Source organism: Burkholderia sp. MS389 (assembly GCF_016899425.1).
GTDB lineage: Bacteria > Pseudomonadota > Gammaproteobacteria > Burkholderiales > Burkholderiaceae > Burkholderia > Burkholderia sola.
Genome location: NZ_CP045996.1, coordinates 1,089,565 through 1,147,235, shown reverse-complemented (window position 1 = coordinate 1,147,235; position 57,671 = coordinate 1,089,565). Strand labels below are relative to the sequence as shown.

Annotated in this window: 34 protein-coding genes and 5 pseudogenes (2 of these 39 only partly in view); 24 read left to right on the top strand and 15 right to left on the bottom strand. The window is 60.3% G+C overall.

Annotated elements, in window-relative coordinates; all coding sequences use genetic code 11:
- The 5 genes from GJG85_RS34725 to GJG85_RS34705 all read left to right on the top strand — a co-directional run.
- On the top strand, window positions 1-901 hold the 3' end of the coding sequence (locus GJG85_RS34725) for a TcfC E-set like domain-containing protein (RefSeq protein WP_204384644.1). 1,601 nt of this gene lie to the left of the window's left edge; 901 of the gene's 2,502 nt are visible here — the last part of the coding sequence; its start codon lies beyond the left edge, outside the window; its stop codon occupies window positions 899-901.
- Complete coding sequence (locus tag GJG85_RS34720) at window positions 864-2,201, top strand: hypothetical protein (protein WP_204384642.1); 1,338 nt, start codon at window positions 864-866, stop codon at window positions 2,199-2,201. The genes GJG85_RS34725 and GJG85_RS34720 overlap by 38 nt, the downstream gene beginning before the upstream one ends.
- A 204-nt stretch (window positions 2,202-2,405) precedes the next feature.
- Complete coding sequence (locus GJG85_RS34715) at window positions 2,406-3,182, top strand: hypothetical protein (protein WP_204384641.1); 777 nt, start codon at window positions 2,406-2,408, stop codon at window positions 3,180-3,182.
- 286 nt (window positions 3,183-3,468) lie between these two features.
- On the top strand, window positions 3,469-3,984 hold the full coding sequence (locus GJG85_RS34710; protein ID WP_204384639.1) for a CS1 type fimbrial major subunit: 516 nt from the start codon (window positions 3,469-3,471) through the stop codon (window positions 3,982-3,984).
- An 11-nt stretch (window positions 3,985-3,995) separates the two neighbouring features.
- Window positions 3,996-4,562, top strand: coding sequence for a hypothetical protein (locus tag GJG85_RS34705; protein WP_143328937.1), 567 nt, complete (start codon window positions 3,996-3,998; stop codon window positions 4,560-4,562).
- Window positions 4,563-4,603: 41 nt separating this feature from the next.
- Here GJG85_RS34705 and GJG85_RS35185 read toward each other — a convergent pair.
- A pseudogene (locus tag GJG85_RS35185) lies at window positions 4,604-4,875 on the bottom strand (transposase); the annotation flags it as partial.
- Between the two features lie 24 nt (window positions 4,876-4,899).
- Between GJG85_RS35185 and GJG85_RS35180 the strand changes: the two are divergent.
- From GJG85_RS35180 to GJG85_RS34690, 3 genes and pseudogenes are all read left to right on the top strand, one after another.
- Window positions 4,900-5,234, top strand: a pseudogene (locus GJG85_RS35180) (DUF2827 family protein); the annotation flags it as partial.
- A 462-nt stretch (window positions 5,235-5,696) separates the two neighbouring features.
- Window positions 5,697-6,371, top strand: coding sequence for a response regulator transcription factor (locus GJG85_RS34695; RefSeq protein ID WP_063772897.1), 675 nt, complete (start codon window positions 5,697-5,699; stop codon window positions 6,369-6,371).
- The gene (locus GJG85_RS34690) at window positions 6,368-9,727 is read left to right on the top strand and encodes an ATP-binding protein (protein ID WP_050014186.1); all 3,360 of its coding nucleotides are present in this window, start codon (window positions 6,368-6,370) and stop codon (window positions 9,725-9,727) included. The genes GJG85_RS34695 and GJG85_RS34690 overlap by 4 nt, the downstream gene beginning before the upstream one ends.
- Before the next feature lie 88 nt (window positions 9,728-9,815).
- Here GJG85_RS34690 and GJG85_RS34685 read toward each other — a convergent pair.
- Window positions 9,816-10,353: pseudogene (locus GJG85_RS34685) on the bottom strand (DDE-type integrase/transposase/recombinase); the annotation flags it as partial.
- Between the two features lie 434 nt (window positions 10,354-10,787).
- Between GJG85_RS34685 and GJG85_RS34680 the strand changes: the two are divergent.
- The 3 genes from GJG85_RS34680 to GJG85_RS34670 all read left to right on the top strand — a co-directional run bounded on the left by GJG85_RS34680 (window position 10,788) and on the right by GJG85_RS34670 (window position 24,265).
- Window positions 10,788-22,235, top strand: coding sequence for a YadA-like family protein (locus GJG85_RS34680; protein WP_204384637.1), 11,448 nt, complete (start codon window positions 10,788-10,790; stop codon window positions 22,233-22,235).
- Window positions 22,236-22,503: 268 nt separating this feature from the next.
- Window positions 22,504-23,220: a DUF2726 domain-containing protein gene (locus GJG85_RS34675; RefSeq protein ID WP_204384635.1), complete on the top strand. Its 717-nt coding sequence runs from the start codon at window positions 22,504-22,506 to the stop codon at window positions 23,218-23,220.
- A 91-nt stretch (window positions 23,221-23,311) separates the two neighbouring features.
- Window positions 23,312-24,265, top strand: a complete 954-nt coding sequence (locus tag GJG85_RS34670; protein WP_235356234.1) for a sulfite exporter TauE/SafE family protein — start codon at window positions 23,312-23,314, stop codon at window positions 24,263-24,265.
- 240 nt (window positions 24,266-24,505) lie between these two features.
- Here GJG85_RS34670 and GJG85_RS34665 read toward each other — a convergent pair.
- Window positions 24,506-27,667, bottom strand: a pseudogene (locus GJG85_RS34665) (ATP-binding protein); the annotation flags it as partial.
- 204 nt (window positions 27,668-27,871) lie between these two features.
- Window positions 27,872-28,513: a response regulator transcription factor gene (locus GJG85_RS34660; protein WP_060733600.1), complete on the bottom strand. Its 642-nt coding sequence runs from the start codon at window positions 28,511-28,513 to the stop codon at window positions 27,872-27,874.
- A 266-nt stretch (window positions 28,514-28,779) separates the two neighbouring features.
- Between GJG85_RS34660 and GJG85_RS34655 the strand changes: the two genes are divergently transcribed.
- The 5 genes and pseudogenes from GJG85_RS34655 to GJG85_RS34635 all read left to right on the top strand — a co-directional run bounded on the left by GJG85_RS34655 (window position 28,780) and on the right by GJG85_RS34635 (window position 32,548).
- On the top strand, window positions 28,780-29,013 hold the full coding sequence (locus GJG85_RS34655) for a tautomerase family protein (RefSeq protein WP_050014192.1): 234 nt from the start codon (window positions 28,780-28,782) through the stop codon (window positions 29,011-29,013).
- A gap of 64 nt (window positions 29,014-29,077) precedes the next feature.
- A pseudogene (locus GJG85_RS34650) lies at window positions 29,078-29,466 on the top strand (transposase); the annotation flags it as partial.
- An 898-nt stretch (window positions 29,467-30,364) separates the two neighbouring features.
- Entirely contained in the window at window positions 30,365-30,562 is a 198-nt protein-coding gene (locus tag GJG85_RS34645; protein WP_143328938.1) for a hypothetical protein, read from the top strand.
- A gap of 444 nt (window positions 30,563-31,006) precedes the next feature.
- Entirely contained in the window at window positions 31,007-31,732 is a 726-nt protein-coding gene (locus GJG85_RS34640) for a response regulator transcription factor (RefSeq protein WP_060314375.1), read from the top strand.
- A gap of 210 nt (window positions 31,733-31,942) precedes the next feature.
- A complete protein-coding gene (locus GJG85_RS34635; protein WP_226233359.1) occupies window positions 31,943-32,548 on the top strand; it encodes a S8 family serine peptidase in 606 nt (201 codons plus the stop codon).
- Window positions 32,549-32,630: 82 nt separating this feature from the next.
- Here GJG85_RS34635 and GJG85_RS34630 read toward each other — a convergent pair whose 3' ends face one another.
- The 4 genes from GJG85_RS34630 to GJG85_RS34615 form a co-directional block, all read right to left on the bottom strand.
- Window positions 32,631-36,248: an ATP-binding protein gene (locus tag GJG85_RS34630; RefSeq protein WP_239469023.1), complete on the bottom strand. Its 3,618-nt coding sequence runs from the start codon at window positions 36,246-36,248 to the stop codon at window positions 32,631-32,633.
- Between the two features lie 156 nt (window positions 36,249-36,404).
- Entirely contained in the window at window positions 36,405-37,046 is a 642-nt protein-coding gene (locus GJG85_RS34625; RefSeq protein WP_050014196.1) for a response regulator transcription factor, read from the bottom strand.
- A gap of 684 nt (window positions 37,047-37,730) precedes the next feature.
- On the bottom strand, window positions 37,731-38,642 hold the full coding sequence (locus GJG85_RS34620) for an N-acyl homoserine lactonase (RefSeq protein ID WP_143328939.1): 912 nt from the start codon (window positions 38,640-38,642) through the stop codon (window positions 37,731-37,733).
- The gene (locus GJG85_RS34615) at window positions 38,639-38,917 is read right to left on the bottom strand and encodes a hypothetical protein (RefSeq protein WP_143328940.1); all 279 of its coding nucleotides are present in this window, start codon (window positions 38,915-38,917) and stop codon (window positions 38,639-38,641) included. The genes GJG85_RS34620 and GJG85_RS34615 overlap by 4 nt, the downstream gene beginning before the upstream one ends.
- 266 nt (window positions 38,918-39,183) lie before the next feature.
- Here GJG85_RS34615 and GJG85_RS34610 point away from each other — a divergent pair, with 266 nt between their 5' ends.
- The gene (locus tag GJG85_RS34610; RefSeq protein WP_080334277.1) at window positions 39,184-42,402 is read left to right on the top strand and encodes a YadA-like family protein; all 3,219 of its coding nucleotides are present in this window, start codon (window positions 39,184-39,186) and stop codon (window positions 42,400-42,402) included.
- A gap of 422 nt (window positions 42,403-42,824) precedes the next feature.
- Window positions 42,825-43,805: a hypothetical protein gene (locus tag GJG85_RS34605; RefSeq protein ID WP_060733603.1), complete on the top strand. Its 981-nt coding sequence runs from the start codon at window positions 42,825-42,827 to the stop codon at window positions 43,803-43,805.
- Window positions 43,806-43,837: 32 nt separating this feature from the next.
- Here the strand turns inward: GJG85_RS34605 and deoC are convergent, their stop codons facing one another.
- Window positions 43,838-44,518 (bottom strand): deoxyribose-phosphate aldolase, encoded by a 681-nt coding sequence (gene deoC / locus GJG85_RS34600; RefSeq protein ID WP_050014198.1) that lies wholly within the window; start codon window positions 44,516-44,518, stop codon window positions 43,838-43,840.
- A gap of 146 nt (window positions 44,519-44,664) precedes the next feature.
- On the opposite strand from deoC, the gene deoR reads away from it, so the two are divergent.
- Entirely contained in the window at window positions 44,665-45,435 is a 771-nt protein-coding gene (gene deoR / locus GJG85_RS34595) for a DNA-binding transcriptional repressor DeoR (RefSeq protein ID WP_050014199.1), read from the top strand.
- A gap of 31 nt (window positions 45,436-45,466) precedes the next feature.
- Here the strand turns inward: deoR and GJG85_RS34590 are convergent, their stop codons facing one another.
- The 3 genes from GJG85_RS34590 to rbsK are packed head-to-tail and all read right to left on the bottom strand — an operon-like array spanning window position 45,467 to window position 48,862.
- A complete protein-coding gene (locus tag GJG85_RS34590; protein WP_050014200.1) occupies window positions 45,467-46,519 on the bottom strand; it encodes an aldose 1-epimerase family protein in 1,053 nt (350 codons plus the stop codon).
- A gap of 2 nt (window positions 46,520-46,521) precedes the next feature.
- Window positions 46,522-47,895 (bottom strand): L-fucose:H+ symporter permease, encoded by a 1,374-nt coding sequence (gene fucP / locus GJG85_RS34585; RefSeq protein WP_050014201.1) that lies wholly within the window; start codon window positions 47,893-47,895, stop codon window positions 46,522-46,524.
- 40 nt (window positions 47,896-47,935) lie between these two features.
- Window positions 47,936-48,862, bottom strand: a complete 927-nt coding sequence (rbsK, locus tag GJG85_RS34580; protein WP_050014202.1) for a ribokinase — start codon at window positions 48,860-48,862, stop codon at window positions 47,936-47,938.
- Window positions 48,863-49,065: 203 nt separating this feature from the next.
- Between rbsK and GJG85_RS35175 the strand changes: the two genes are divergently transcribed.
- Window positions 49,066-49,773, top strand: coding sequence for a hypothetical protein (locus GJG85_RS35175; protein ID WP_239469022.1), 708 nt, complete (start codon window positions 49,066-49,068; stop codon window positions 49,771-49,773).
- Window positions 49,774-50,088: 315 nt separating this feature from the next.
- Here GJG85_RS35175 and GJG85_RS34570 read toward each other — a convergent pair whose 3' ends face one another.
- The gene (locus tag GJG85_RS34570; protein ID WP_050014203.1) at window positions 50,089-50,601 is read right to left on the bottom strand and encodes a hypothetical protein; all 513 of its coding nucleotides are present in this window, start codon (window positions 50,599-50,601) and stop codon (window positions 50,089-50,091) included.
- A 590-nt stretch (window positions 50,602-51,191) separates the two neighbouring features.
- Here GJG85_RS34570 and GJG85_RS34560 point away from each other — a divergent pair.
- Complete coding sequence (locus tag GJG85_RS34560; RefSeq protein ID WP_143328941.1) at window positions 51,192-52,196, top strand: hypothetical protein; 1,005 nt, start codon at window positions 51,192-51,194, stop codon at window positions 52,194-52,196.
- A gap of 84 nt (window positions 52,197-52,280) precedes the next feature.
- Here the strand turns inward: GJG85_RS34560 and GJG85_RS35170 are convergent, their stop codons facing one another.
- Window positions 52,281-52,508 carry a hypothetical protein gene (locus GJG85_RS35170; protein WP_050014205.1) on the bottom strand — a complete coding sequence of 76 codons (228 nt, stop codon included), beginning with the start codon at window positions 52,506-52,508 and terminating at the stop codon, window positions 52,281-52,283.
- 202 nt (window positions 52,509-52,710) lie between these two features.
- Window positions 52,711-53,313 carry a LysE family transporter gene (locus tag GJG85_RS34550; RefSeq protein WP_050014206.1) on the bottom strand — a complete coding sequence of 201 codons (603 nt, stop codon included), beginning with the start codon at window positions 53,311-53,313 and terminating at the stop codon, window positions 52,711-52,713.
- Window positions 53,314-54,107: 794 nt separating this feature from the next.
- On the opposite strand from GJG85_RS34550, the gene GJG85_RS34545 reads away from it, so the two are divergent.
- The 3 genes in view from GJG85_RS34545 to GJG85_RS34535 are tightly spaced (at most 54 nt apart) and all read left to right on the top strand, a layout consistent with a single transcriptional unit that may run on beyond the window.
- Entirely contained in the window at window positions 54,108-55,724 is a 1,617-nt protein-coding gene (locus GJG85_RS34545) for a tryptophan halogenase family protein (protein WP_050014207.1), read from the top strand.
- The gene (locus tag GJG85_RS34540) at window positions 55,724-56,809 is read left to right on the top strand and encodes a monodechloroaminopyrrolnitrin synthase PrnB family protein (RefSeq protein WP_050014208.1); all 1,086 of its coding nucleotides are present in this window, start codon (window positions 55,724-55,726) and stop codon (window positions 56,807-56,809) included. Before GJG85_RS34545 ends, GJG85_RS34540 begins: the two co-directional genes overlap by 1 nt.
- A 54-nt stretch (window positions 56,810-56,863) precedes the next feature.
- A protein-coding gene (locus GJG85_RS34535; protein ID WP_204384631.1) for a tryptophan 7-halogenase crosses the window boundary here: on the top strand, window positions 56,864-57,671 show its 5' end (the start). It continues 893 nt past the right edge of the window; only the first 808 of its 1,701 coding nucleotides appear in the window; it begins with the start codon at window positions 56,864-56,866; its stop codon lies beyond the right edge, outside the window.

The following is a 57,671-nucleotide window of genomic DNA, read 5'->3' as shown; positions in this document are numbered from 1 at the left end:
CCGAGGCGTCGATGTTGGCTTGAGTATTGCGCTGGGCAAGGAAAAACGCAGTTACAACGTGAACCTCGGAACGCGAAGCGGCTCGGATGGCCAGCGAGATCATTATGCGTCGCTGGGCGTACGGCAGGAGCTCGACGGTGGCTTCTTCAAGTCGGTGGGGGCGAACGGAACCGTCGACCGGTATGGCTTGAGCGTGGGCGCCACCACGCAGTTCGAACATTCGGTGGCTCGCGGCGATGCGTTCCTCCAGCGCTCGTCCAAGGAAGGCGGCTTTGCCGGCGGGATGAACCTGTCCAGTACCGTTGGCACGAACGGCAAGTCCGCTGCCGTATCTGGCAAGGGCAACGCCTTCAACGGCGAGTCCGCGGTGATCGTGGACTTGGCATCCGATTTCGAGGACGTCAAGGTGCGTGCCCAGGACACCTCGGGGGGCAGCATTGAACTGCACCCGGGTCGCAATCTGGTGCCCGTGTCGGCTTATCGCGCGGGTCGACTCCAGTATTTCTTCGATCGATCGCAGGCGCCGGCCGCGACGCTGCAGCCGAGCACGACGCATTACCACCTGAACAAGGGCGGCGTCGGGTACGAGAAGGTACAGGTCATGAAGACGATGACGGTGATCGGTCGACTGGTCGACCATGCAGGCAATCCGGTGCGAGCAGCTCACCTGTCCAGCCCCGCGGGCCGGTCGGTCACCGAGGCCGACGGATTTTTCGCGCTCGAAGTGAGCCACGCCAATCCGATCGTAAAGGTCGAGAAAGGGGGCAAGCCGCTCCGCACGCTTCACCTGAAGCCGCAGGACCATCAAATGGAAGGTGACTCTCTGATCGTCGGGGAGTTGGAATGTGAACAGGAGCAGACCAATGCCGATTCAGGGGAAAGCCGCGATGAACAGGGCTAATCAGAAGGGTAGCGCCAATCGGGGTGCGCGCGCATCCACCGTCCGAGCGCTCATCGTGCTCATGCGATGGCTGGCCGGTTCGGTTCTGGTGCTAGCCGGTGTAACGGTCGCGCGTGCCGCCGATATGTCGATCGAGGCTGAATACCTGCCCGGTGCGCAGACCCAAGGCGAAAACGGCTTTCGCAATATCACGAGGCCGGCGAGCTTTTGTACGGCCGATCCTGGTGGCTGTGCAGGTGTGACGACTGTCGACCTGCCGGTGGGCGATGTGAGCTACAGTGCACTCGATAGCGGTGCGAATGGGCAGGATGGCGTATATCTTCGGGCGCCAGCTCATCCGATTCGCGTCGAACTCAGGGACGAACGCACGAACCGGGTCACTGCGGTCACCTTCCGGGTCGCGGGCATTGTCGGGCAATACACGCTCCGGCCGGATGTGTACCAACTGACCGGTACGCCGGCAGGAAGCGCTGAAACGGCACATGCGGCCCTTTGGAATGGAGGCGGCTGGCTACAGCCGCCGGCAGGATGTACGGCGCTCTCCGTCCAGCCTATGGCCACGGCAAATGCCTATCGGTTCGGTTGGCGTTTGCCCCGCGACGGTGGGGGTTGTTTCAAAACCCCTCGACAGTCGCTTCCCGCCGGAGCAGTCGTCCTCGATGGAAGTTCACTTGCCGTGGCCTACGAGCTGGTCACGCCGGATCCCGTATCGCTGCCCAATGGCACTTACCAAGGGGTGCACACCTTCACGGTTGGGCCAGGAAAGGATTTCGACTTCGGCGCGCATGCTCAGGTGGCGCGCTCGAGCGTTGATGTCGCGTTCGTGCTGAAGGTGCGCCACAAATTCATGATCACGGACTCGGGCGCCGGTAACGATGTCAAGCTCGCTCCAGCTCAGGGCTGGTTGAACTGGATAGCCGAAGGCAAGCCCTCTACCAGGATCGAGCGTGATGTCATGTACGGACTGTCTACGGGCGAGCCGCTGCGGGTAAGCCTGCGGTGCGAGGACGGTGAAGACGCAGCAGGCCGCTGCGTAATGCGCAACGCCCATGGCTCGGTCGTGCCCGTCGATCTTTCGTTGACGGTGATCGGCGCGACTACTGACCGTAAAGCGCCATTTAGTCGGATTCCACTGACCACGCGGGCACCCGCCGCGCTCGATGTCGACCGGTATCTGGACAATGCCGTGGCAACGGCCCATGTCGCCATTGACGGCCCGGGGGTCTCAGAGATGGGCCAGCATCCGGGGACGACCTATACAGGAAGGGTCTCCGTTGTATTTGATGCGATTACCGACTGACGCGGCGAGCAGGGCTGCAGCCGCCGCTTTCAGATTATTCCGATATTCGCCGTAACCCGGCATGCGGAAAATGGGATCTCTGACATGCAGCCGGTCCACGCAATCGCTGCATATTTTTTGAACTGGCACACACGCAATGAGCGAAAGACGGGCCCTGGAAGCATCGGGCGAGATCGCATTCAGTGCCGATAAAAGGAGTATCGAATGAAAGTCAATCTCGCGAAGTGTATGTTTGCTGGCCTACTGGCCATGTGCTCGCTTTCGGTCAGTGCGGGCACGCCGTCGATCAACATTGGCCCCATGTTCGAGTACATGGGAGGAAAACAGTCATCGATCCTCAAGCGGATCCGGAATAAGGGGGATGCGACTGCATTCGTACGGGTCGAGGTGAGCGAGGTCGTGTTCAAAGAAGACGGCAAGCAGGAAGAGGTGCCGCTCGACTCCGCACTGTTGACCCAACGAGACGGCCAAGGGCTGATCGCGAGTCCCTCTCGCCTGATCGTGCCGGCCGAGGGTGCCCAATCGGTGCGTCTGCTCTATCGCGGCAAGCGCGACGCGGAGCGCTACTATCGCGTGCGCTTTGTACCTGTCGTGCCGAAGGCGAAAGACGACTTTGTGCTGAGCAACGATGAAATCGAGCAATACAAGGAATCGCTGTCCGCGGGCATCAACGTCCTGACCGGATACGGGGCCATGGTGATCGTGCGTCCGGGCGATGAGCGCTATCAAACGGAGTTCAAAGTGGAGGGTGGCAAGAGCATCGTCGAGAACAAGGGAAGTTCGATGGTGACGCTCGAGGCCTATCGCGTGTGCAAGGAGAAGAACGGTGCATGCGGTGAACCGACGGCGTACTACATCCGCCCGGGGAAAACGAAGGAGCTGCCGTGCGAAGCCGGCTCGCGTTGCGAGTTCGAACTGCGCGAAGGTGAAAAGCGAACGAGGATGCATGTCGAGGCCGGGCAAGTCGCGTCAGGGGCGTGACGATGACCTTCCTCCGCTGAAGTATCCCACCGCAACGCAAGTGGCAAGGCCGCAGTGAGGCTGGCCCACCAACTTGCGAGCGGTGTACTCCGAGAGATAGGTCGGTTGGTCGACAACCGTCGCGCGCTCCACGAGGAGCGACCCCGATGACCTCTATGAGTGCTCCTTCTTGATCGGGAGTGCAAAAATAAGAGTTGTCTGATTGGGTCAAACTGGCTCGGCACCGAAAATGTGGTTGGCAGCGCCAGTCCGATGCGCTGCCCTATTAACCGCTCCTGGAACATGTATGCATCAATCTATCATCCGCGCGTGTCTGCTGGGTGCGATCGCAATCGCCGGTGCCGCGCACGCAGCGCCGCTGAAGCCGCAGGAATTGGAGATCAAGCTGAGCGCTGAGGTACCGGTGGCGAGCAGTATCGAGATCAAGGCGGTTGGTTGGGACCTTACCAAGCAGCAGCCGATCAAGTGGGGCGACGACCGGAAAAAGTTCGAGTCGTTGAAGCTGAAGGTGACCGCGAAATGCGGGGTGGGCAAGGTGCGGGTCAAGTTTGCAGACGCCGCGGGGCCGCGCCTCGTCCACGAAGCCGACGCGCAAGCCTACTTCAAGGTGGGTGCCAAGGTCGGCGGCAAGGACGTCGGCACTGATCCTGTCGAGGTTGTGACGAAGGACGAGGCGAAGAGCGGCACGTCGATCGAGCTGGTGATCACGCCCGGGGAGGCGAGCGACAAAATCAAGGCCGCCCCGGTGGCGGGTAAGTATATGGGCACAGTGCCCCTCGTGTTTGAAACTGAAGTGGAGTAAGGAGTAATCAGATGAAAAACCTTGCTTTGGCAATCGCTGCGAGTGCATGTGCGATCTCGGCGTATGCGGGAAATCCGGAGCCGATCGATTTCGATGTTCAGATCTCCGGTGAAGTGCCCTCGCAGAAATACTTTGAGGTGAAACCAGACGTATCGCTGGATCAGGCACTTTCAATTCCGGTTCCGGACGACTGGGACGGGAGCGAGCAGCCAATAAATCACCTTGTTAGCTTTGGTGTCAAAAGCTCTTATGGTCCCGTTCGCGTGACTTATCGCCATAACCAAGAGCTGAGTGGAAATACCTATCAAGTGCATTTGGTTCACAAGGACGATCCAGGCAGCTATATCCGCATTCGACCGTACGCCAAAATTGGATCGAGGCCGAGTACCAATGACTACTTGCCGGGACAAAGCGCCACTTTCACGATCGCAAGCACGGATGCCGCCGTCGGTACAACGTTCAACTACGCAGCCAAACTTTTTAATGGTGGAAGCGGCAGTATGTTGGACGGTACACAAAAGCCAGGGGTGTACACGGGTGATTTCACTTTTGTTTTTGATGCGGCTTCGGAAACTTGAATAAGATAGGGTAAATGCTTCGTTGAAGTAGGTGGTGGAGGGTCGACCCGCACCCGATCGATCACTTCGCGGCCATACTTGGTCACGAAAGTGGTGCAGCTCGAAGGCGATTTCCGCCTGCAACCACTGTTCCCGGATTTCGAGTTCATAGGCCGCGGCAATGTCGATCGCTGCCGCTTCGATACGCTTGGCTGCATCTTTGGGGCACTGATTGAATGGCCCGGCCATCTCACGCGAGCGAACCCCGGCCGATTCAAAGTATTTTCCGGCTGAGCAGATCGACCACCACCGTTGCACAGCGGTGACCTTTATGAAATCACGACATTCGAGAGTGCCGCGCTACCCGGTGTACGGGTTCATGGCCGCCTACGGCAACGCAGTGGTGTCGCGCACGTAGGAAAACGCGCAGAACTACCTGTGCTACGAGCTGCTGTACGGCAGACCATTTGTCGACCGATAACTCGCCGTTCCTCGGCAAGGCCGGGTATTTCTATCCGGACTTCGACGCCCGGCCGGGCGCGTGCTGCTACAGGCATTTACGGAGCACGACGCGAAAATCGCGGCGCGTGCCGCGAGCGCTCGAAGCACCTGCTCAATTCGGTCAGCATCCACAATCCTGGCAACGTCGCTGTGTATTCCTACGCGATCGCATCGCTCTGTCGCGATGCATGACACATCGTATATTCTTTGGAGGCTTTGGTGCCTGTGTCAGGGCTTGGGTCTCGACGAATTATCCACCGGATGCGATGATGTCAGCCTGATTAATTTGCGGACGATCTAGATTTAGAATGCAGTCAACGAGTGCTTCGTGGGGCTGAAATAGGAGAAAGGTGTCCTGGGCGGCATTCTGCGTAAGCTCTTGGATATTGTGCATTGCAAAATGCCATGCTCGAGGCGAGACGTCGAGAAAGGTGACCTGGCGAATGCCGTGACATCGCGGTGCGCCGCCGCTCCGCAAGCCACCATGGGTAACATGAATCCCCGCGCATGCAGACGCGACGTTCGAAGAGAAATCCCGGCTGGGTCGGTATCCGAATAGAAAGTTGATTAAGATTGACAGAGGGCCGAAAGGCGAGCCCCCGGATTGCAACTGGGCATCGGAAGGATAGACAGCTGTTTTTTGGGAAAATGTTGATGAATGCATCCACTGAAAGCGGCAACGCGCGTCGTCGCATCAATGTCGTCGTGGCCGATGACCATCCGGTAGTTTCTACCGGCGTCGCCGCGATCCTGTCGGCCGAGATGGATATCAATGTGGCCGGTGTTGCATCGACAATTTCGGAGCTGCTGCATTTGTTGCAACAGCAGCCTTGCGATGTCTTGATCTGCGACTATTCGTTCAGCGGCGATCAGCAGCCGGATGGAGTGGCACTGTTCAAGCGACTAAGGCGCAGCCATCCACATGTTGCGATCGTCGTGCTGACCGCACATCAAGATATCGCGCTGCTCGTCTCTCGCGTCATGAATACGGGCGTTGCAGGCTTCCTGAGAAAATCAAGCCAGGATTTCGCGCGCCTGGCTGCAATCGTGCGCCGTGTGCATGCCGGGCAAACGTTCGTTGATCCGGCCGTGGCTGTCGACCTGCTCGAGGCCGGACATGCAGCGCAGACTTCGATCGAATCGCTCAGCGAGCGCGAGCTCGAAATATTTCGAATGCTTGGGCGCGGGATGTCGGTGACGGAAATCGCGATGCATACGAATCGCAGCATCAAGACCATCAGCCACCAGAAGATGAGGGCCATGCACAAACTGGGGGCAAGATCCGAAGCGGACCTCTACCGCATCTACACGGAGCATTTCGGCTCATGAGCCAGTCTCGCGGCAACGCAGAGGAAGCTTCGGATGGGGCCGACGACGGAATCGTAACGGCAACCCCAGCTTACGTCCCGCTCAGGTTGACGTTCTCAAAGCGCCTGCTGATTGTTTCGACCATAACGCTGACGTGCCTGATCCTGGTATGCGCCGGGGGCGTGACCGAACTCCTGATATCACACCAGCACGAGGAATTTGCGCAGCAATTTTCCGCGCAGAGAGAGGCATTGAAGGAGGAGGTCGACAGGCGCGAGGCCCGCATTCGCCAGTTGGTCGTGACGTACCAGATTGCAAAGGAGTACCTGGAGTCAGGCGACTCGCGGGCACGGAAAGTTCTGTTGCCCAGAAAGAACCAGTTGGCTCAGACAGTGCCCGGATCTGCGGCGACCCGCGCATTCTCGGTCGTGTCGACACTCACTTCACCCGCGGACGCGGCTCGCCAGACAAATTTGATCGATCTGGCAAGATATGCGTCGACATTTTCGCTTTCCCCTCAGGACAACTCGCCAGCGCTATCGGAAGGGTTTATCTATACGCCCGATAAGCGATTTTTGGCCACGCTTCCGCCACTCGCACCGGACCAGATTGCCGAGCTGAACACTGACAAGGCCGCGGAAGACTTCATCGGGAAACGCATGGAGCCTGTCGAAGAGGAGATGCAGCGCGATGCCCGGAATGGAGTGCGGGGCAAGGTTGTGTGGGTGACCGGGTCCAAGGATCCGCTCAACGACATGACGACCACGTATTTTGCGACATCCGTCTACGAGGGTGAGCAACGCAAGGCAACGATCGCGTTGTCAATTCCGTGTAATCGATTCAATCAGTATTTTCTGCACAACGAAGGCGATCCGCATTTTTTTGTTGTCTCGTGCGCGGTGCAGCGACTATTGGGTATCGACGAAACGAATCCGCAAGAGGCGCATTGGGCGGAAATCATATCGAGAAATCCATGGGTATACCAGGCGGCGAACGGACGGCCCCAACGCATCTGGCGGGAGGGCAGCTTCTTCGTTATTCAACGTGTGCCGGGCCCGCAGTGGGTCGCGGTATATGCATATACCTGGAGCGACCTTCTGGGCGCAATCACCCAGCAACTGCTGCTTGTTGTACTCGCGACGCTGAGTGGGTGCGGTCTGGTCATCGGAGGCGCGTTCTGGATGAATCGTGAGGTGATTCGGCCGTCCAGCGAGCGACTGCATAGCCTTTTAGAGGGCGAGGCGTTCAGTCGGTCCATCATCCAGGTCGCGCCGGTGAGCTTGACCGTCGTGGCCAGGAGGAGCGGAGCCATCCTGCTGCAGAACGCGGAAGCGCAGAGCCTCCAGATGGCCTTTGCCAGCCAAGGGGAAAAGGACGCCAGCCCCGACAACGTACTTGCACGTGCCGGCGCACTGGTCAGGTTTCATGCGGGAAGTGCCGAGCGCTCCGGCGTGGTAAGCCGGTTTGAGATGGAGCCTGATCTCGAGGTTGCCTATGCGCAGGCAAAGTATCGCGGAGACGATGTTTTCGTGATCGGGATGGTCGATTTGGCGAAGCGAAAGGAAATCGAACGGCGGCTGCGAGAGTCTCGAGCGCGTGCTCAGGCCGAAAGTCACGAGAAGGGAATGTTTTTGGCGACGATGAGCCATGAAATCAGGACACCGTTGCACGGGGCATTAGGGAATCTTGAATTGCTTTCGCGGATGGGATTGACCGAGGAGCAGCGCTCGCGCTTATTGATCGCGCAGGACTCGTTTGGCTCACTCCTTTCGCTGATCAACGGCGTGCTTGATCTGTCCAGAATCGAGGCAGGTGAGTTCCTGCTACAGGAACAGCCACAACACATTGATCAACTCGTCGAGCAGGCAAGCCGGACGTTTGCGGTGGACGCGCAGAAGAACGGCGTGCGGCTTCTCTGCCTGATCGATCCGGCGCTACGGGGCACGTGGATTTGCGACGGGTACCGGTTCACGCAAATAGTCACCAATCTCATTGGCAACGCAGTCAAGTTCACATCTCACGGGGCGATCACGGTTTCACTCGGCTCGACGGAGGACGGCCAGGTTCGGCTCCGCGTCGCTGACTCCGGCAGGGGTATTCCCGAAGACGAGATTGAAAAGATTTTTATGCCGTACGTCCAGGGCTCGGCCGGGCCGAAAAGTTCGCGAGCAGGTACCGGGCTCGGCTTGTCTCTTTGCCAGAAAATCGCCGAACGAATGGGTGGCAATATCACCGTCGAAAGCGAGGTTGGCGTCGGATCGATCTTCACCGTCGTGTTGCCGCTTCGTCACGATTCAGCGGCGCGAATCAACGGCAATGCCGGCCAAGGCATCGATTTCGTGGTGAATTGCGATATTCCCAGTTGGCGTGGGCAACTGGTGGCCCAGCTCAGCGCGTGGTATCCGGCGGCCCGCGTCACGAGTGGTCAGGATGACGGGCGGGAGGAAGCGCCTGCATCCACCGTTTTCATCGACGCGCGCGACTGGCTCGAACATGACGGTTCGCCCAAAACGAGTGGTGCCTACCGTCGCATAACGATCGGCCTGGATGGGCCGCTTGTCCCGATCTCCACAGGCCATGCCGTCACAATTAGCGCTTACAGCGGTCAGTTGCTTCTCGATGCGATCGAACTGGTCCTTTCCGGAGCGGATGATGATGGCCGTCAGAGCACTGACGGTTCCGGCGAGATCACGGGTGGTGCGTGGAGTGATGCCAGCGTCCTGGTGGTTGAGGACGACCGAGTCAGTGCGCAGTTGATGTACGATCAATTGCGGATGCTCGGGATCGGACATGTAGAAGTCGTCGGTAGCGCGGAGGATGGCATTCGACGTTGCCAGTCCCGGATCTACGATCTCGTCGTCACCGATTCCAATTTGCCCGGCAAGGGCGGAGCGGAGCTGTTGTCCGACTTGCGAGCAGCGGGGATATCGTGGCCGGTCGTTTCGTGTACTGCCGATGCGACACTCGCGGGAGTGGCAAACACCCCGTTCGACGCGCTCATCACAAAACCGTCGACTTTGAGCGACCTTTCTCTCGTGCTGCAAAACGTGCTCGGGCCTGGCGACGTTCAGCAATTGCCACGGGCTACACCTGGTGTCAGCCGACTTCTATCGTTGTTCATCGAATCGTGGATTTCCGACAGAGAAGCACTCCGATTGATGGTGCAGGCGGGTCACGTATCCGAGGTGCTGGAAAGATTGCACCGGATTCAGGGCGCCCTGATGATTCTTGATAGGGGCGAGCTGGTGAGTCACTTGGAAGGTTGGGCCGCGAAGATAGCGGAATCCAAATGTGTCGAGGAAGCAGATCGCAAGTCGTTTGTCGATGCGGTGGAGTCTTGGCTGGCGCTGCATGCTACAGCCCAAAAGTATTCCTGAAAGGTGACGCCAGCGGTCGAGATACACGCTCAACGGCCTTCAAGGGTCCCACGCCGGTGGAGCTGGCCCTGTAATACCGGACACGGCATCACACTAAGGTTGCCGAATCCATCGAACGCCGGGACTCGCTAGGCGAGCGGTATTTCAGCGCGCTATGGGGATGCTTCTCGTGGCAATGCTCGAACGCGATGGCCAAGTTGCGTGTAGCAGTCGCTGCGTCCGGCTTCGGCATGACGGCGACGTAGTTGCGTTTCGTCGTCTTCACGAAGCTCTCGGCCATCCCATTACTTGGTGGGCTGGACACCAGTGCGGTCAATGCCTTTAGGCCGATGGCCACTGCGAACCGGCGCGTGTCGTCGGCCATGTAGCTCGCCGTTGTCGCTCAGCCATTCGATTTCGGATGGCTTATGCAGTTCGTCGCCAATCCGATTTTCCACTGTAGCGAGCATCACGTCTCGCACGATGTCGCCGCTATGGCTTTCCGTCGTGCCTGCCCAACTCATCGCCTCACGATCACATCAATCCAGTGCGAATGATACGCACAGCGGCTCGCCGTTGTCGCCGTGGAATTCGAGGCCGTCCGAGCACCATAGGTGATTGCTGCGCGCGACGGCCACCTTGCCGTCTGAAAAATTAAATATGCCTGATCCACGATTTCAAAAGTGGATCTTGAAGGCGCGCGTTATTTTCACCTGCCGATAATCGTTTCCAATATAAATTCGATTTTGTAATTAAATCGATTCGTCTTTAGATGGTCCCCCAGTGCTCGAATAGGAAATGGCCTATGTTTTCGTCGAAAAATAGGACATCGGGCGACTTTTTTGCGTCGCTTCCTATATTTCATGGCACCGGGTGAAGCCGATAATTCGATGGACTTTGGAGTCGGATCGTCATTGCGTCCATGAGCGTAAAGCAATGGGTGCGCGCATGAAGCCCGGCGGGTCTCATGGCCATTACCCGAATCGATGTGGCGCGAGATTTCGGTCGGCTGTTCGTTCGATAGCAATGGTCCATCCACTGATGGATGGACGCTATTTTGTGTTGAGATAGAGAGTGTTATATGAATAAGTCGTACAAGGTGGTTTGGAATGCATCCAGCGGTACATGGACGGCCGCCTCTGAGGTAGCGAAATCGTATGCCGGTGGGGCATCGTCGAGGGCTATTTTACGCAAGACTCCTGTAATGTTCGCAGCCGCTGCTATGGGAGTTGTGATGGCCGGGGCCACGGGTCATGCTTACGCAGCCGCAAATGAGGGCGGTCCGTATTTTGGATGGGAAAGTGGCGATAACAAAAAGTGCGCCAATGGATCAGACGAGAAATTTCGAAATTGCGCAGCGTGGGATGCCGGGTTGACCAATGTCTCCGGAACCACTTTTTCCGTTATGACCAGTGAAAATGGTTTGAGCGGAGGAGGTGTGTGGGCTGGGAACAAGTCGGCAGGTTTATTTTTTGGAGGTGGGGCGGAGCAAGGGAAAAGCCGGTTTGTGCTTGATGCCGATGGAACGAGCATTTACGGCCAAAAAGTGACATTGTCATCGGCGAGTGACGTTAATGTTTCAAATTCGAAGATCACATCTCTCGCGGCCGGAGTTGCGGATGACGACGCAGTGACCGTGAAGCAGCTAAAAGATTCGATTGCTGGCATTCCGATTCGCTCAAATTCGATATATGAAGATCTCAATTTTCCTCCCGAGGCGATTAATCGTCAGGACGTCGCCGTAGGTTGGGCCTCGCATGCCGAAGGCGGGGGTATTACACGCAAAGAGGACGAGTGGCAGGTCGCCTCGGCAACGGCACTTGGAGCGCGTGCGCAAGCTAAGGGCGTAGGAGCGGTTGCGCTCGGGGCGAACTCGTGGGCGAAGGGTGATTCCACGTCGGCAATCGGATCGTACACCTATGCGGATGCCCATAACTCCGTTGCGTTGGGTACAGACTCCAAAGCACTTCGCGAGAACTCAGTGTCGATCGGCAGCAAAAATATTCAACGTCAAATTACAAACATGGCGGCTGGTACGGCCGACACCGACGCAACGAATGTGGCTCAGCTGAAAGGCATTGCCACGGCGCTGGGCGGCGGGGCGGGTATCGGGGCTGATGGCAGTGTGACGGCACCGGCATACACGCTGGACCGCGGCAAGACCATTGTTCAAAACGTTGGCGACGCACTGTCGAACCTCGACGGCCGCGTGACGACGAACGCGACGAACGTCGAGAAACTTCAAGGCAACTTTGCTGATACTGGCCTGCTGGACGCGAAAACTGGCAAAGTGACTGCGGCGGTGACGTCGGACCAGATGAATGCCGCGGTTGCGAAAGCTAGTAGTGACCGGCTCGATGCCGGTTGGGTCACGATGGGGAAGGATGCGTACGCAACCAGTAAAAATGTCGCGGTGGGCGTGGGTGCGAAGGCGGATACTGCGGGCGCGGGAACGGGCGTGATTGCTATTGGCGATAACGCAGCAGCCGGTCGGTCGGGGTATTCGGGTGCTATTGCGATTGGCCAGGATGCACGCGCGGTCGATGGCTCGCAAGGCGGCTATATGCGTGCAATAGCAATCGGAGCAGGCGCGCAGGCGCAAGGGGTTTCTGTTGCCATTGGACCCGATGCTCAGTCCAGCCCAGGTAATGGGGTCGCGTTAGGGCACCAAGCCAGTGTAGGTGCGAATGCTACGTGGGCGGTGGCGCTTGGCACCGGCTCGGCAGCCGATCGAGCCAATACGGTCTCGGTAGGGAACGCCAAATCCCAGCGTCAGATCGTGAACGTTGCAGCGGGTACGCAGGACACCGACGTCGTGAACGTGACGCAGTTGAAGGGCGTAGCGACGGCGCTGGGCGGTGGTGCAGGAATTGGCGCCGATGGCAGCGTGACGGCACCGAAATACCAGGTCGGCGACAAGACCTACGGTAACGTTGGCGACGCGATCACGGCTGCGGCGGAAACCGGCGGCGGTACGGATCCGAACGCGGTTGCATACGACGATGCGACGAAGAGCGCGATCACGCTGGCTGGCGAGAAAGGCACGACGCTGAAGAACGTTGCAGCGGGCGCCGTGAATGCTGCGAGCACGGAAGCGGTGAACGGCTCGCAGCTGTACGGCACGTCGCAGAGCGTGGCAAGCGCGCTGGGTGGCGGTTCGACAGTGGACGCAGCAGGCAAGCACACGGCACCGGCGTACACGTTGGACGGCGGCAAGACCACCGCACACAACGTTGGCGACGCGGTGTCGAATTTGGACGGTCGTGTGACGACGAACGCGACGAACGTCGAGAAACTGCAAGACAATCTTGCCGAATCCGGTCTGTGGGACAAGGACAAGAATCACGTAATCGCGGCGGTGACGTACGACCGCAAGGCAGACGGCACGGCAGATCGCGGCTCGGTGACGCTGGGCGGTGCGGGCGCAGCAGCGCCGGTGGCGTTGAAGAACGTTGCAGTCGGTACGGCTGACACTGACGCAGCGAACGTGAGCCAGTTGAAAGGCGTTACTACGGCGCTGGGTGGCGGTGCAGGCATCGACGCCAATGGCAGCGTGACGGCGCCGAAGTACCACGTCGGTGACAAGACCTACGGTAACGTGGGTGACGCGATCACGGCTGCGGCGGAAACCGGCGGCGGTAGCGGTACGGATCCGAACGCGGTCTCATATGACGACAAGACCAAAGGGGCTATCACGCTGGCTGGCGAGAAAGGCACGACGCTGAAGAACGTCGCGGCCGGCGCGGTGAACGCGACGAGCATGGAAGCGGTGAATGGTTCGCAGCTGTACGGCGCGTCGCAGAGCGTGGCAAGCGCGCTGGGCGGCGGTTCGACGGTCGACGCAGCAGGCAAGTTGACGGCACCGGCGTATACGCTGGACGGCGGCAAGACCACCGCGCACAACGTTGGCGACGCATTCTCGAACCTGGACGGCCGCGTGACGACGAACGCGACGAACGTCGAGAAACTGCAAGGCGATATTGCCGGTTCCGGTCTGGTGGACAAGGACACGGGCAAGGCAATTGCGGCGCTGACGTACGACCGCAAGGAAGACGGCACGGCGGATCGCGGCTCGGTGACGCTCGGCGGTGCGGGCGCGGCAGCGCCGGTGGCCTTGAAGAACGTTGCAGTCGGTACGACTGACACCGATGCAGTGAACGTGAATCAATTGAAAGGCATTACCACGGTACTGGGCGGTGGTGCGGGCATCGGCGCCGATGGCAACGTGACGGCACCGAAGTACCACGTCGGTGACAAGACCTACGGTAACGTCGGTGACGCGATTACGGCTGCGGCGGAAACCGGCGGCGGTGGCGGCGCGAATCCGAACGCGGTCTCATACGACGACAAGACCAAAGGCGCGATTACGCTGGCTGGCGAGAAAGGCACGACGTTGAAGAACGTTGCAGCGGGCGTTGACGATGCAGACGCAGTGAACGTCGGCCAATTGTCGGATGCAACGAAGTCGATTCGCGATTCGCTCTCGGACGGCAGCCTGTCGATGCGCTACATCAAGGTCAAGGCAACGGGGCAAGCCGCAAATGCCATGGGAACCAATACCGTCGCGATCGGCTCGGGAGCAAACGCGACCGGAAATGGCTCGCTGGCCTTGGGTACGGGTTCACGTGCGAATGGACTCAACTCGGTTGCGATCGGCTTCAATTCGGTTGCTACGGAGGCGAACCAGGTATCGGTTGGCGACGTCGGTCGCGAACGTCGCATTTCGAATGTGGCCGATGGTACGGAAGATACCGACGCAGTCAACGTGAATCAACTGACCGAAGCGGTCGAAAAGATGACCGACCGGACCGACAAGCTCTCGTCGGAACTCAGGTCGCGACATGGCTCGCTGACGGCTAACGTCCTTGCAGCCAAGACAGACTTGGCATCGGTCGACCCATCGAAATTCCTGCAAGTTGCCGGTGCGGGAGCGGACGGTAGTCAGGAAAATACCGCGAACATCGTCGGCGGCGATCCGGCGAGCGACACTGCCGCCGCGATCGGTGTAGGTTCCATTGCCTCAGGCGCGAATGCGGTCGCCCTCGGCGTGCGTAGCTACGCGTACTCGGATGGCGCAGTGGCCATCGGTAACATGGCCCAAACGGGTGCCGGCCAAGCCAATTCGGTGGCCATCGGGTCGAATGTGACGACCAACGGGGAAAGCGCCCTTGCCGTGGGTTCGCAGGCGCGGGCAAACGGTGACAACGCGATCGCGCTCGGCAATAACGGCGTGGCGGCAATCGGCACGAATTCCATTGCGCTCGGTAACAAGGCCAGCTCCGCAGCAGGTGCGACCAATGGCATTGCGCTGGGCGCGTCCGCGAGTGTTGCACGCAACGTGGCCGACTCGATGGCGCTGGGCGCAAATGCCAGCGTCGAAAAAGGCGCGAATAGTGCGGTCGCACTGGGTACCGGTTCCAAGGCGACGCGCGCCAATACCGTTTCGGTGGGTAATGCCGGAAGCGAGCGCCAGATCGTGAACGTCGCGGCGGGTACGCAAGGCACCGACGCGGTGAACGTGACGCAGCTCAGTGGCGTAACGACGGTGCTGGGTGGCGGTGCCGGCATCGGCGCCGATGGCAGCGTGACGGCACCGAAGTATCACGTCGGCGACAAAACCTACGGTAACGTCGGTGACGCGATCACGGCTGCGGCGGAAAGCGGTGGCGGTGGCGGTACGAATCCGAATGCAGTTTCGTACGACGACAAGGCCAAAGGCGCGATCACGCTGTCTGGCGAGCAAGGCACGACGCTGAAGAACGTTGCAGCTGGCGCTGTGAATGCGGATAGCACGGACGCGGTGAACGGTTCGCAGCTGTATGGCGCCGCGCAAAGCGTGGCGAGTGTGCTGGGCGGCGGTTCGACGGTGGATGCAGCAGGCAAGCTGACGGCGCCGACGTACACGCTGAACGGCGGCAAGACCACCGCACACAACGTTGGCGACGCGATGTCGAATTTGGACGGCCGCGTGACGACGAACGCGACGAACGTTGAGAAACTGCAAGGCGATATTGCCGAGTCCGGTTTGATCGACAAGGACACGGGCAAGGCGATCGCGGCGCTGACGTACGACCGCAAGGCAGACGGCACGACGGATCGCGGTTCGTTGACGCTTGGCGGTGCCGGCGCAGTAGCGCCGGTGGCGTTGAAGAACGTTGCAGGCGGGATTTCGGATACCGACGCAGTGAACGTAGGCCAGATGAAGGGCATCACCACGGCATTGGGTGGTGATGCGGGTATCGGCGCCGACGGCAGCGTGAAGGCACCGACGTATCACATCGGTGACAAGACCTACGCTAATGTGGGTGACGCGCTTGCAGCCGCGGCAGCAAGCGGTGGCGGTGGTACGGATTCGAATGCGGTTGTGTACGACGATGCAGCCAAGAGCGCAGTCACGCTGTCTGGCGAGAAAGGCACGACGCTGAAGAAAGTTGCAGCGGGCGCGGTGAATGCGGATAGCACGGAAGCGGTGAACGGTTCGCAGCTGTATGGCGCCGCGCAAAGTGTGGCGAGCGCGCTGGGTGGTGAGTCGAAGGTAGACGAAACCGGTAAGGTGACGGCGCCGACGTATAAGCTGGACGGCGACAAGACCAGTGCGAAAAACGTTGGCGAAGCCGTGTCGAATCTCGACGGCCGTGTGACGACGAACACGACAAACGTAGAGAAACTGCAAGGCGATTTTGCTGATTCGGGTCTGGTGGACAAGAACACGGGCAAGGTGCTTGCGGCGGTGACGTACGACCGTAACGACGGCACGGCGCATGGCAACTCGGTGACGCTGGGCGGCGCGGACGTGGCAGCGCCGGTTGCGTTGAAGAACGTTGCAGATGGCGCGGTGGCCAAGACGAGCACGGATGCGGTGAACGGCTCGCAGCTGTACGGCGCGTCGCAGAGTGTGGCGAGTGCGCTGGGCGGTGATTCGACTGTGGACGCGGGCGGTACGGTGACGGCGCCGACGTACACGCTGGACGGCGGCAAGACCAAGGCGAAAAACGTTGGCGACGCGGTGTCGAACCTGGACGTCCGTGTGACGACGAACGCGACGAACCTCGAGAAATTGCAAGGCGATATTGCCGAATCCGGTCTGGTGGACAAGGACACGGGCAAGGCGATTGCGGCGCTGACTTACGACCGCAAGACAGACGGCACGGCGGATCGCGGTTCGGTGACCCTTGGCGGCGCGGACGCAAAGGCCCCGGTGGCGTTGAAGAACGTTGCGATGGGCATCGGCGACACCGATGCGGCGAACGTGGGCCAGGTGAAAGGCGTTACCACGGCGCTGGGCGGTGGTGCGGGCATCGGCGCGGATGGCAGCGTGACGGCACCGAAGTATCGCATCGGCGAAAAGACCTACGGTAACGTCGGTGACGCGCTCGCAGCCGCGGCAGCGAGCGGGGGCGGCGGTACGGATTCAAATGCGGTCTTGTACGACGATGCAGCCAAGACCGCGGTCACGCTGTCCGGCGAGAAAGGCGCGACGTTGAAGAACGTTGCAGCCGGTGCGGTGAATGCGACGAGCATGGAAGCGATGAACGGTTCGCAGCTGTACGGTACGTCGCAGAGTGTGGCGAGCGCGCTGGGCGGTGGTTCGACGGTGGACGCGGCCGGCAAGGTGACGGCGCCGACGATCCGCGTCGGCAGCAAGACCTACGGTAACGTCAGTGACGCGATTGCGGCCGCGGCAGCCAGCGGCGGCGGTGGTGGTAAAGGCTCGAGCTTCGTCACGATCGATGGTATGGGTTCGGACGGTAGTCGGTTCAACACCGCGAGCATCGCGACGGGCGATCCGGAAAGCACGACAGCCGCCGCGATCGGTGTAGACGCGCATGCGGCCGGGGCGAACGCGATTGCGCTCGGCCTGAACACCGGGGCGCTGTCGAACGAATCGGTTGCGATCGGCAATATGGCGCAAACAGGCTCGGATCAATCGTACTCGGTGGCCATCGGTTCATGGGTGACGACCAATGGCGCGGGAGCGCTGGCGATCGGCTCGAACGCGAAGGCAAACGGCGAGAACGCGGTCGCGGTCGGCAATAACGGCATCAAGGCGATCGGTGAAAGCTCGATCGCGATCGGCAATGCAGCAGAAGCCGCAGTAGGGGCGACCAATGGCATTGCGCTGGGTACGGGTGCGAGCGTTGCGCCGAACGTGACCAATGCGATGGCGCTGGGTGCCAATACGAGCGTGGACGACAAGGCGAATGGTGCCGTGGCGCTGGGCGCAGGAGCGAAGGCGACGCGAGCCAATACCATTTCGGTGGGTAACACGGGAAGCGAGCGCCAGATCGTGAACGTTGCGGCGGGTACGCAAGGCACCGACGCGGTGAACGTGGCGCAACTGAGCGGCGTAACGACCGCACTCGGCGGTGGCGCGGGCATCGGTGCCGATGGCAGCGTGACTGCGCCGAAGTACCACGTCGGCGACAAGACCTACGGTAACGTGGGTGATGCGATTACGGCCGCGGTTGAGATTGGTAGCAGCAAGGATCCGAACGCGGTTGCATATGACGATGCGGCGAAGAGCACGGTCACGCTGGCTGGCGAGCAAGGCACGACGCTGAAGAACGTTGCGGCCGGCGCGGTGAATGCGACGAGCATGGAAGCGGTGAACGGCTCGCAGCTGTACGGCACGTCGCAGAGCGTGGCAAGCGCACTGGGGGGCGGTTCGACGGTGGACGCGGCAGGCAAGTTGACGGCACCGGCGTATACGCTGGACGGCGGCAAGACGACCGCGCACAACGTTGGCGACGCGGTGTCGAACCTGGACGGCCGTGTGACGACGAACGCGACGAACGTCGAGAAGCTGCAAGACGATATTGCCGAATCCGGTCTGATCGACAAGGACACGGGCAAGGTGATCGCAGCGGTGACGTACGACCGTAAGGAGGACGGCACGGCAGATCGTGGCTCGGTGACGCTGGGCGGTGCGGGTGCAAAAGATCCGGTGGCGTTGAAGAACGTCGCGGCCGGTGCGGTAAACGCCACGAGCATGGAAGCGGTGAACGGTTCGCAGTTGTACGGCACGTCGCAGAGCGTGGCAAGCGCGCTGGGTGGCGGTTCGACGGTAGACGCGGCGGGCAAGGTGACGGCACCCAACTACCACGTCGGCGATAAGACCTACGGTAACGTGGGTGATGCGATCGTTGCCGCAGCCGAAATGGGTAGCAGTACGGACCCGAACGCGGTTGCATATGACGATGCGGCGAAGAGCACGGTCACGCTGGCTGGCGAGCAAGGCACGGCGCTGAAGAACGTTGCAGCGGGCGCCGTGAATGCAACGAGCATGGAAGCGGTGAACGGCTCGCAGCTGTACGGCACGTCGCAGAGCGTGGCGAGCGCGCTGGGCGGCGGTTCGACGGTGGACGCCGCAGGCAAGCTGACGGCCCCGGCGTACACGCTGGACGGCGGCAAGACGACCGCGCATAACGTTGGCGACGCGGTGTCGAACCTTGACGGCCGTGTGACGACGAACGCGACGAACGTCGAGAAGCTGCAAGACGATATTGCCGAATCCGGTCTGGTGGACAAGGACACGGGCAAGGTGATCGCGGCGGTGACGTATGACCGTAAGGAGGACGGCACGGCAGATCGTGGCTCGGTGACGCTTGGCGGTGCGGGTGCAAAAGATCCGGTGGCGTTGAAGAACGTCGCAGCAGGCGTGGATGATACTGACGCGGTGAACCTGGGTCAGCTGAACACCGGGTTGTCCGATGTGAAGCGCGAGCTGGCTGAAGGCAACATCGATCTGAAGTACATCAAGGTCCGGGCCAGCGGCGCACCGGCGACCGCCACCGGCGCTCAGTCTGTTGCGATCGGTTCAAAGGCCCTGGCAGGCGGTTCGAATACATTGGCGCTGGGTACCGGTGCGCGTGCGCTGGCGAGCGGATCGGTTGCGCTGGGTGCCAATTCCGTCGCGAACGAAGCGATGACGGTGTCCGTTGGTGATGACGGGACCGAACGCAAGATCGTCCACGTGAAAGCGGGGGACGTCACCGCCAGGAGTACGGATGCGATCAATGGATCGCAGTTGTTCGAGGCGCTGGGCAAACTGAAATCCCGTGTCGCAGCTGAGCAGTCGCACCTGTTGTCTCGGGTCAACGCGCTTGCGGATTCGGACGAGCCGAATTCCCTGGTCGTGGTCGACGGTATGGGGGGGACGAACTCGGCGAGTATCAGCGGGGGCGATCCGGATACCACGACGGCCGCCGCGATCGGCGTGGAGGCTCATGCGGCAGGGGCGAACGCGATCGCGCTCGGCCTGAATACCGGGGCGCTGTCGGACGAATCGGTTGCGATCGGCAATATGGCGCAAACGGGCGCGGACCAGGCGTACTCGGTGGCCATCGGTTCGAAGGTGACGACCAATGGCGCGGGAGCGCTGGCGATCGGCTCGAACGCGAAGGCAAACGGCGAGAACGCGGTCGCGGTCGGCAATAACGGCATCAAGGCGATCGGTGAAAGCTCGATCGCGATCGGCAATGCAGCGGAAGCCGCAGTAGGCGCGATCAACGGCATTGCGCTGGGTACGGGTGCGAGCGTTGCACCGAACGTGACCAATGCGATGGCGCTGGGTGCCAATACGAGCGTGGAAGGCGCGGCGAACGGTGCCGTGGCGCTGGGCGCAGGCGCCAAGGCGACGCGAGCCAATACCGTTTCGGTGGGTAGCGCTGGAAGCGAGCGCCAGATCGTGAATGTTGCGGCGGGTACGCAAGGCACCGACGCGGTGAACGTCGCGCAGCTGAGCGGCGTAACGACCGCGCTGGGCGGCGGTGCCGGCATCGGCGCCGATGGCAGCGTGACGGCGCCGAAGTATCACGTCGGCGACAAGACCTACGGTAACGTCGGCGACGCGATCGCGGCAGCAGCGGCAAGCGGCGGCGGTAGCGGTACGGATCCGAACGCGGTGGCGTACGACGATGCGGCGAAGAGCACGGTCACGCTGGCTGGCGAGAAAGGCTCGACGCTGAAGAACGTTGCTGCCGGCGCCGTGAATGCGACGAGCATGGAAGCGGTGAACGGCTCGCAACTGTATGGTGCGTCGCAGAGCATGGCCACTGCGCTCGGCGGCGGCTCGCAGGCAGGCGCCGACGGCACGATCTCCGCGCCGAGCTACTCGCTCGCGGGCGGCACGACGACGGTGAACAGTGTCGGTGCGGCGATCGACAACCTCGACGGGCGGGTGACGGCCAACACGGGCGACATCTCGACCCTGAAGGATACGATCGAGAACAGCGGTCTGATCGATCCGGAAACCGGGCACGCGATCGCATCGGTGCGCTACGATCGCAATGAAGACGGCTCGGCGAATCATGCGTCGGTCACGCTCGGGGATGCCGGTGCACCTGTTGGCCTGCACAATGTGGCAACCGGCGCGGTAAGCGCGACGAGCACCGATGCGGTGAACGGCTCGCAACTGCACGGCACAGCCACAAGCGTCGCGAATGCGATCGGAGGCGACACGACCGTCGATGAAAACGGACAGGTTGCCGTCACTTCGATCGAAGTGGGCGGTCACAAGTATGCGACCGTCTCGCAGGCGGTGCAGGCGGCTGCGGCGTATGGCGCCACCGATTCGCTGGCGGTGCGCTACGACGTCGACTCGCACGGCAACCCGAACTACGGTTCGGTGACGCTGGGCGGCCCTGCGGCGGCGCCGGTGATGCTGACCAACGTTGCAGACGGCAAGAGCCAGTACGACGCAGTGAACTACGGCCAGTTGTCGTCGCTGAAAGACGACTTCGAAAACCGCTTGGGCACGATGGACGATCGCGTCAGCAAGATTGAAACCACCGGCGGTTCGGGCGGTGACTCGCGCCGTACGGTCGGCAACGACCTGATCAGCGGTTCGGGCGAAGCAGGCCAGGCGGTGACGGCGGCCCAATCCGGCAACGGCAGCGACAACGTCGCGATGGGGTCGGGCTCGACGATCAACGACGACGCTGGCAACGCCACGGCAGTCGGCGCGAACGCGACGGTGCGCGCCGCGGGCGGCACGGCGATTGGCGCAGGTGCTGATGCGCACGCGGCCAATAGCACCGTGATCGGCCAGGACGCGTCGGCTCGCGGCGAGAACAGCACGGCGATCGGTCAGGGTGCGAAGGCCCGCGGCGACAACAGCGTTGCGATTGGTGCAGGCTCCGTCGCGAACGAGGACAACACGGTCTCGTTCGGTGACGGCTCCGACCAGGGCAAGCGCCGGATCGTCAATATCGCGGATGGCGTGAATGCGTCGGATGCGGCGACCAAGGGGCAGCTCGACCGGGCGGTTGGCGGGCTGCAAGGTCAGATCAACGGCGTATCGCGCAATGCCTATTCGGGTATCGCGGCGGCAACGGCGTTGACGATGATCCCGGGTGTCGACCCTGGCAAGACGCTGTCGTTCGGTATCGGCAGTGCGAGCTACAAGGGCTATCAGGCGGTCGCGTTCGGCGGGGAGGCCCGCATCAACAAGAACCTGAAGATGAAGGCCGGTGTGGGCTTGTCGAGCGGTGGTAACACTGTCGGCCTGGGGGCATCGTATCAGTGGTAACTGCCTGACTGGCGGAGCGGGGCAACCCGCTCCCGTATTTCCGGACCCGCCTCGCGCGGGTCTTTTTTTAATACGCCCAGCTGCCGCGCTTCGGGGCCGTCATCCCGGTGAACCGCGTCCGCATGAACGGAAAGGTGGTCATCGATTTTGCAACTGGAATAATCTAATTAAGATGATTGGGTGGCGAGGTGTTGCGGATTGTCACGGGAGACTTGATCGATTTTAGAGCGTTAAAGAAAATTCATGTTTTCCAAATATAATTAAAACCATGATGGTTCTGTTGCTGGTTTTTCTTGAGATTGTCGGTACGGCTTTTGTCGCTCTTGGCGTGAACGGGGTAAGGCGTTCGCGAAAATATAGGCGGCAATCGGAAAGTGGTTCGGGGGCCGAGCGTCAAAGTCTTGCGAAGGGAGTTGAGCCGCTCGAGCCGGGGCGTGCGCAGTTCGAGGGCGAGTTGCTTGTGGAGCGTGGACGAGCGGCCGGAACGGCAGTGCCTGACGTCGGAAGTCATCCTGACTGCACGGATAAGCTCACCGCGAGGCGCGGTCCAATGATAAAAAGCGAGCCGAAACCTTTGCTCGCGGGGGCAGCTCCTCATGGACATCGGACACTTACCGCTGCGCAGGAGTCAGAGTTTTATGATCGATTGTGCACTGCATTGCCGGAGGCGGACATTTTCAAGCAAGTTGCTTTGAAAGAGCTCGTTGATGTTGAGCATAATGATAAATCGGATATAAAATCATATAATAAAAAGGTTTTCGATTTCGCGGTTCGTGGGAGCGATGGTGGTTTGTTGTATGCTATTGAGTTGGATGATAGGTCGAATGCGTGGCAATATACCCGACGAGATGATTTGTTGGAAGATGATGTTGCGCGGGCCATCGGATTGCGCGTGATGCGGTATTGGAGCGTCAAGACTGATTTGACCGTGCTGAGGCGAGATTTTGAGTCGTGCGCGGCTCGCTCATTTGGACGGCGGAATTAACCGGTTATTTCATGGCAACTTGGGGCGTGGTTGATCCCTACAGGCGCGATCGACATCGACTGCTGACAGATATGCCGAGACACGTCATTCAATGATGCAATTCAATGTGGCAGAAGGGGTGCTGGCTTCCAGCCTGCAGGTGCTTCCGACATTCGACCTAATCGGGATCGTTGTTGCGCTTGTACTGGGCGGAATGGCCAAGGGCATTACCGGCATCGGCGTGCCGCTGATCGCGATGCCGATCGTCAGCCAGTTCATGCCGATTCGGGATGCAGTATTGCTGCTGTCCATGCCGATCATTCTCGGCAACATTCCGCAGGCGCTCGAAGGTGGCCAGGTGCTTGCGACGGCGCGGAAGATCGCCGCGCCGATCGCGGGGACGGTGTTAGGTAATATCGTCGGCGTGGCGATCCTGCTTTCGCTGAACTCGGGTCACGCACAGGCAGCCTCTGGCGCAGTACTGATTGTGGTCGCGACACTGATGCTCGCGGCACCGAAGTTCAATTTGGCACCCGCGTGGCGCCAACCTGTTGGTTTCGCGCTCGGCTTCGGTGCGGCAGTGACGGAGAGCATTGCATCGGTTCCCGGCCCGTTGCTGGCCACTTACCTGATTTCGTCCGGCGCGAGCGGCCGGGCGTTTACGAAGCAGATCGCGATCATCCTCGTGGTTTCGGTCGTCACGCTGCTCACTACGTTCAGCGGCGCGGCGCAGGCGAGCGGTGCGGATCTCGCGATCTCGGCGGCCGCCACGCTGCCAGCGATTGCCGGCATGTGGCTGGTTCGTCCGCTGCGGGACAAGATGTCCCCTGAAATTTTCAGGAAGGTCGTCCTGCTGTTCGTGCTCGTCGCAGCGGCGCAAATGATCTGGAAATCCGGCGTGTTTCGACATGGCGGATCACTCGCCACGGGTGCGTGCCTTGTTAAGCCGTGTGATGAGTTGTTCGACTTTGGTGCAAAAGATCGCCAGTGCCGCCTCGTGACCCGAGAGGTCACCCAGCCGAAGTTGGCCGGCCAGTTTTTCCCCGTAATCCCCCAAAGCACCTGAGCCGAACAATTTGCTTGCGCCAGCTATCCGATGGATGCGGTCGGCGGCGGCTACCGCGTTTTTGTCGGCTACTGCTGCCTGAAGGAAAGCAATATCCTTCAAGGTCTCTGTCACGAACCCTTGAATCAATATCGGCGGGTATGCGCCTTCTTCGGGCGAGAAATTCCGGGCCAGACTGCTCGTCGAGTCTGTCCGGGTCGAGCAAGGCGAAATTCCAATCCAATGCGCGAGTTTGTCACGCAGCACGGCCAAGGTTGTCGGTTTGACGAGCAGGCCGTCCATGCCGGCTTCCGCGCATCGGATTGCTTCATCGGGCAACGCGCTTGCAGTCAAGGCAACAATGGGGGTATCCCGTGATCGATGTTCCCGGGAGCGGATGCGTTTCGTCAATTCATAGCCGTCCATCTCCGGCATCGCGCAATCGGTGAGTATCAATGCGAAGTCGGAATCGTCCAGTACTCGGAGTGCGTCCATGCCGTTGGATACCGCAACAGCGGTATAACCGAGTCGTTCAAGTTGCGCCTTGATGACCAGGCGATTGACCGGATGGTCGTCGACGACAAGAACTTGAATTCCCGACGTTTGATATTCGACCTGCAGATGCCGGATATCGGTCGCGGCGGATCGAGTTGCACCGGCGACGTGTAGACAAAGTGCTTCGACCGCGGAGTACATCAACGGATTGTGGCTGAGCCGACACGTGCCGTCAGCCGAGATCTCGTAGCCCGTTGGAATCGGGTCGGCCGTTAGTCCGATAGCTGGCTTGTCGTTATCGATTGCCTCGAGTCGACTTTCGTCGACAAAGTGTATGTCGGCCTGTGAGGCGGCTCCCGCAGGGATGATACCTAGCGGTGTCAAGAGTTCGCGTAACGATGCGGCTAGCGCCGGGTCGGACGACGCGATATGTGCATGTTTTCCCGCTAGCGGCGTGGAACGGATCTGCAGCTGTACGTCCAGGTCCAGTTCAACCGTGACTCGAGTGCCGAAACCCGGCGTGCTCTCAATGTGAATGGATCCATGCATCAGCTCGACCAAGCGTTTGCAAATGGCCAAACCCAATCCAGTGCCGCCGAAGCGGCGTACGATCGAAGTGTCGGCCTGCGTGAAAGGCGCAAACAGGCATTGCAGTTGCGCGGGCGCGATGCCGATGCCCGTATCATGTACCGTGAACTGCACACGTTGGCATGCCTGCCGTTGGTCGAAGACCGAGATGCTGATGCCGACCTCGCCGTTTTCCGTGAACTTGATCGCGTTGCTTATCAGATTGATGAGAATCTGGCGAAGCCGCAGGCCGTCGACTTTCAATTCGGCGGCAAGTTGGTTACTGACGGAATTACGAACGATAAGACCCTTATCGTGAGCCAACGTAGAGGCTATGGCGCTGACGCCGTCCACGAGCGCCCGTAGATCAGTCGGCTCCGTCACGATCTCCAAGTGTCCGGCATCTATCTTTGAGAAATCGAGAACGTCGTCGAGAATCTGCATCAACGTCATCGCAGATTCCCCGATCATGTGAAGCATCCGTTGCTGCTTTGTGTTCAACGATTCGTGGTGCAACAGTTCCAACATCCCTATGATCCCGTTCATCGGCGTGCGGATCTCGTGGCTCATGGTGGCGAGAAAACGCGACTTTGACGCTGCCGCTATTTCAGCCGCTTCTTTCGCGCGGGCGAGCTCTTCCCCCTGCGCCTTCGCGTGAGTGACGTCCGACCAGACTCCGCTCCAGAACATCATGCCGTCTGGCTCCGTTTGCGGCGTCGCTTCGGTGTGGATCCATCGCTCGCGGCCATGTGACACACATCGAAAATCGATGGAGATCGGCGTCATGGTAAGCGCCGAGTACTCGACGGCGGTTTTAATGAGAGACCTGTCGTCGGGGTGAACCCGCGAGAGCGCCGCAAGCGCATCGGCTTCCATCGTCGGCGCATCCAGATCCCACATGGCACGCGTATTACCACCTACATAAGGAAACCTTAGCGCACCATCCGGTGTACGACGAAGTTCGAAGACGACCACCGGAAGATGAGAAGTCACGCGTCTTAAACGTTGATCCAGAGCACGCGCACGTTGTTCTGCGTCGCGAATGGTCGTCACATCGACCAACGTCACGAGAAGGCCGCCTGGTTTTCCGCTTGGTAATTGAAACGGATGCATCCAGTACAACCAGGATCGCAGCTTATGGTCGCCGTCCATCAGGTTGACCTCGGCATGATGGGCTCGATTTTGATCCTGGACTTGCTCGCTCATCGTGTGGATTTGCATACTCCATGCGGGCTCCACCGGTAAAGCTTCCAGCGTTGTTCGACCAATCAAGTCCTCGCGCTTCACCGAGAATGCGGTTTCATAGGCATGGTTGAGCGCGATATATCGGTTCGCACTATCTTTGGCGGCCAGCGGATACGGTAGTGACTCCATTAGCGCTTCACGAAAGCTAAGCTGGTCTGCCAGCTCATGCTCGACCGCCAGCCGCTGACGGACTTCGTGACGAAGCCGGATGTACGCGATGATAATGATCGCCAATATGATCGCAGCGCCTAGTAACGTAAGCTCGAAGGTCCTCCATGGCAGTCCGACTGAATAGCGAGGCCAAAGCCAACGGCTTCGAATCCGTTGCTGCTCCATTTTTGGCATCGCGGCGATCGCATGATTAATTATAGGTACCAGTCTCTCATAGCGGCGGTTTATTGAAATGGTCAACCGACTCTCGATATTGGCAGGTGATGCAATCTTGAGAGCACCCGGAAAGTAGCTCCTGATGTTGAAATCGACGATCGCTGCGTTTCCGAGATACGCGTCGGCGCGCCCCTCCGCTACCTCTTGCATCGCGTGATAGGCGTTCGCGGCCACGGCAATATCGGCGTCTGGCAGTTGGCGCAATACCTGAGCGGGAAGCTCGCTTGGATCCGAAATAACGATTCGACGGCCAGCGAGATCGACGATGCCTTGCGGCAGCGCGTGGGGACGGGTAACGATGACGTCGGGAAGGGTAATAAACGGGGTGCTGTAGAGCAAGTCGTCGCCGTGCCCCGTCGGTGCATTGACAGGCGCGGCGGCATCCACTTCACCTGATCGCGCCAGGGACAAGGTCTCTGCCCACGACTTCGTTTTCACCAGTGCGAAGCGGATGCCAAGGGATTTCGAGATATACGCCAGATAGTCGGCGACGATGCCACTCGGGCGACCATTGGCATCAATGTAGGCGATCGGTGCCCAGTCAGGGTCAATGCCAAGTTTGATCGGAGGCAGCGAAGCCAGCCAGCGTCGCTCATCTGCCGTGAGCGCCAAACCGTGGGCCTCGTCAGGAATCTGCGGCGGCGACACCGGGTTTGTCGGCGAAGGTAGCGTCAACCGAAGCGCTGATGCTTCGATATTTTCAACCGTTGCCGAATCGATCAGACTCATAGTCAGGACGACTATGGCAATGAGACTGCTCGACCGGGCACTTATCCAAAAGGTATTCTTCAAAATAACGGATTATGTGGAGTACGTTGCAACGCGCGCCGTATACGGCGTTTCAACGCGCCGTGTACCTCATCGCTTTGGGGCATGGATCCTGAGCCGGGAGAACCGTGACGTCCAATGGCGCTCGCAGCGAGGAGGGTAGTGTCAACCGTTGAGCCCGAGATTGGCGACGTACTCGTAGAGTTCCGCATCGCTTTTGAGGCCAAGCTTGCGCTTTGCCGATATCTTGGCCCAGCTGACCGTTTTGATTGTCCGATGGAGAACCTGGCTGACTTCAGCCGGTGATTTACCGCTGCCGAGAAGGCGTAACACTTCGAGCTCTCGAGGAGTCAAATTAGCAGCACGCCGGCTTTCCGCTTCGGTCAGCCCAAGCTTCGATAGTTCGAGCTGCAGCTTGGCACTGATGTAGACTGCCCCTCTCAGGGCGGCGCGGACGGCGGCGAACAGTTCGGCCCTTTCCGCTCCTTTCTCGACGATACCCAGCACACCTTCGTTCAACATCGCGCGTAACAGCCCGGCATTTGCCATGTTTGTGAGCACGATGACCGGTAAGGCTGCGTGTTCTCGTCGAATGATCGAGAGCATAGGCAATCCGTCGACACGTCCGGCGTTAGGCATCGAGAAATCGGTAATCACGACATCGCACGCGACGCGTGCCAAGATCGACATCAACTCCCTGGAGTCGCGAGCCTCCCCCACGACCTCGAGGCCGTTCTGCTCGATCAGAACGCGGCAGCCGAGCAGCATGATCGGATGGTCGTCTGCGAGTACAACACGGCATACCATTCCAGACTCCCCACTAATTAGTATCGGCCGAGTTTGCCAAATGATATGGGGCCGATGTGCGCCAACCAAAAAGCCAGATTACGCCTGTGCGCTTCTCATAAATATCAGAATTGTCTGATTTCGAAAGTGCGCGCATCACTTTATATTGTTTTTTGATCGCGCCATGCCACGCCGGCACTCCTCTGAAAGGTCTTTATTCCGGACGTACCCGCCTCGTGATGTGGGCGCCCCAAAGCCGTGATGGCAATTCCTATGGGAGAAAAGCAATGCCAGTTGTCACCTTGAAGCTGCTGAAAGGCGCGTTTTCGCAAGAGAAGACGCAGCAGATGATGGATGGTGTTACCGACGCGATTGCGGCAATAGCGGGAGAGTATATTCGTCCGCATACGGTCGTCATTGTGGAGGAAGTGTCGGACGGGCTCTACTCATCGGGAGGCCACAAGGTGACGTTGAAGACGATCGACATGCTACGCATGAGAGGCGCCAAATCCTCTAACTAAGGACCTATCCGTGATTTCGTGGGCGGGCATGTCATGAGGTGTAAAAATCATGGATATGCCGCCAATGAAGAAGAAGCAGACGGTGGCGTCCAAGGCAGCGGCCCGGGGGCCGCTGCCTGAATTGGCCAAGCCACTGCTGAACCAGTTGGTCAAGGGGCCGATGACGCCTGCCGAGGTGCCGGACCTGATGCTGGCGTTCAACAAGACAGTCATCGAGCGCGCGATGGGCGCCGAGATGAACCTGCATCTGGCTACCTGCAGGGCCAGTCCAAGCCGCCTGGTTAGGCCAACGAGCGCAACGGCGCCAGCGGCGAAACGGTCATCACCGATCGCGGCCCGGTCCGGGGCGACGTCCCCCGCGATCGCGACAGCAGCTTCGAGCCGATCCTGATTCCCAAGCATAAGCGCCGCTTCACCGGCCTAGACGAACGCATCATCGCGTTTAACAGGGGCGCGTTCTGCACAAGCATTCCAGATCAATCGCGACCCCATTGGACAAGCATAGCGACTGGCGTGCTTGCGGCGGAGCCGACATCGATGGTGATTCTCCAGGCACCGGCCACGACTCCGTAGATGCTGCTGCCGGGAGCGTCCTGCTCGCGATGGCTGCCACCATCGTGCTTGCGCCTGAGTACGCTGCTGCGGATGCAAGTCGGGGGCGGATGGGAATCGGCCGACGCCGGATTGCGCTGATTCGTCCTTGGCTGATTTACGGCGGTCGGAACCCACAGCGATACTCGGCACTTCATTCAAATTGACGGAGGGGCGACGCGTCACGTGTCGGCAGAATCGTCGCTCACATACGGATATGCAGGACATTACCGGTCGTTTCGCGCTCCCGCTTACGCCCCCTTTTTCGGATGTGCCACCGCCGTACGGTCGGTGCCGTAGCATGTGTGAGAAAAGGGGCGGCCCCGGGCCACGCGTGTTCGACTTGTGCTCCCACGGAATCTCGCGTGAGCAAGCAAAAGCGTCCGCGGCGGATTTCGGATCCGGCAACGCTGCATGGCTGCGTCAGCGTCCTGCGTCCCGTTCGTTGCGGCGGACGCTTGCCGCTGGCCTTGCGTTCGCGGCGTCGTGCTGCCTTGCGACACATGTGCTCGAAAACGGGCCAGCACATCCATCTCCAGGCACCGTTTACCGGGGCTCCATCTCGGGTGTGTCGACGCGGCAATCGGTACCAGCGCGCGTATCGGCCGCTGATGACGTAGAGGTGGAGGTGGCGCTGGGGCCGTATTCGCATGCCATGTCACGGCATGAGGTATCGCATCGTGACCCGGTGCGCAACGCTGCCGCCCCGACGGCAGTGACGAAGTCTCACAACCGTGGCGGGCACACCTCGGTGCGAACGATGCGCACGAACGTGCAAGCCAAGGCCGAGCATGGAGTGCCGGTAGAGCGCTTGGCCGAAGGACTTGACATGACCGACGCTGAATTCGCGCACTGGCGGGAAGCGACACGGGATCATTCCCGCCGTCGAGAGCCCCTCTCCGAACTGGGCGAGTGGTACTTCGACTCCATCAACCACCCGCGCCTGATCCCGTATTGACAGTGGGCGACGCGTTCACGACCCAGCCGAAATCCTCGCGATCCGGAAGCCGTTCCGCCAGTGGGCACCCCATGACGCGTGATCGAACAATGCCATTCGATCGGGCGCGACATGCCATCTGCGCTGAGAACGGCAGGCATGAGCCACGTGCACATACCGGACGGGCTGCGCATGTAGGTTACCAACGCATCTAAGCGCCTTTCGCGCGCCATGGTCTTCGCAATGATGCACGACGAATATGCTTTTTTCGCGCCGACGATGAGAATTTTCTAGTCCCTTGCGGCGATGTCGAGCGCTATTGTTCAGGCATTGGATTTCGCGCGACCGTCGGTGTCACGATCTCCAGCTTGGGATAGCGTACTGTCGCAGTGACTTGATACCTTCTGTCGTGTCGGAGGTGTCGCCACGACAGTTTTTTGATAGTCATGTTTGGAATTTCCATCGATGAGTTTTATTGATCGAGAGAGCTATTCGAGTTCGTTTTCGTCCGGCATGAATGCAGATGATTTTATTTCGACACGGAAGATAAATATTGTCGTCGCAGACTCCTATCCGATGATAGTGCAGGGCCTGCGTCACATTTTCTCGAGTGTGGAAAGTATGCAAATCGTCGCCGAGGCGCATACGTTGTCCGGCATGGCCTCGATGTTGAGCACTTGCGAATGTGATGTGTTGATTTGCGATTATGCATTTGGCGACGATCCGGAGCCGGACGGGATGCGAATGCTTGAAACCATCCGCAGAAACCATCCGAACGTGAAGATTATCCTGTTGGCCGAGTTGAGGGATGGACTGTCCGTCCAGCGCGTGATGAAAAAGGGCGTATCGGCATTCGTTGTGAAATCGAGTGACGATTCACTTTCCTTGCCGAAAATCGTCGATAAAGTCATGCGCGGGAAAAGGTATGTGGATCCGGACATTGCGGGAGATATGCTGTGCGATTCGGGTCGAGGTGGTGACAGGCAGGCGCGAACCAATTTATTGTCACCGCGCGAGCTTGATGTGGTACGGCTTCTGTCGCGCGGAATGGCAGTCGGGGAAATCGCGGAAAAGCTCAGTCGAAGTCGGAAAACGATCAGTACGCAAAAAGCAAACGCAATGAAGAAGTTCGGCGTGAAGACCAATGTCGATCTGGTAGACGCCGTGCGGGATATGCTTTGGCGAGGCTAGCTGATTTTTTGATGCGGTTTGGTCATTTTATGAAGATAATTCTTTTCAATGAAAGGGCCGCCCGCGCCACCGTTAAATTACGTTTTCGAGCTCGACGTGATTGAAGATCGTAGGAAATTCCCGCTCTTATGCCCCGCTTTTGTAATGATAGCCGTATTACTTTCCTCGTCAGGCGGGACGCAACGCTACGGCACCGTGATGGCACGGGGCATGTACAACGATGTAGTTGACGGAACGCGATGGGCGGCGGTGCCGGTTACTCGCGCGCTGGAAAATCGACGTCCTGAAAAGGCAGTCAACCTGAGCGTCGCATCGGTCGACGCCTGCAGTTGGACATTTCAGGACGCTATCGACGATCTCATGGGGCAAGGCGTGACGGTTGTCGCTGCCGCCAGCAATGATGTCGTTAGCGAGATCGATGCATCGCCGGGTTGTCGGGATATGATTTCAGTGACGAAAAGCAACCAGGCCGGTCGTCGCGTGCTCGGCGGCAATACGCATTCACGTGTGACGCTGAGCTCACCGGGGACGAACATCGGGACTCTCTCCCATACCGGTACGCGAGCACCGGCCGATGCGTCCCACGGCGATATGCATGGCACTAGTCTCGCGGCACCCCAGGTGTCGGGCGTGGTATCGCTGATGTTGACGACCAACCCTTGGTTGGCCCCCGCTGAGGTCGCGAGCATTTTGAAGCGCACGGCACGTTTTGCGTCAATTGCGCCGGAGACACGATCGCGCAGGGTGATTTCGCCGAGAGGTGGCATACACGATGCAGCAGGCTGCTGTATCGACTGCTGCCGCCGAGCGGAATAGCCCGACCCGCTAATGAAAGGGCTGACTTTCATTTTAGAGGTGGCGCTCGCCACAATCCGATTTTTCGCGCCGGGTGGCCACACTATTCACGCTGTGCGGCCATCAACGTGCTGAGTCTGGTGGTCAACTGCTCGACTTGTGCGAAAAACGCCGCCAGTGCTGCCTCCTGGCCCGTCACGCCATCCTCTCGAAGTCGCTCGGATAATCGCTCGCCGGCATCAGCCAGGACGTCCGAGCCGAACAATTTGCTGGCGCCGGCGATGCGGTGGATATGCTCGGCCGCCGCCACTGCGTTGCCGCTTTGTATTGCGGCCTGAAGGAAGGCCATATCCTTCGCGGTCTCGACCAGAAATCCCCGGATCAGCTTGGGCAAGTGCGTGCGTTCTTCAGGCGAGACGGGCGGGGAAAGCCAGCGCATGGCGTCCGTCTGTATCTGGCAAGGCGACGCCGGCACCCAACGCGCGAGCTGCTCGCGCAGTGCCGCCAGCGTGGTGGGTTTGACGAGCAGGCCGTCCATGCCGGCTTCGGCGCACCGAATCGCTTCGTCGGGCAATGCATTGGCCGTCAACGCAAGAATGGGGATGCGCCGCGATCGGGGCTCGCGGGAGCGGATGCGTCTCGCCAGGTCGTAACCATCCATGTCCGGCATCGCGCAATCGCTGAGCACCAGCGCGATACCGGAATCGTCCAGCGCGTGCAGTGCGTCCGTGCCGTTGGAGACCGCAATGGCGGTATAGCCGAGTCGGGCGAGTTGCGCCTCGATGACGAGCCGATTGATCGGATGGTCGTCCACGACGAGGATTCGAATACCCGACGACGGATATTCAACGGATGGAGGACGGGTATCGGTCCCTGCGAAGCGAGGTGCGGCAGTGGCATGAAGGCACAATGCCTCGACCGCGGCGCATGTCAACGGATTGTGGCTGAGCCGACACGTGCCGTCGGGCGAGATCTCGTAGCCCGTCGGGATGGGTTCGTCGGTCAGGCCGATAACGAGCCCGTCGTCGCGGATTTCGAAGAGCCGGCATTCGTCCACAAAGCGTATGTCTGCTCGCGACGTATCGCCGGTCACGACGACGCCGAGCGGCATCAGAACTTCGCGCAGCGCGGCCGCGAGCGCTATGTCGGATAAGTCGATACTGGCCTGCTTGCCTGCGACCGGCGTAGACCGAGCCACAAGATGGACGTTCAGGTCGAATTCGACGATCACGTGCGTACCGACACGCGGCGTGCTTTCGATGCGAATGGAGCCCTGCATCAGTTCGACCAGTCGCTTGCAGATGGCCAGCCCCAGACCGGTGCCGCCGAAGCGGCGCGAGATCGACGTGTCGGCCTGGGTGAAAGGCGCGAACAGACATTGCAGTTGCGCCGGGGTGATGCCGATGCCCGTGTCGTGTACCGTGAAGCGAACGCGCTGGCACGCATTGCGGTAGTCGATAATCTCGACGCGTACGCCGACCTCGCCGCTTTCCGTGAACTTGATTGCGTTGCTCATCAGGTTGAATAGAATCTGGCGAAGACGCAGGCCGTCTATCTCGAGTTCGGCGGCGAGTCGGTGGCTGACGAAATTGCGCACGACGAGGCCCTTGTCGTGGGCGAGTGTGGCGGCTACCCCACTGACGCCGTCCAGGAGCGCGCGCAGGTCGGTCGGTTCGGTCACGATTTCCAACTGTCCTGCATCGATCTTCGAGAAGTCCAAGACGTCGTCGAGAATCTGCATCAACGTCATCGCGGATTCCCCGATCATGTGAAGCATGCGCTGCTGCCTGATGCTCAACGACTCGTGTCGCAACAGCTCGAGCATCCCTATGATCCCGTTCATCGGTGTGCGTATCTCGTGGCTCATGGTGGCGAGAAATCTCGCTTTCGATGCCGCGGCCAATTCGGCCGCTTCTTTCGCACGGGCCAGTTCCCTGGCTTGCGCCTTGATGTGAGTGACATCCGACCAGACGCCACTCCAGAATATCGTCCCGTCATGCTCGGTTTGGGGCGTCGCTTCCGTGTGAATCCAGCGCTCGCATCCCTGGGAACGGCAGCGAAAATCGATGGAAACCCGCTGCATGGTCCGTGCGGAATGCCTGACAGCCGATTTGATGAGAGGTCGGTCATCGGGATGCACCCGTGAAAGCGCCGCCAGCGCATCGTCTTCCATCGTTTGCGCATCCAGATCCCACATGGCGCGGGTATTGCCTCCGACATAAGGAAAACGGAGCACGCCATCCGGAGTGCGACGCAATTCGAAGACGACCGCCGGAAGATGGGCGGTCACGCGCCTCAATCGTTGATCCAGCGCGCGTGCACGCTGTTCTGCATCACGAATCGTGGTGACATCCGCCAACGTGACCAGCAGCCCGCCCGGCTTCCCGCTCGGCAATTGAAAGGGATGCATCCAGTACAGCCAGGACCGCTGCTTCTGGTCGCGATCCATCAGGTTGACCTCGGCGTGATGAGGTTGTTGCTGATCCTGAACTCGCTCGCTCATCGCGTGGATGCTCCGATTCCATTGGGGATCCAGCGGCGACGCGTCGAGCGTCGTTTTACCGATCAGCTCGTCGCGCTTCACCGAGAATGCAGTTTCATAAGCGTGATTGAGTGCGATATATCGGTTCGCGCTATCTTTCGCGACCAATGGGTATGGAAGGGATTCCATCAGCGCTTCGCGGAAGCTGAGCTGATCGGCCAGTTCGCGCTCAACTGCCAATCGCCGGCGAACCTCGCGGCGCAGCCGGACGTATGCAGTGGTAATGGTTGCCAATACGATCGCGGTGCCGAGCAACACAAGCTCGAACGTTTTCCATGGCAGGCCCGCCAAATATCGAGGCCACAGCCATCGGCTTCGAATGCGTTGTTGTTCCCTCTTGGGGATAGCTGCAATCGCGCGGTTGATCAGGGGAATCAGTCGTTCGTAGCGGCGGTTGACTGCAATACTCAGCCGGCTGTCGAGATCGGCCGGCGACGCGATCTTGAGAATGCCGGGGAAATAGTTCCGGATGTTGAAATCGACGATCGCCGCGTTTCCGACATAGGCATCGGCACGTCCTTCTGCCACCGCGCTCATCGCTTGATGAGCGCTCGCGGCCATGACGATTTCCGCGTCGCGCATCTGTTGCCGTACCGTGGCGGGAAGCTCGCTGGGATCCGAGACCGCTATCCGGCGGCCGGCTAGATCGACGATGCCTTGCGGCGACACGTGAGGTCGAGTCACGACCACGTCCGGGAGCGTGATGAACGGGACGCTATAGAGCAAGACCCCGTCACGGGCGACCGGCGTATTGACCGGTACGGCAGCATCCAGTTCACCCGACTGCGCGCGAGACAAGGTTTCCGCCCACGAATTCGTTTTCACGACAGCAAAGCGAATGCCGAGCGATGCCGAGATATGTTCCAGATAGTCCGCAGCAATGCCGCTCGGGCGATCGTTCGCGTCAAGGTAGGCAATGGGCGCCCATTCCGGGTCCACGCCCAGTTTGATCGGGGGAAGCGAGGCCAGCCAGCTACGGTCTTCCGGCGTAAGCGTCAAGTGCTCGACCCTGCGATGGGTTTGTATCGGCACCGTCGGTTCCTTCGGCCAGGGCACCGCCGACCGAAGCGTCGATTCTCCGACATTTGCAACCGTTACGGGCTCGATCGGGCACGTGCTCAGGACCGCGACGACGACGGCCACGCTCAACCGCGAGCTGACCCACAAGCTGTTCTTCAAAATTGACTTACCGTGCGATGGGATGGCGATGCTGCCGCCGATGCGGCGCGCACATTTCAGTTGATGGGGGCGTGAACCGAATCGTTCCGGCGGGCATGACGCTTGAACCGGGGCCGTCTGCCACGTCCAACCGCCATCGCGGCCGGGCAAGCGGCATCAGCCAATGAGTCCGAGATTGACGACATACTCGTACAGTTCGGCATCGCTTTTGAGGCCGAGCTTGCGCTTTGCCGATGTCTTCGCCCAGCTGACGGTCTTGATGGTCCGATGCAGTATCTGGCCGACTTCCGTCGGCGATTTGCCGCTGGCAAGAAGGCGCAGCACCTCCAACTCGCGGGGCGTCAAATTCGCGGCCCGCTGGCTTTCCATCTCGGTCAGTCCGAGTTTCGTCAATTCGCGCTGCAGTCTGGCACTGATGTAGATCGCACCTCGCAGCGCAGTGCGAACGGCAGCGAACAGTTCGCTTTTTTCCGCGCCCTTTTCCACGATGCCCAGTACGCCTTCGTTCAACATTGCACGCAACAAACCGGCATTCGCCATATTCGTGAGCACGATGACGGGTAAGGCGCCGTGATCCCGTCGAAGGGTCGACAGCATTGCAAGTCCATCGGCGCGTCCGGTGTTGGGCATCGAGAAATCCGTGATGACGATATCGCAGGCGACGTGAGCCAGGATGGACATCAACTCGCTCGAGTCGCGCGCCTCCCCCACGACCTCCATGCCATTCTGCTCAATCAGAAGACGGCAACCGAGCAACATGATGGGATGGTCGTCTGCGAGCACAACGCGCCAAGCCATTTCAGAATCCCCAAAATTAATTTCGGCAAAGTTTAGCAAGTGATAGACCGCTTATGCTCATCAAAGAATAAAACCAGAATGCGCCTACGTGCCTGGATTGAAAATAAGCATTGGCTGATGTGTAAAATGGACGCTTTGCCTTATAGTCTTATCTGGATTTCTCAGGTTTGTATTTGTCTTTGTCTTCTACTAGTAAATTTTTTGGGCGGTTTTTTGGTGAGTATAGTGGTAATTAGAATGCTGATCGTCACGGCTCTTTTTTGGGGTGTTTCGGTACCGGGCAACGTTGTAAATGGCATCGAGGATGAAGCCGAGTAGATACGAGAAGTCGGATGCAAGGAGGAGGAATGAGAAGCGCTTGGGTGGACGGTAAGGCAGTGATCGTGGAGGTGGATTCCAGTGATTACCGACATATCGAGTCGGCGGCGCGGAAGCTCGGGTATACAGTGCAGGAATTTCTGCTGCTGAGTGCGTCTCTGATTGCTGCCGTCGTGCATGGAGAGGGCGCCGCTCAGGATTGAAGCGGTCCGGCATAATCGGCGGGTCCGGTATCGTGCGGACCACACTGGAGTGACGTCGGAGCATGGATTCCGCATCGGATGACATGGCACGTCTTCACGTTACGGACGGTATCGACCAGGGCGAACATCATGCCGAGCTTGGGGGTCAAAGCCCCCAATTCAGTTACAAAACTTCCGGAGATTGATCGCTGCGTTGATAGGAAAAAGAAGCTTCCTTGCCTTGCGATGTTGGAAGAGTTATCGCAATCACCGGAACTACAATTCCATATTCCTGATAGAAGGTTTTTTGATCGATTTTTGCATTGGTTAGGGCCTGGTTGTCGCCGGCTATGTAGAAAAACGAATGAATCGGAAGTTTTTTACCATTGTTTTGCTTCCATGTAGCCACGCGCAACTCGTTTTGGATGTCCCACCATGGCGAAAGCATCTTTTGCCTCGCCAGAATGCTTTGATAAAAATGATCTGCGGTGCCAGAGTGTCCTTTGGTGACATCCCAGCCGCATTGATCGATGTATTTTATCTTTAGCGAATCAAAATGTTCTATCCACTTTTGAGCATCTGTGATTCCCTGCTCGATGCAGGGGCGGCTCTCGGCAGGGTAATTGGCGGACGCGCCGCAACCATTCCCAGGGCGCTGGTCGGTGCCGCCATCCATTGAATAAGCACAGAGAACCATGATGCTGTCTTTGCCTTGAAGCGCGCTATATCCGGGGTATAGTATGAATCCATTTTTATAACCGAAAACAAGCTTTGAAAAATTACTGTCGGCTCTGATCCAGGAGAAAGAGACGCCGCCACTCGCTTCGGAGGCCGGGCTTGGGTTCCACGGCCGGAAAGCGGGACTTTCCACGGTGGCGCGCAACATCACTCCGCTACACAGGAAAGCTGGCCGAGACTGACCGCCGCAGCTTTTGGGAGTTTTGTAATACCAATCGTATAGCTGGCTGATCGCAATAGGTCCGACGTAGTCGATAACTTTTGCTTCCGCCTGAGCGGCGATGTTTTGTGCAGCCACGGTTTGGTTGAGAAAAATGATTGCTATTGAAGATAAGAAAAGTTTGAATAAATGATTCATGGTGATGCTGTTGGTGGAAATTGGCTGGCGGCACCCTTGTTGCGATTTTCATCGCCATTTTTCTGTTCGATAAAATCCTCCGTATCGTTCGGGTGTTTCAGGAGTTGTCGTGTCGACTCTCGCCCTGCGGCGCTGACGGCAAACCACGGGGCGCGCGTTGCACAACGCTTGGAAAGAGAGATCGGCGTGCATGCCCGTGAGCATCGATCTTCCACGATGCCTCGGTTACCAACCGCCGAAACACCGACATTCGGTGCTCCAAGGATGCTATGCATCGAATCCGTCGTTACGCGGCGCGGAGGGGCAACGCCAACTGGATATATGCAACCGCACGACCGGGACGATAAGCGTGTTCGTTTCGAAACGCTGCTAGATAATTCTGGAACTGGAGAAATTTCCGAAATTACAACAGCGCGCCGACTATGTATTGAGGCTGCTCTCCAGATGCCGGTATTCTGCTGCCAACGCAACCGATTTTAAAATTCTGGCGAATTGTTTTGATGGTTGTCGGTTTGTGTTGTAACTATTGGAATTGATTAGTATGCGACGTAAATTTGTTTCAGGCACGGTGTTGCATGTGGGGGCGCGCGAGCTGTATAAGGTTTCCGTCGTTCTCGCGACGGTCGCTGGCGGCGGGTGTGGCGTCCTGTTTTCTTCTGCTGCGTATGCGCATAATCCATACATTGGATATGAAACCCCGGTGGCCAGCAACTGCATCAATAGCGGTGTGCTATTTGAAAATTGCGCTAGATGGGATAATTCAAATTATAGGGGTGTGCGCGGGGCTCATTTTTCCCAGATGGCGGGCCGGTATTTTTCTTATCTTACCTCCGGAAATGGGGCCGACACATATTTGTGGTCGGGAGTATGGGCGGGAAGTAGATCGGCCGGGCTGTTTTATGGTGACGATCCGTTCAAGTCGAATCGGATAATCGTCGATGCCGAAGGCGCGACCATTGTCGGCAACCGGCTTGTGTTGTCGTCCAGGGCGGGAATCAGCGTTTCGGGTTCTAGAATCTCCAACGTCAAGAACGGCGCGCACGCCGGTGATGCAGTCAACGTCAACCAGCTTTCGAGGGTGGCGAACGTGCTTGGCGTGAACATCGACACCAACGGCCACGTAACGACGCCGACATATCGAGTGGGCAGCAAATCTTTCGACAACGTCGCGGATGCGATTGCGGCAGCCGCCGATAGCGGTACGGATCCGAATGCGGTCGTTTATGACGATTCCGCAAAGCGTTCGGTCACGCTTGGCGCGAAGGGCACGACACTGAAGAGCGTGGCGGCCGGCACGGTCAGCGCGACGAGTATGGAAGCGATAAACGGTTCGCAATTGCACCGTGCGTCACAGAGCGTCGCGACGGCACTTGGGGGCGGTTCGACGGTGGACGCGGGAGGTAACGTGACGGCGCCGAAGTATCGCGTCGGTGACAAAACCTACGGTAACGTCGGCGACGCGATCGCGGCAGCCGCGGACAGTGGCGGCGGTATCGGTCGGAACGCGGTGGCGTACGACGATGCCGCCGGCAGCACGATAACGCTGCGTGGCGAGCATGGCACGACATTGAAGAACGTCGCGGCAGGCAGTGCGGATACCGATGCGGTCAATGTGGGGCAATTGACCGCTGCGACGCAGCCGATACGGGATGAGCTGGCTGACGTCAGCCTTGCGATGAAGGCCATCCAGATCAAGCCTCAAGGTGTAGACGCGATTGCGACGGGAACGAATGCCGTTGCGGTTGGCGCCGGTGCAAATGCGATAGCGAATGGCTCGATCGCTTTGGGTGCGGGTTCGCGCGTGACCGGAGTCAATTCGGTTGCGATCGGTATCAACTCCGTCGCACTGGAAGCAAACCAAGTGTCGGTGGGCGACGTGGGGCGCGAGCGCCGCATTTCGAACCTCGCAGCGGGTACGAGAGGTACCGACGCGGTCAACTTGAATCAGCTGACTGATGCGATCGGAAAGGTGTCGAGCCGTACCGACAAGCTCTCGTCCGATCTGGCATCGCGGCGCAACTTGCTGGTTGCCGATCCCTCTGCCATCGACGAGCAACGTTTGTCGAATTTCGTGCTGATCGACGGCCAGGGTGCTGACGGTAGCCTGCCGAACGCGGCGAGTATTGCCGATGGCGATCCGGCGAGTATGACCTCGGCTGCAATCGGTGTCGGGTCGGTTGCGTCGGGCGCAGACACGATTGCCATTGGCATGCGTACCATCGCGAACTCGGACAACTCCGTGGCGATCGGCAATATGGCGCAAACCGGTGCCGAGCAGCCGTACTCGGTGGCGATCGGCTCGCATGTGACGACGAATGGTGCCAGCGCCCTTGCAATCGGTTCCCAGGCGCGGGCGAACGGCGAGAGCGCGATCGCTGTCGGCAATAACAATGTGCAGGCGATCGGTGAGAGCTCGATTGCGATCGGCAGTGGCGCCGAGGCCGTGGTGGGCGCGACGAATGGCATTGCGCTGGGCACGGGGGCGAGCGTTGCCCGAAACGTGACCGATGCGATGGCGCTCGGCGCGAAAGCCTTCGTGGAAAAAGGGGCGAACGGCGCCGTGGCACTGGGGGCGGGTTCCCAGGCGAGTCGAGCCAATACCGTTTCAGTGGGCAATGCCGGAAGCGAGCGCCAGATCGTGAACGTTGCGGCGGGTACGCAGGGTACCGACGCGGTGAACGTGGCGCAGTTGCACGGCGCGGCGGCGAGTCTTGCGAACGCGATCGGCGGCGACACGACGGTCGATGGAAGCGGCCACGTGGCCATTCATTCGATTGAAGTGCACGGTCACCAGTACGGGACGGTATCGGAGGCGGTGCAGGCGGCTGCGGCGTATGGCGCCACGGATTCGCTGGCGCTGCGCTACGATCTCGACTCGCACGGCAATCCGAACTATGGCTCGGTGACGCTGGGCGGCCCGTCGGCAGCGCCGGTGATGCTGACCAACGTTGCCGATGGCAAGCGCCGATACGACGCGGTGAACTATGGCCAGTTGTCGTCGCTGCAAAGCGACTTCGAAAACCGAATGGGCGCGATGGACGATCGCGTCAGCAAGATCGAAACCGATGCCGGCAATCCGCGCGGTGATGGTCGGGTCATGACGATGGCCAATCTGCGCCGGGACGTTAACGACGTCGGGGCCGGCTCAGGCTCCGTTATCGACAGCGATGCCGGCGACACCACGGCAATCGGCGCGAATTCGGCGCAGCAAGCGTCGGGCGCGACAGCGATCGGCGCCGGGGCGGATGCACGTGCAATCAATAGCACGGCGATCGGGCAAGCTGCATCCGCTCACGGCGAGAACAGCACCGTGGTCGGCCAGGGCGCGACGGCTTGGGGCAATAACAGCGTTGCAATTGGTGCAGGTTCCGTGGCTGACGCGGACAACGCCGTCTCGTTCGGCAACAGCGCCACGGGCATGACGCGCACGCTGACCAACGTGTCGGCCGGCGTCGCACCGACGGATGCCGTCAACGTCCAGCAGCTCAACGAATCGGTGGGCGGCTTGCGATCGCAGATCGAACACGATCGTGCGGATGCAAATGGAGGCACCGCGTCAGCCGTGGCCATTGCGTCGCTGCCGCAAGCGCCGGCGCCCGGAAAGAGCGTCGTCGCAGTGGGCGGCGGCACGTACGCCGGCCAGTCTGCTCTTGCGGTGGGTCTGTCCACTTACGCTGGGCGGTGGATCATCAAGGCTTCCGGTTCGACGAACACACGAGGAACCGTGGCGGGCGGCGTCGGCGCCGGTTTCGTGTGGTAAGCAACCGGAGTCACGCGTTGCGTTGCTGGTCGTGATTAGCACACCTCATCGCTGAGGCTGGTCCTGTTGGCAATATGCGGCAGGACCAGCAGCCATGGAGCGACGAGATAGTGGCCGCGGGCGGTTACCGCGCGCCGAAGCCGTCGCAAGCGAGAATCGCGGAAACGCATCATTCACTCCCGTAAGCAATGACGCTATCGGGCTGCCCATTTCGTCGGGAAAGTTGACGGCGCCATGGCGCCTGTTCGACACCATTTCCGATTATTTGCCATTTCGACATATCCATGTCGCGGAGCGTTCATTCCATTGGCGCCCGGGCGAGATGATGGAGCTCGTCTGCTCAATCATATTAAAAGCAAGAGTGCCGAAGATGAAAATTCGGCATGTATCATGGATTATATCCATTTTAAGAAAAGTGGAAAATGAAATACAAATGGCTTTTTATCTTGATGACAATGGTGTCTTCGCTCGCTGGAATATCACTCGCCCATGCATACTCGGGCGAAGATGGCTCGGTCGCGCTTGTCGGAGTCGCCGGCAACAAGGTCGCGCAACAGCTCACGGACAATTACAATAATCTGGCTCCAGATTGCGGTAGAGCGACGAACCCGGCGTTTCGCTGTTCCGGGGTAATGCTTCGCGGGACCGTGCATTCGTCTCAGTACCACTCATGGAACCCGAGTCCTGCTTCCGTTTCGAGCGGAGGCGTCTCATTCTCCTATCTGCGAAAAGATTCGAAGTTCAGCAAACTGGCTTATGGGTACAGTAATGGGTTAATTTTCGTTCCTTATAGGTATAATATAAAGCCGAATGTCGTCGAGCCGGAAGTTCTATGCTCATTCCCAATCGACGCCAACACTGAAAATCGAGTGGGCAACGGATGCGGTGCGGATAACTCATTTCCGAGTGACAGCGGTCCATGTCAGGCGCGAGGCATTTCAACTGCTTCGGAATGGCTGTCACACTACAACAACACAAATGGTAATAAGCACGCACACCAATGCGGCTTCGACGTACATCACGGTGCCCCAGCGAGCGCCGCGATTTTCAAAGCCAGCATTGATGCAATGGCGTTGATTGCCGAAGAATCCATGCACGAGCAAAATGAGTTGCGTTTAGCTACATGGGAGCAAGATATCCCTGAGAAGCTGCCGATCATGGCATTTTTCTATCTTGCAGGTCGCGCCAATGGACTCAAAGGCGCTCAAGGTGACCAGGTGGATTACCAGCAAGCCTCGAAGCGCATCGTACCCGTCATCCGGATAACGCTTCCGTCATCGCGGTCAGACGAGGCGACGTTCGTCTATGACGAAAATGATCAGATGGTCGTGCCTCCGCAAATTGCGCATCCGTCGGTTGATCCGATTTCGCTGGTTCCACCGATCCCTCCCGCGGGATATTGAACTGCTCAGGGTGTGTGAGAGGCGGCGCCTGCTCAATACCCCGACGCGCTCGCTCCCTGATCGGTCACGATCGCCACCCCCGAACTCGTCCCGAGCCGCGTCGCGCCGGCTTCGAGCATCGCGAGCGCGGCCGCGCGGTCGCGCACGCCACCCGACGCCTTCACGCCGAGCGCTGGCCCGACCGTGCGGCGCATCAGCGCGACGTCGGCGAGCGTCGCGCCGCCGTGGCCGAACCCGGTCGACGTCTTCACGAACGCGACGCCGAGATCGCGGCACATCTCGCACACGCGCACTTTTTCATCGTCGGTCAGCAGCCCGGTTTCGAGGATCACCTTGAGCGGCACCGTGCCGCATGCGCGATGCACGGCGTCGATGTCGGCCTTCACGTCGTCGGTGCGGCCGCTTTTCAGCGCGCCGATGTTGATCACCATGTCGATCTCGCCGGCGCCCGCCGCGATCGCGGCGGTGGCTTCGAACGCCTTCGCGGCGGACAGCCCCGCGCCGAGCGGGAAGCCGACCACGGCGCAGACGAGCACGCCGGTATCGACCAGCTCGCGCGCGGCGAGCGGCACGTTCGCCGAATTCACGCAGACCGAGTAAAAGCGATGCTCGGCCGCCTGGCGGCAGAGTTCGCGGATCTGCGCGTCGCTCGCGTCGGGCGCGAGCAGCGTGTGATCGATGGTTTGGGCGAGTTGGGCGTTGGAAAGCGGCATGTGTCAGGACTCCACGGATCGTGTGCGGAAAGGGCACACGGAAAGTTGATGTTTTCACATCGGTTTGTTACAAATACGACATTCCGGCCGGGCCCGCGCGCCCGGCACGACGAGCGACTCACGCGGCGGGCCCGCAGGATACAGGCATGGAAACAAAGAAGGGCGAACGGATCAAGACATTGATGAACGTGCTGCAAGGGCAGAACGCGATTCATCTGAGGGAAGTCGCCGAGCTGTTCGGCGTGTCCGAAATGACGATCCGCCGCGATCTCGCGGACAACCCCCACGGCCTCAGCCTGATCGGCGGCTACGTGACGCGCCATTTCGCCGCGCAGCGCAGCGACATCGGCGAATATCTGATCAGTGCCGAGAACAACCGGCAGACCGAGGAAAAGCGCCGCATCGGCAAGCTGGCCGCGCAGTTCGTGACGACCGGCGACACGATCTTCGTCGACTGCGGGTCGACCACGCCGTTCATCGTCGACTTCATTGCCGACGACCTCGAATTCACCGCGGTCTGCAATTCGCTGAACGTGTTCGCGAAGCTGCAGCAGAAGCCGCATTGCAACGTGATCCTGTGCGGCGGCGCGTATCACCGGCAGAACATGGTGTTCGAATCGGTCGCCGAAACGGGCATTCTCGATTCGGTACGCGTGTCGAAGGCGTTCATCTCGGCGGCCGGCGTGAGCGAACGCTGCGGCGTCACGTGCTTCAACTTCCACGAAGTCGATGCGAAGAAGCAGGTGATGGCGCGCGCGCAGAACCGCTTCCTGCTGGTCGACCACACGAAGTTCGACGAAGTGCGCGCAGCCTATTTCGCCGAATTGACCGATTTCAACTACGTGATCTCCGACGGGCAACTGAGCCGCCGCTACGAAACGGCGATCCGCGAGCACGGGATTGCGCTCGTGACCTGATGCGGCGCCGTGCATCGCGCTTTTCAGCACGTCACGCATCGCGCGCTTCCGCCGCGCTGAGGTAGCCGGTAAGCACCTCGAAGCGGCGCGATGCGCCGGGCGCCAGCGCCGCGACGTGGCCCTTGCGGCGTTCCGCTTCGTAACCCTCCGGCTCGCAGGTCGACGGCAACGCGAACGCGGCCACCTGCTGATCCGCGTTGTGCAGGATCCAGCGCGTCGCATGCGGGAATTGCGCGGGGCGATACGCGGTGTGGAACGCGCCGCCGTCCGGATGCGCGAGCCGGAAATGCGCGACGCCGTCGGCGTCCGTTGCCACGTCGTTCATGAAGAACACGATCTCGGGGTCGTACAGCGCGGGCGCATCGAGCGTCGCGAGCCGGGCCGGTTCGTGCGCGAGCATGGCCGTGTAGTCGCGCCATGCGGCGGTGGGCTTCACGTGCGCGGGCACGCTGTCGCGCAGCCGCATGCCGCCGCGCGGCAGCGACTGCACGAAGCGGCCGCCCGGCACGTATGCGTAGTTCAGGTGGGCCATGTACATCAGGTCCATCGGCGCGCCGCCGAGGTTCGTCACGTCCATCGCGATCGTCATCCGCGCCTCGTGCTCGGCCAGCCGCACCGACGGCCGCGCGACGTAGTGGCTGCCGAAGCCTTGCACGTATTCGTATTCGCCGGTCACTTCGACCGTCGCGCCGCGCGCCTCCATGCCGACGACGAGGCTCGCGCGGTCCATCGGCGCGCAGGGCATCTCGCCGTGCAGCGCGTGCGTGTCGTCCGGCCCCGGGCAGCCGTTGCGCAGCAACCCGCTATGGAACATGAAGCAGCCGTAGGTATCGATGATCGACGCCGCGCGCTTCGGCTGCCGGAACATGTGCTTCATCGTCAGGTCGCGGCCGTCGAATTCGGCGGCCCAGATCATCTGACCGAGATACGGCAGCACGACCAGATGACCGCGGCGGTTCTCGAGCTTCAGCGCCTCGACGCCGGACGGATACGCGAACGCGGTGACGGTGAGGCTGTCCGTGCGGTACAGCGTGCGCGGCGCTTCGCGGAAGTCGTCGCGCCGCAGTTCGATCTCGCCGCGCACGGTCAGGCTCCCGACGTGTTGCGCGTCGCGGCGTAGCGCGCGGACGCATGACCGTCGGTCGCAGCGTCGGGCGTCGCTGCCGGCAGGTGACGCAGGCAGTAGAAGCCGTAGTACACGATCACGACGAAGCACAGCAGCGGCACGACGAACGCGAGCTGCATGTTGCCGCCGGTGTGATCGGAGATCAGCCCCTGGATCAGCGGCACGACCGCGCCGCCGACGATGCTCATCACGAGGATCGAGCCGCCGTATTCGGTGTCCTTGCCGAGGCCGTCAATCGTCAGCCCGTAGATCGTCGGCCAGCACGGGCCGAGGAAGATGCTCACGCACACGGCCGCATACACGGCGGTGATGTTGTGTACGCTGATCGTGTACGCGAGCAGCGCGATGCACAGGATGCCGTACACGATCAGCACCTTGGCCGGGCCGACGCGTTTCATCACGAGCGTCGCGACCAGCTTGCCGACGAAGAACGTGAAGAACGTCGCGAGCAGGTAGCGCGATGCGCCGCGCTCGGTGAGGCCGCCGATCTGCATCGCGAGCCGGATCGTGAAGCTCCACACGCCGACCTGCGCGCCCACATACAGAAATTGCGCGACGACGCCCGCGACGAAGCGCCGGTTGCCGAACAGCCGCGCGAGCGTGCCGCGCGCGTCGATCCGGTGCGTGACCGTACTCGCGCCGTTGCCCTTGCAGGCCGGATACGGCGTGAGCGCGAACACGATGAACACGGCGACGAGCACGACGATCAGCCATTTGTACGGCTCGAGCGTGGCCTGGATCATCGCGAGCTGGTGCGTGTGCGCGTCGGCGGCGGACATCGCCGCGAGCTGCGCATGCGACGCGTCGCCTTCCTTGAAGATCAGGAAGCTGCCCATGTAGACGCCGGCCATCGCGCCGAACGGATAGAACGTCTGCGAGATGTTCAGCCGCCGCGTGCTGGTGTCGCGCGGGCCCATCAGCGTCGAATACGAGTTGGACGCCGTTTCGAGAAACGACAGGCCGGCGGCGATCACGAACAGCGCGACGAGGAACATCCCGTACTTCGCCATCGACGCGGCCGGGAAGAACAGCAGGCAGCCGGTCGTGTAGAGCAGCAGGCCGACCAGGATCGTCGTCTTGTAGCTGAACTTCTTCACGACGGTCGCGGCCGGAATCGCGAGGAAGAAGTAGCCGAGATAGAACGCGGACTGCACGAACGCCGATTCGAAATCGGACAGGAAGAACGATTTCTTGAACTGCGCGATCAGCACGTCGTTCAGGTTCGCGGCGGTGCCCCACAGCGCGAACAGGCAGCACAGCAGCGTGAACGCGAAGAGCGGCGTGCGATTCAGGTAATAGCCGTCAGGCGTGTGTTCGATCGGGGTCCGGCTCATGGGTGTCTCCTTCCCAATGTCTCGTCGATGAAGGCGCCGGTCAGAAGCCGGCGTCGCGGAGGAAGCGCTCGAACGTCGCGGCGTCGGCGTACGACTTCTGCGTGCCGAAGCCCGTGACCGAATGCGCGGCGTACGCGGACGCGTAACGCATCGCGTCGACCGTGTCGCGCGACGCCGCGTAGCAGCGTGCGAAGCAGCCGATATAGGCGTCGCCGGCGCCCGTCGTGTCGCGTGGGTCGACGGGGACGCCCGGCACGTGGTGCACGCCGTCGCGCGACACCAGCAGCGAACCGTTGCTGCCGAGCGTGACGAGCACGTGCTGGAGCCCGCGTGCGACCAGCGCTTGGGCGGCGCGCGTAGCGCTCTCGCGCGAATCGACCGGCATGCCCGACACGATCGCGAGCTCGGTTTCGTTCGGCACGAAGAATTCGACGGAACGGATGCGTTCGAAATCGAGATCGGCGACGGCAGGCGCGGGGTTCAGCAACACGGGAATGCCGTGCCGCGCGCCGAATTCGATCGCGTGATAGACGGTGTCGAGTTCGATCTCGAGCTGCAGCACGATCAGCGCGCATTCGGCGAGCATCGGCGCGGCCGCGTCGACGTCGGCCGGCCGCAGGTGGCGGTTCGCGCCCTTGACGATCAGGATGCTGTTGCTCGAATCGGGCTCGACGAAGATCGGCGCGACGCCGCTCGGCACGCCGGCGACCTTGCGCACGTGCGTGGTGTCGATCCCTTCGCGCTCGAAGTTGCGAATCGTGTTGTCGGCGAACACGTCGTCGCCGACCTTGGTGACCATCACGACGCGCGCGCCGAGGCGTGCGGCCGCGACGGCCTGGTTCGCGCCCTTGCCGCCGCAGCCGAGCTCGAAGTTCGGCGCCTCGAGCGTTTCGCCCCGGGCGGGCATGCGCGCGACGTAGGTCACGAGGTCGACCATGTTGCTGCCGATGACGGCGATTGTCTCCATCTGGGTCTCTTCCTTGGTATGGGGTGCGACCGCGCGCGTGGGCGGCGGCGGGTCATGGCAAGTGATAATAAAATCACATGAAGTGTGAAAATGCAATCCTATGATGTTAGGAGGGTCACTTTGGGGGCGGCGGAGCGCGCCCGAGACGGGCCCACGCCGCTGTCGGCATACAAAAAATTTGCAATCGGGAGAGCGGAGCGACGATGTGCAAAAAAGGCCGTACTTCGCATTTCGCTGCGCAGCGGTACGATGTAATGCATGATTTTTTGGGAATTTCTCATGCCGCATGCGCGCAGCCCAGCAGGGGCGGCGTCGGACTGGAAGTCGAGAAGGGGTTGCGGCCGACACCGGCAGATCCGGTATTCCAATGGCCTTCGATACGCGGGCGCGGCGACGGAGATTGCAAAGTGAAACGCCCGATGACCGTTGTCCAGCAGACGTTCATTGAATGGTGCATCGGCTACATGAAATTCCAACTCGGCGACGCGATGTCAGTCGGACTGATGTCCCTCGACGACGCTCTGTGGAGCGCGCTGGAAAGAGGGCGGTACGGCTTCCTCTCGGGCGACATGATCGAGATCGGCCGGCGCGTGTTTCCGGATGCGCCGAATGCCTTTCTCATTGTGAAGAATGTCATCGATCGCCGTACAGATGGGCGCCCCAAAGCGGCAGAACCGCTGGAGGTATTCGCAATGGAGCTTGGAATGCTGGGCTATGCGGCATTCCGTCTGTGGTGGACTCAAATGGTTGCTGAGTTCCGGCAAGCTAGCACGCAAAATTCGTCCCTCGCAGCAACGGTTTTGTCGGCCGCACTCGTTGAAGGCGCGCTGACGTTTGTAGTGAAGCATGCACGTTCGCTCAATTTGGGAACGATGGGTTCGAAGAGTTTCGACGGTCCGACGACAAGCTGACGCATCGACGACCTCGTATCCAGCGCTGCGGCAGGCGGGAAGACTGCAATTCTCCATCCGACAACCAAGCTTCGCGCGGACACATTAATTCGAGCAAGGCAACGGATACATGCTGGTCGAATGCTCTCCGAGTTTCCTGGCGGACCGCCAGATCTACGACCGGAAGACGCTCGCGACGCAAAGATGACTGCGGAGCAGGTCGTTCGTCGCGTTGTAGATCGGCTGCATTTGCATCCACCTCAGAAAGTAAACTAGAGGCGTCGGGGCGCGGTAGGCATATCGCGATGCAGGCAGACGGCACAGGATCAGTGCAATTCATAGGGGCTGGCTCGTCGTGCTGCGCTGTGAATCACGGTGCGTGTGGTCGTGACCGTTCTTGCTGGCCGCCATCACGTCCTGCCGCATGGTGGGCGGTCCCGCCATGCTGGCCGCGTCACCATTCGGCTCTTCGCCTTGCATTACGTCCCGGTCGAGGGCAATCGCCCGCGCCGAGTTCGTCAGTGCGCCGCCCGCCGTTATGCTGATGTCGTTCGACGCCTGAATGGCGATTGACGGCGCCGAGAGCTGGGTGCGCGCCGGTGACACGTTGTCGATGCCGTCGGCGAGCAGGGCGACATACTGCTGCGACACGCCCGACAAGACCGTCGTTACATAGACCGAATCCGTGGGAACTCCTTGATCCACGCGACGAACGGGGACCTGCATGCCGTCGGCCTCGGTCGCGCCGTCCATGAAGCCGACTTCGAGCATGTCGGACGTATCGCGTTTCGTAGCGAACTCGCGCAACGCGGCAGCGACCCGATTGCCACCCGACACCACGCTCGCCATAACGTCACCACGGCGAATACGGATCCATGTTGCGCGATGGCGGCACTGTTACGTAGCGCATCATGCGATACGCGGTGGTCGCCGCCCGGAACGCCGCGCCGCATGGTGTCTGGTTGAACCATTGCGCGCTGCCGGCTGGCACGTTCATTTCGGTCGAGACCGAGACGCTGCCTTCGGTGGCGCTGAGGATACGTCCGACCAACGGCCGCGGTCAGCTGAACTGGCGGCGCTCATTGTCGCGCCACCTGCGGGCTGGTTCAACTGCGCAATGTGAGCGACCAGCATGTTGCGTAGTAGCGCGCGAATCCTGAGGTCATGGACAGGACTACACGGGCCGTTGTCGCAGTACAACTGCACCTCGTCCAAATAGAGTTGGTCGAGCTTTGGATAGCGCGTCGCCCCCGCGCCGTGGTCGAATGTGACGATGCGAGTTGACATGGTAAATTTCATGTCCCGAGCGCTTGATCACTTTTACGAGCTACGGGAGTCTACCTTTGCGCCGATAGACACGAAATCCGCGCATGGACGTTCGCTAGATTTTCAGCGACCTTATCCAGAGACTTCAATTTTTCGTTCTGCGTTGGAGGCGAATGTTGGAATCGAACATCGGTAGCTTCGCACAGATGCTACGGCAACATGGGTTACAGAAAACAATCAGTGCCATTGTGCCGGTTGCATCAGCGTTTGGAATCATCTGCTTAACCGTATATTTTGGAACGCTCGAGTTCACGCCGGATATTTCTTTCGCTCAGGGAGCCCTTGTAGCCGTACAAGCGGGCTTGACCGGTGGACTTCTTCTGGCGGTGCTCATAATTTCGCTGTCTGTACCGGCGTGGGTCTATTACATGCTTGGGATTAGGCCGGCAGAACTCGTGTCCCTAAGACGTCGACGCGAGGCGATTAACCACCTCGTCACCAGATTTTTCTGCACACAAGCGTTGACGATCTCCGGGGTGGCTGCGCTCGCCTACTTTCCTCAGCGTGCTGAGCCTCACGCAGCTATTTGCGTAGGTGTTGCTGTAATCGGGTTCATATGGTCCGTTATTTTCCTTGTGTCATGTCCGCGCGTGTGGGGTGTGGAGGCATTGGAGAGTCGATGGACATTTTTCGTGTCGGTTGTTTTAGGCATATTCACGACGGTATCCTCGCTGGTAACCTTGAACTTGCTCTGGGCGAGTTCGCCTGGCCATCATAGCAATTTTTGGTTTCTGATCACCGTCTTCGTCGTTGTCATGTTGGGAGGGGCACAGGTGGCTATTGGGCTCCGGGATGTGGGCGCACAGTTAAGTATCGGCGTCATGCTGGTACTCGAGATAAGTCTATTGCTTGGGCCGCCGGTGCCTCGATTTATCGCAAACGCGGTTGGTATTGCTGAGAAGACACCGGTAGACCTATTGGTTGGCAATGATCTGTGCAATACCATTCGTATATCTGCTGCCACACCCAAGCTTCGATGTGAGGAGAAAGGTCCCTCCCTCGTAAAAAGCGTCGAAGTCCTTAACTCGTTGGGGAATCGATGGGTGATTCGTATTCCTGCGTCAGGAAAGATATTGATTATTCCCGGCAAGGACTTGACCTTTGTGCGTGAGAATTAGCTGACACATGGTCCACTTCCACGTGTTTTCAATCCTTGGCGAGCGACGTAAGGGCCGTCCCGGGCTTCTTCGGGTAAAGCTGTTTCAGCCGCTCTTGATGTCTGAACGCTCGGTCGCTATCGCGTCGACATCGGCACGACGCGGAGGCTCAAAGATCAGCTCTGTGCGAATCGCGGGCAGTTCCTGATGTTCGGCCAGCCACAAATTGCCTTGAGCTTCGCGTGCAGGTCGAGCACCCGCCGGTGACGAAATCAGGTCGGTCGGTAGCGGCGTCGCATAGTCCTTCCAGTCCGGATTGCGCGCGACGAGCATGCGCAGTGTCGGGGCGACATGCACGGAGGCCACGCAGTTGTGGGAGCCTGTATTTTCGGGATGTGGAACGCATCCAAGAACCAAGAAATTCTCATACCGTTATCTGGTCCGCAGATTTACGCAGAGGGACACGACGCTCGTGCGGCAGGGATGGCGATGTGGCCGAGGCGTCCGCGGGCGTTCGCGGGAACGCCCGCGCCAGTCAGCGGTTCACGACCGAGTACACGAGCGTGCCGGAGAACATCAACAGCACGAGCGACGCGCCGCGCAGCAGCGTCGACGTACGGGCGGCCCACGCGCGTTGCGAAGTGAGGAGCCCGCCGAGGGACGACCAGCCCACCCCGATCGGCGCGAGCACGACCAGAAATACGACGAGCGCCCACGCGAAATAGTGTGCGGACCTGAACGCCTCCAGCGGAAACAGCGTGCTCGAGAACAGCAGCGCCTTCGGGTTCATCATCGTCGCGACGAACACGTCGCGAAAGCGCACCGGCGCGACCGATACGTCCTGCAGCACGCGGCTATGCGTCCACATCCTGAGCGCGAGGAAAAAGATGTAGACGGAACTCGCGAGCTTGACCACGTCATACAGCCAGGGCCGGCCGGCAGCGAACGTGGACAGAAAGAACCCCCATACGGCAATCGCGATCGCATAGCCGAGCGCCTCCGCGACGACCAGCGGCCACGTGCCGCGCAGGCCGACCTTCAACCCGGACGACAGCAGCAGCGTATTGGTCGGCCCCGGCACGATCAGCACCAGCGAGACGTACATCGACATTTTCAGCAACGCTTCCTGGATCGGCACGCGGCCTCCTCGATTCGTCAGTGTCGCGGTTCGCGTCCGGCCGAAGCGGCGCGCCGCTGAAATAGCGGTTGACCTTCATGCACAGACCGTTCGATCTGCGCTTCCGTGAGCTTGCCCGTTTTCATCGCATGGCCTTCGTGTCCGCCCGGGCACATGATGACGAATTTCTCTGCCGACGAGTCGGATTATTTTTGGGTCGAGATCACGATCGTCGAAATGCGAAAAGGTCGGAAGCTTTATATTTGAAGTGGTGAATTATTTGTTTCTTTCATGTGAATTGCGTCTGTCATTTCTCATATTTTTTGAAGAAATGATTCTTGAGTCATGCGCGCAAAATGAAAAAATTAATTTTGTTGTTTCGAAAAAATTGAATCGGTCGTTGTGAGGTATTTGGTCGATATTTTCAGGTATTTAGAATTTCTCTGGACAGCCGGGGATTGATATGAAATTTTTCGAGATGTGCCATCATGAACGCTGCTATTGTGTGTCGGACAGTCAAGCACAAGGTACGACGATCCCGGAAACAATTAGGTTGACTGAATTTGTAAATGCACTAATGGCAATCACCGTATCGTAAATTCAATTTGTCGAAGCAGAATCCATTCCGTGGTGTGCCTCCGCGTGCGATGGAGGCTTCGCGTTGTCGCCTGACTTCGCTGCGATTCACTATGCCTTTTCGGTGTCATTTGTCGTGATGGACCGGGCGCGTCATTACGCGTTACCGGACGAGTGGCTGGTTCAATTCGACAAGGCGACACTATCCATTCAGGTTTCAAATCCCATGGGAAGCGTTCATGAGTAATCCGATCAAGAATATCGTCATCGTGGGCGGCGGCACGGCGGGCTGGATGTCCGCGTCGTACCTCGTCCGGGCGCTCCAGCACCACGCGAACATCACGCTCGTCGAATCCGCGGCGATCCCCCGGATCGGCGTGGGCGAGGCGACCATCCCGAGTTTGCAGAAGGTGTTCTTCGACTTCCTCGGGATACCGGAGCGGGAGTGGATGCCCCAGGTGAACGGCGCGTTCAAATCCGCGATCAGGTTCGTGAACTGGCGGAAGTCGCCCGATGGTTCGCGCGGCGATCACTTCTACCATTTGTTCGGCAACGTGCCGAACTGCGACGGCGTGCCGCTGACCCACTACTGGCTGCGCAAGCGCGAACACGGCTTCCAGCAGCCGATGGAATACGCGTGCTATCCGCAGACCGACGCGCTCGACGCGAAGCTGGCGCCGTGCCTGGCCGACGGCACCCGCCAGATGTCCCACGCGTGGCACTTCGATGCGCACCTGGTGGCCGACTTCCTGAAGCGCTGGGCCACCGAACGCGGGGTGAAGCGCGTGGTCGACGAGGTCGAGCAGGTTCACCTGAACGATCGCGGCTACATCGCCAGCCTGTCCACCAAGGAAGGGCGCACGCTGGAAGCGGACCTGTTCATCGACTGCTCCGGCATGCGCGGGCTCCTGATCAACCAGGCGCTGAAGGAGCCCTTCATCGACATGTCAGACCACCTGCTGTGCGACAGCGCGGTCGCCAGCGCCGTGCCCGCCGACGACGCGCGCGACGGGATCGAGCCGTACACGTCGGCGATCGCGATGAACTCGGGGTGGACCTGGAAGATCCCGATGCTCGGCCGGTTCGGCAGCGGCTATGTGTTCTCGAGCAAGTTCACGTCGCGCGATCAGGCCACCGCCGACTTCCTCGACCTTTGGGGGCTCTCGGACAAGCAGCCGCTCAACCAGATCAAGTTCCGGGTCGGGCGCAACCGGCGCGCGTGGGTCAACAACTGCGTCGCGATCGGGCTGTCGTCGTGCTTTCTGGAGCCGCTGGAATCGACGGGCATCTACTTCATCTACGCGGCGCTTTACCAGCTCGTGAAGCACTTCCCCGATACGTCGTTCGACCCGCGGTTGGCCGACGCATTCAACGCCGAAATCGTCTACATGTTCGATGACTGCCGGGATTTCGTGCAGGCGCACTATTTCACCACGTCGCGCGACGACACCGCGTTCTGGCGCGCGAACCGGCACGACCTGCGGCTGTCGGACGCGATCAAGGAGAAGGTCGAACGCTACAAGGCGGGGCTGCCGCTGACCACCACGTCGTTCGACGATTCCACGTACTACGACACCTTCGATTACGAATTCAAGAACTTCTGGTTGAACGGAAACTACTACTGCATTTTTGCCGGCCTGGGACTGCTGCCCGACCAGTCGCTGCCGCTCTTGCGGCACCGGCCGGAGTCGATCGACAAGGCCGAGGCGATGTTCGCGCGGATCCGGCGCGAGGCGGAGCGTCTGCGAGCGACCCTGCCGACGAACTACGATTACCTGCGCTCGCTGCGCGCGGGCGATGCGGGACTGTCCCGCAGCCAGCCCGGGCCGACGCTCGCGACGCCGGAGATCCTGTAGTGGACCGCGCCCCGGACCGGGTACGCGCGATCGCGGCCACGCACGCTGCCGTGGCGGCCTGCGACCCGCTGCAGGCGCGCGCGCTCGTCCTGCGGCTGCCGGGCCTGAACCGTCGACAGGATGTGCCGGGCATCGTCGGGCTGTTGCGCGAGTTCCTCCCGGCGCGCGGCGTGCCCTCGGGCTGGGGCTTCGTCGAAGCCGCCGCCGCGATGCGCGACATCGGGTTCTTTCTGGGATCGCTCAAGCGGCACGGACACGAGCCCGTGGATGCGGTGCCCGGGCTCGAGCCGGTGTTGCTCGACCTGGCGCGCGCGACCGGCCTGCCGCCGCGCGAGACGCTGTTGCACGTGACGGTCTGGAACCCCGCGGCGGCCGACGCGCAGCGCAGCTACACGGGGCTGCGCGACGAAGCGCACCTGCTCGAGAGCGTGCGCATCTCGATGGCCGCGCTCGAGGCGGCCATCGCGTTGACCGTCGAGCTGACCGACGTGCCGCTGCGTTCGCCCGCGTTCGCGCAAGGGTGCGACGCGCTGGCGGACTATCTGCAGAAAATGGTCGACTCGATCGTCTACGCGTATCGCTTCATCTCGCTGCAGGTGTTCTACGACGAGCTTCGTCCGTACTACGAACCGATTCGAGTTGGCTGTCAGAACTACCTCGGCCCTGGTGCGGTCGAAATGCCCCTTTTCGTGCTGGAGCACGTGTTGTGGGGGGCGCGATCGGACCACGAGGCTTATCTGGAGTTCAAGGAGACGTACCTGCCCTACGTGCTTCCCGCGTTCAGGGCGATCTACGCGCGGTTCGCCGGGCGGCCGGCGCTCGTCGACCGCGTGCTCGGCGAAGCGCAAGCGGCCCGTGCGCGCGGCGAGCCGGTCGAGGCCGGGTTGGCGGCCCTCGACCGCGTATTCGAGGTCCTGCTGCGTTTTCGCGCGCCGCACGGCAAATTGGCCGAGCGTGCGTACGAAGTCGGGCGAAGCGGCCCCACGATCGGCAGCGGCGGGTACGCACCGAGCATGCTCGGCGATCTGCTCACGCTCACGCGCGCGGCACGGTCACGCGTTCGCGCCGCGCTCGACGCGCGCTGACGGCGCGACGCGGGCGGCGGCCATGTGTTCCATCTCACCAGGAGAGTTTGCCCCATGACTCAGCAGAGCCCCGCGAACGGGCGCGACAGCAACCACTACGACGTGATCATTCTCGGCTCGGGCATGTCGGGCACCCAGATGGGGGCCATCCTGGCCAAGCAACGGTTTCGCGTGTTGATCATCGAGGAATCGTCGCATCCGCGCTTCACGATCGGCGAATCGTCGATCCCCGAGACGTCGCTGATGAACCGCATCATCGCCGATCGCTACGGCATTCCGGAGCTCGACCACATCACGTCGTTCTATGCGACGCAGCGTTACGTCGCGTCGAGCACGGGCATCAAGCGCAACTTCGGCTTCGTGTTCCACAAGCCCGGCGAGGAGCACGACCCGAAGGAGTTCACGCAGTGCGTGATTCCCGAGCTGCCATGGGGGCCGGAGAGCCACTATTACCGGCAGGACGTCGACGCGTACCTGTTGCAAGCCGCCATCAAGTACGGCTGCACGGTTCGCCAGAAGACGAGCGTGACCGAATACCACGCCGACCAGGACGGCGTCGCGGTGGCCACCGCCCAGGGCGAACGCTTCACCGGCCGCTACATGATCGACTGCGGCGGGCCGCGCGCGCCGCTCGCGACGAAGTTCGGGCTGCGCGAAGAGCCGTGCCGTTTCAAGACACACTCGCGCAGCCTCTACACGCACATGCTCGGGGTCAAGCCGTTCGACGACATCTTCAAGGTCAAGGGGCAGCGCTGGCGTTGGCACGAGGGGACCCTGCACCACATGTTCGAGGGCGGCTGGCTCTGGGTGATCCCGTTCAACAACCACCCGCGATCGACCAACAACCTGGTGAGCGTCGGCC

Excerpts from the sequence above, each read along its gene's own strand:
- GJG85_RS34660 (WP_060733600.1), bottom strand. The coding sequence starts at position 28,513 with ATGGTATGCCGTGTTGTACTCGCAGACGACCATCCGATCATGCTGCTC.
- GJG85_RS34635 (WP_226233359.1), top strand. The coding sequence starts at position 31,943 with ATGTACAACGATGTAGTTGACGGAACGCGATGGGCGGCGGTGCCGGTT.
- GJG85_RS34620 (WP_143328939.1), bottom strand. The coding sequence starts at position 38,642 with ATGAATCATTTATTCAAACTTTTCTTATCTTCAATAGCAATCATTTTT.
- GJG85_RS35170 (WP_050014205.1), bottom strand. The coding sequence starts at position 52,508 with ATGCTCGTCGCGCGCAATCCGGACTGGAAGGACTATGCGACGCCGCTA.
- GJG85_RS34670 (WP_235356234.1), top strand. The coding sequence starts at position 23,312 with ATGATGCAATTCAATGTGGCAGAAGGGGTGCTGGCTTCCAGCCTGCAG.
- GJG85_RS34680 (WP_204384637.1), top strand. The coding sequence starts at position 10,788 with ATGAATAAGTCGTACAAGGTGGTTTGGAATGCATCCAGCGGTACATGG.
- GJG85_RS34695 (WP_063772897.1), top strand. The coding sequence starts at position 5,697 with ATGAATGCATCCACTGAAAGCGGCAACGCGCGTCGTCGCATCAATGTC.
- GJG85_RS34710 (WP_204384639.1), top strand. The coding sequence starts at position 3,469 with ATGCATCAATCTATCATCCGCGCGTGTCTGCTGGGTGCGATCGCAATC.
- GJG85_RS34645 (WP_143328938.1), top strand. The coding sequence starts at position 30,365 with ATGCGCACGAACGTGCAAGCCAAGGCCGAGCATGGAGTGCCGGTAGAG.
- rbsK (WP_050014202.1), bottom strand. The coding sequence starts at position 48,862 with ATGGAGACAATCGCCGTCATCGGCAGCAACATGGTCGACCTCGTGACC.
- GJG85_RS34715 (WP_204384641.1), top strand. The coding sequence starts at position 2,406 with ATGAAAGTCAATCTCGCGAAGTGTATGTTTGCTGGCCTACTGGCCATG.
- GJG85_RS34690 (WP_050014186.1), top strand. The coding sequence starts at position 6,368 with ATGAGCCAGTCTCGCGGCAACGCAGAGGAAGCTTCGGATGGGGCCGAC.
- GJG85_RS34615 (WP_143328940.1), bottom strand. The coding sequence starts at position 38,917 with ATGCATAGCATCCTTGGAGCACCGAATGTCGGTGTTTCGGCGGTTGGT.
- GJG85_RS35175 (WP_239469022.1), top strand. The coding sequence starts at position 49,066 with ATGTGCAAAAAAGGCCGTACTTCGCATTTCGCTGCGCAGCGGTACGAT.
- GJG85_RS34570 (WP_050014203.1), bottom strand. The coding sequence starts at position 50,601 with ATGGCGAGCGTGGTGTCGGGTGGCAATCGGGTCGCTGCCGCGTTGCGC.
- GJG85_RS34545 (WP_050014207.1), top strand. The coding sequence starts at position 54,108 with ATGAGTAATCCGATCAAGAATATCGTCATCGTGGGCGGCGGCACGGCG.
- GJG85_RS34560 (WP_143328941.1), top strand. The coding sequence starts at position 51,192 with ATGTTGGAATCGAACATCGGTAGCTTCGCACAGATGCTACGGCAACAT.
- GJG85_RS34605 (WP_060733603.1), top strand. The coding sequence starts at position 42,825 with ATGAAATACAAATGGCTTTTTATCTTGATGACAATGGTGTCTTCGCTC.
- fucP (WP_050014201.1), bottom strand. The coding sequence starts at position 47,895 with ATGAGCCGGACCCCGATCGAACACACGCCTGACGGCTATTACCTGAAT.
- deoC (WP_050014198.1), bottom strand. The coding sequence starts at position 44,518 with ATGCCGCTTTCCAACGCCCAACTCGCCCAAACCATCGATCACACGCTG.
- GJG85_RS34705 (WP_143328937.1), top strand. The coding sequence starts at position 3,996 with ATGAAAAACCTTGCTTTGGCAATCGCTGCGAGTGCATGTGCGATCTCG.
- GJG85_RS34720 (WP_204384642.1), top strand. The coding sequence starts at position 864 with ATGCCGATTCAGGGGAAAGCCGCGATGAACAGGGCTAATCAGAAGGGT.
- GJG85_RS34655 (WP_050014192.1), top strand. The coding sequence starts at position 28,780 with ATGCCAGTTGTCACCTTGAAGCTGCTGAAAGGCGCGTTTTCGCAAGAG.
- GJG85_RS34610 (WP_080334277.1), top strand. The coding sequence starts at position 39,184 with ATGCGACGTAAATTTGTTTCAGGCACGGTGTTGCATGTGGGGGCGCGC.
- GJG85_RS34675 (WP_204384635.1), top strand. The coding sequence starts at position 22,504 with ATGATGGTTCTGTTGCTGGTTTTTCTTGAGATTGTCGGTACGGCTTTT.
- GJG85_RS34640 (WP_060314375.1), top strand. The coding sequence starts at position 31,007 with ATGAGTTTTATTGATCGAGAGAGCTATTCGAGTTCGTTTTCGTCCGGC.
- deoR (WP_050014199.1), top strand. The coding sequence starts at position 44,665 with ATGGAAACAAAGAAGGGCGAACGGATCAAGACATTGATGAACGTGCTG.
- GJG85_RS34625 (WP_050014196.1), bottom strand. The coding sequence starts at position 37,046 with ATGGCTTGGCGCGTTGTGCTCGCAGACGACCATCCCATCATGTTGCTC.